The organism is Malikia sp. (assembly GCF_028687635.1).
GTDB lineage: Bacteria > Pseudomonadota > Gammaproteobacteria > Burkholderiales > Burkholderiaceae_C > Malikia.
The window spans coordinates 53119-110789 of the sequence record NZ_JAQTZS010000004.1 but is presented as its reverse complement, the minus strand read 5'-3'; the positions used below and the strand labels follow the sequence as shown (position 1 = coordinate 110789).

The following is a 57671-nucleotide window of genomic DNA, read 5'->3' as shown; positions in this document are numbered from 1 at the left end:
TGACGCCGAGCTCGATCTTCAGGCCCTGCTTGTCGAAGGCCTTCTTGGCTTCCTTGGCGATCTGGGTGTCCACCGCGCCCAGGAAGGTCGGCAGGCCTTCGAGGATGGTGACGTCGGCGCCCAGGCGGCGCCAGACCGACCCCATCTCCAGGCCGATCACGCCCGAGCCGATCACGGCCAGCTTCTTGGGCACCGCGCCGACGCGCAGCGCGCCGTCGTTGGACAGCACGTTGACTTCATCGAACGGGACGCTGGGCAGCGCGCGGGCGCTGGAGCCGGTGGCGACGATGACCTGCTTAGCCGTAAGGGTCTCCTCGGCCTTGCCGGCGACCTGGATCTCGTAGCCGCCCTCGACCGCCTTCACGAACGAACCGCGACCGTGGAAGAAGCTGACCTTGTTCTTCTTGAACAGGTAGAGGATGCCGTCGTTGTTCTGCTTGACGACGTTGTCCTTGCGGGCGATCATCTTGGCCACGTCCATCTTGACGGTGCCGGTGCTGATGCCGTGCTCGGCGAAATGGTGATTCGCCTGCTCGAAATGCTCGGACGACTGCAGCAGCGCCTTGGACGGGATGCAGCCGACGTTGGTGCAGGTGCCGCCCGGAGCGGCGCCGCCAGCGGCGTTGGTCCACTCGTCGATGCAGGCGACCTGGAAGCCGAGTTGGGCGGCGCGGATGGCCGCGATGTAGCCGCCGGGGCCGGCGCCGATGACGATGACGTCGAATTGCTTGCTCATGATTTTCTCTTGCTTTATGGGTTGGCAAAAAGCCCACCAAGGGGCAGACCGGAGGTCGGACCTGATGGGTGGGCTTTTGATTATTCAGCGGGGAACGGCACCACGCCAGGCGCGCTGCCGTCCCGCAGGGCCATCTGGATCAGATGTTGAACAGCAGGCGGGCCGGATCTTCCAGCGCGTCCTTCATCGCGACCAGGCCCAGCACGGCTTCGCGGCCGTCGATGATGCGGTGGTCATAGGACATCGCCAGGTAGTTCATCGGGCGGACCACGACCTGGCCGTTCTCGACCACGGCGCGGTCCTTGGTGGCGTGCACGCCCAGGATGGCCGACTGCGGCGGGTTGATGATCGGGGTCGACATCATCGAGCCGAAGGTGCCGCCGTTGGAGATCGAGAAGGTGCCGCCGGTCATCTCCTCGATGCCCAGCTTGCCCTCGGCGGCCTTCTTGCCGAACTCGGCGATCTTCTTCTCGATGTCGGCGAAGCTCATCTGGTCGGCGTTGCGCAGGATCGGCACCACCAGGCCGCGCGGCGAACCGACGGCGATACCGATGTCGAAGTAGCCGTGGTAGACGATGTCGTTGCCGTCGACCGAGGCGTTGAGCACCGGGAACTTCTTCAGGGCGTGCACGGCCGCCTTGACGAAGAAGCTCATGAAGCCCAGCTTGCAGCCATGCTCCTTGGTGAACTGGTCCTGGAACTTGGAACGCATCGCCATGACCGGGGCCATGTTGACTTCGTTGAAGGTGGTCAGGATGGCGTTGGTCGACTGCGACTGCAGCAGGCGCTCGGCGACGCGGGCGCGCAGGCGGCTCATCGGCACGCGCTGCTCGGGACGCTCGCCCAGCGCGATGGCCGGAGCGGCGACCGGTGCCAGCGCAGCCTTCGGAGCCACGGCCGGGGCCGCCTTGGGAGCGGCAGCGGCGGCCAGCACATCACCCTTGGTGACGCGGCCGTCCTTGCCGGTGCCGGCGACCGAGCCAGCGGCCATGCCAGCGTCAGCCATCAGCTTGGCGGCAGCGGGCATGGCGACGCCCGCCATCGAGGCGGAAGCCGGAGCAGCGGCAGCGGCCACCGATGCGGCGGCGGGTGCAGCAGCCGGAGCGGCAGCAGCGGCCGGGGCAACGGCACCAGCCTTGCCTTCGGTGTCGATGCGGGCGATGACCTGGTCGGAGACCACGGTGCCGCCGTCGCCGACGACCAGCTCGGCCAGCACGCCAGCCGAAGGCGCCGGCACTTCCAGCACGACCTTGTCGGTCTCGATCTCGATCAGGATCTCGTCGATCGCGACCGCATCACCGGGCTTCTTCTTCCACTGCAGCATGGTGGCTTCGGCCACGGATTCGGACAGCTGCGGGACTTTGACTTCAACGATAGCCATTTTGTATTCTTCCTCTTGTCAGGTATGGGTGGGGGCGCCCGCCCGGGGCGCCCACTGGATCACTTGGTCAGCACGAAGCCCTTGAGCTTGGCGAAAGCGCCTTCGATCAGGGCCTTCTGCTGGTCCTGGTGCAGGTGCGAGTAGCCCACGGCGGGCGAAGCGGAGGCGGCGCGGCCGGAGTAACCCAGCTTCTGGCCCGGCTTCATGTTCTCGTACACGTTGTGCTGCACGAAGAACCAGGCGCCCTGGTTCTGCGGCTCGTCCTGGCACCAGACGATCTCGGCCAGGTTCGGGTACTTCTTGAGCTCGGCGGCAAAGGCCTTGTGCGGGAAGGGATAGAGCTGCTCGACGCGGAGGATGGCCACGTCATCGGAACCCTTCTCGGCGCGCTTCTTGACCAGGTCGTAGTAGACCTTGCCCGAGCAGGCGATCACGCGCTTGACCTTGGCGGCGTTGGCCGCCACCTCGGCGCTCAGATCGCCGATCACGGTCTGGAAGCCGCCCTTGGTGAACTCGGACAGCGGCGAGGTCGCGTCCTTGTTGCGCAGCAGCGACTTCGGGGTGAACAGCACCAGCGGCTTGCGCAGGTCGCGCACCATCTGACGGCGCAGCACATGGAAGATCTGGCTGGCCGTGGTCGGCTGCACGATCTGCATGTTGGTGTCGGCGGCCAGCTGCATGAAGCGCTCCAGGCGGGCCGAGCTGTGCTCGGGGCCCTGACCCTCGTAGCCGTGCGGCAGCATCATGACCAGACCGTTGGCGCGGCCCCACTTGACCTCGCCCGAGGCGATGAACTGGTCGATCACGACCTGGGCGCCGTTGGCGAAGTCGCCGAACTGGGCTTCCCAGATCACCAGGCTGTTGGGCTCGGAGCCGGCGTAGCCGTATTCGAATCCCAGCACCGCCTCTTCCGACAGGATCGAGTCGATCACGACGAACGGGGCCTGGTTGTCGGCCACGTTCTGCAGCGGAATGTAGGTGCCTTCGTCCCACTTCTCGCGCTTCTGGTCATGGATCACGGCATGGCGGTGGGTGAAGGTGCCACGGCCACAGTCCTCGCCCGACAGGCGGACCGGGTAGCCGGAAGCCACCAGCGAGGCGAAGGCCATGTGCTCGCCCATGCCCCAGTCGACATTGACCTCGCCACGACCCATGGCGGCACGGTCGTCATAGACCTTCTTGACCAGCTGGTGCGGGTTGACGCTGGCGGGAATCGTGGTGAGCTTGTCGGCCAGGCGCTTCCACTCGGTCAGCGGGATCGCGGTGTCGCCGGCGTCGGTCCACTTCTTGCCCAGGAACGGGGTCCAGTCGACCGCGTACTTGCTCTTGAAGTTGGAGACCACCGGGTTGACGGTGTGGCGCCCTTCGTCCATGGCGGCGCGGTAGGCCTTGACCATGTCGTCGCCCAGGGTCTCGCCCAGGCCTTGCGCGGCCAGCTTGTCGGCGTACAGACGGCGCGTGCCGGGATGGGCCGCGATCTTCTTGTACATCAGCGGCTGGGTCAGCGCGGGGGTGTCCTGCTCGTTGTGACCCAGCTTGCGGAAGCAGATGATGTCGACCACGACGTCCTTGCGGAACGCCAGGCGGTACTCAAGGGCCAGCTCGCTGGCCAGCACCACGGCTTCCGGATCGTCACCATTGACGTGCAGCACCGGTGCCTCGATCATCTTGACGATGTCGGTGCAGTACAGGGTCGAGCGCAGGTCGCGCGGGTCCGAGGTGGTGAAGCCGATCTGGTTGTTGATGATCAGGTGCACCGTGCCGCCCGTGGTGTAGCCACGGGTCTCGGACAGCGCCAGCGTTTCCTGGTTGACGCCCTGGCCGCCAAAGGCCGAGTCGCCGTGCACCAGCACCGGCAGCACCTGGGCGCCGACCTTGTCGCCACGACGGTCCATGCGCGCGCGCACCGAGCCCTCGACCACCGGGTTGACGATCTCGAGGTGGGACGGGTTGAACGCCAGGCTCAGGTGGACCGGGCCACCGGCGGTGCTGATGTCGGAGCTGAAGCCCTGGTGGTACTTGACGTCACCGGCCGGCAGGTCTTCGGGCGCGGTGTGGTCGAACTCGGCGAACAGGTCCTTGGGCATCTTGCCCAGGGTGTTGACCAGCACGTTGAGGCGGCCACGGTGGGCCATGCCGATCACGATTTCCTGCACGCCCTTGACGCCGGCTTGCTGGATGATCTCGTCCATCGCGGCGATGAAGCTCTCGCCGCCCTCGAGCGAGAAACGCTTCTGGCCGACATACTTGGTGTGCAGGTAGCGCTCCAAGCCCTCGGCCGCGGTCAGGCGATCCAGGATGTGACGCTTCTTGTCGGCGTTGAAGGCCGGCTTGCTGCGCACGCTTTCGAGCTTCTGCTGCCACCAGCGCTTCTGCTCCTGGTTGGTCGTGTGCATGAACTCGACGCCGATCGAGCCGCAGTAGGTCTCGCGCAGCGCGTTGAGCAGCTCGCGCAAGGACATCTTGTCCTTGCCGAAGAAGGTGTTGCTGACGTCGAAGACGGTTTCCTGGTCGGCGCTGTTGAGGCCGTAGAAAGCCGGGTCGAGCTCGGGGATGCTGGGGCGCTCGGTGCGCTTGAGCGGATCGAGGTCGGCGAAGCGCTGGCCGACGTTGCGGTAGGCGGCGATCAGCTGCTGCACGGAGGTGCGCTTGCGGCCCATCTCGGCGTCGACGCTGGCGACCACGGTCTGGGTCACGCCGCTCTTGGCGCGCTCGGCGAAGGCGTTGATGACCGGCAGGTGCGGCACGTCACGGGCGTCGGTGCCATCGGCCGCGGGCACATGCTGCAGCGCGTCGAAGTACTCGCGCCAGTTCTCGGGCACGCTGGTCGGATCGGCCAGATAGTTCTCGTACATCTCCTCGACATAGGGCGCGTTGCCGCCGAAGAGATAGGTATTACCGCTGTACGCGGCGTAGACGTCGTTCGTCTGGCTCATGAATTCGCTGACCTCCGTTTCCCTCGGGGAAACATTAGCTGGTAAAAAAACCTTCCGCGACACGGCTGGACCGGTTGGCGGATGCGACAGTGACTGGAAGGAACTGAAGCAACCCCGGATTGTGCCACTGTTCGCCGATGGACGTCCTTGGCTGGTTACGCCCAGCTTGTGACGATAGCATGAATGCCGGTGGCGAACCGGCCTCGGCTATCGTGGTTTATACGGGGTAGACAGCCCAAATGGGATCGGATCAGGCCAACTGTTCCTTGATCTGCTGCAGCGATGCAGGATCGTCCATGGTGGTCAGGTCGCCGGGATCGCGACCCTCGCAGACGGCCTGGATCGCGCGACGCAGCAGCTTGCCCGAGCGGGTCTTGGGCAAGGTGTTGACGAAGCGCACCATGGCAGGCCGCGCCACCGCGCCGAGTTGCTCGTCGACCTGCTTCATGATCTCGGCCTCCTGCTCCTTGGCCGATACGGCGTCGGTAGCACGCGAGCTGTCCTTGAGGACGACAAAGGCGACCGCCACCTGACCCTTGAGCTGGTCGGCCATGCCGACCACCGCGACCTCGGCCACGTTCGGGTGACTGGAGATGCTCTCCTCGATCTCGCGCGTGCCCAGGCGATGACCAGCGACGTTGATCACGTCATCGGTGCGTCCCAGGATGTAGAAGTAGCCGTCGGCGTCCTTGGTGCCCCAGTCGAAGGTGCTGTACATGGTGCGGCCGTGGATGCTGCTCCAGTAGGTCTTGACGTAGCGCGCGTCGTCGCCCCAGATCGTCTGCAGGCAGCCCGGCGGCAGCGGACCCTCGACCGCGATCACCCCCTTCTTGCCGGGCTCGTGGATCTCCTCGGCGGTGGTCTCGTCGATCAGGCGCACATCGAAGCCGTAGACCGCCTTGCCGGGCGAGCCGAACTTGGTCGGCGCCGGTTCGACGCCGTTGCAGACCGCCATGATCGGCCAGCCGGTCTCGGTCTGCCAGTAGTTGTCGATGATGGGTTTCTTGATCGCGTCGGCCATCCAGGTCGCGGTCGGCTCGTCGAGCGGTTCGCCGGCCAGGAACAGCGCCTTGAGGCTGGACAGGTCGTACTTCGTCAGGTAGGCCGGGTCCTGTTTCTTCAGCACGCGGGCGGCGGTCGGGGCGCTGAACATGACCGAGACCTTGTACTTCTCGACCAGGCTCCACCAGATGCCGGCGTCGGGGCGGGTCGGCAGGCCTTCATACATGATGGTGGCCATGCCGTTGATCAGCGGGCCGTAGATGATGTAGCTGTGACCCACCACCCAGCCGATGTCCGAGGTCGAGAAGAAGGTCTCGCCCGGCTCGCCCTGGTAGATATGCTTCATCGAGGCCGCCAGCGCCACCGCATAGCCGCCGGTGTCGCGCTGCACGCCCTTGGGCTTGCCAGTGGTGCCCGAGGTGTAAAGGATGTAGCTCGGATGGGTGGAGTCGACCCATTCGCAGGGCACTTGCGCGTCAATGAACTGTTCGCGCAGGGTGGCGTAGTCAACATCGCGGCCCGCGACTGGCGAGAGCTCGGCCAGACCACGGTTGACCATCACGACATGGGCGGGCTTGTGGGTCGACAGATGAATGGCCTCGTCGAGCAGGTGCTTGTAGGGCACGACCTTGCCGCCGCGCATGCCGGCATCGGTACTCACGATCACGGTCGGCGTGGCGTCCTCGATCCGGCTGGCCAGCGCATGGCTGGCGAAGCCGCCGAACACCACGGTATGGATCGCGCCCAGGCGCACCGCCGCCAGCATCGCGAAGCAGGCCTCGGCGATCATCGGCATGTAGATCAGCACGCGGTCGCCCTTCTTGACACCGAGCTGCTGGTAGATCGCGGCGAAGCGCTGCACTTCCTGCTGCAACTCGCGGAAGCTGTAGGCCTTCTCGACGTTGGTCTCGGTCGAGACGAAGATCAGCGCGTTCTGGTCGGCGCGGTCCTTCAGGTGGCGATCGACCGCGTTGTGGCAGAGGTTGGTCTGCCCGCCCTCGAACCAGCGCGCGAACGGCGCGCGGTCGTAGTTGCAGACGCGCTCGTAAGGCTGGTGCCAGTCAACCAGTTGCGCCTGTTCGGCCCAGAAGGCATCTCGATCGTCGATCGAGCGGCGGAAGAACGCTTCGTAGTTCGGGGTAGCAGCCATGTCAGTCTCCAGCAAAGTCCGCAAATCAGAATAAAAAATAATGCATTCATGATTATGGGAACCCTGCTTGCAACGGGCTGACAAGCCCGGACCGCCGACCCTGAATCGGGCCGGTCGCGGGTCCGGGCGCTGGAAACGGTGCTTACTTGATCAGCTGGTGCACTTCGCGGAAGTCGGGGTGCTCGGCGTCGCCCAGCCATTCGAACACGACCATCTCGCTCGTGACGAGTTCGATGCCGTTGCCAGCCAGGCGGTCGAAGGCAGCGTCGCGGTCACGCTCGCGCCGCGAGGCGCAGGCATCGGTCACGACCCAGACGTCGAACTCCTGCTCAAGCAGGCCGAGCGCGGTCTGCAACAGGCAGACATGGGCCTCGAAGCCCGCCAGCACGATGATGTTGCGACCCGGCGCGGCCGTGGCTGGCTGAGGTTTTTGCAGGTGCTTGGGCAGGCTGCGCGCGTTGCCACCCTGGCGCTGGGGAGGTGCCGGCGGGCGCAAGGCCTCGACCAGGTCAGCCTGGGTGGCATCGAACGCCATCTTGGTAAAGCGGCGGCGCAACAGGGGCTGGAGCACGGGAGCGGTCTCGCCCAGGCCGGCGGGGTTCTGTTCGGTGCCCCAGGCCGGCACGGCCAGGATCTGCGCGACCTGGGCCAGCAGCACGGCACGCGCCAGCGCCTCCTCGCCCTGGTGCAGGGCCTTGAGCAGGCGAGGCTGGTAGTCGACCAGCAGCAATTGACTCTCGTCAGCGTCCAACAACATGGTTTTTCTCCGGGTTATCACGGGTTTGCATCAGCCCGCAATTTAACCATGCCGTCATCGCGGCAAGGTAGAATCAAGCCATGCGTTCATTGATTACCGCCATCGCTCTGTCTGCGGCATGCGGCCTGGCCACCGCCGAGCCCGTCAGCCAGCCCGATCCCATGGCCGAACTGCTGGCCGGCAAGGGTCTGATCGCCAGACTCGAAGGGGTGCGCCAGAACATGAGCTCGGTCGCCTCCGAGCTGGTCGTCAACGCCATGAGCTTTCTGGGCGTGCGCTACAAGTACGGCGGCAACGACCTCGACGAAGGGGTCGACTGCAGCGGTTTCGTGCGCGCGATCTACGAACAGAGTCTGGGCATGGTGCTGCCGCGCCGCGCCGCCGAACAGGCGCGCGCCACCCAGACCATCAGCCCCGACGAGCTCAAGCCCGGCGATCTGGTGTTCTTCAACACCATGAAATCGGCCTTCAGCCATGTCGGCATCTACATCGGCGACAACAAGTTCATCCACGCCCCGCGCAGCGGCGAGCGCGTGCGGGTCGAGGACATGCGCCAGAGCTACTGGGTGCAGCGCTTCAACGGCGCGCGCCGGGTCGAAGCCAGCCTCGGCAGCCTCGCTCTGCCCTTGCCGCGCTGAATGCGCTGAATGCGCTGAAGCGTTCGGCCACCAGCGCCTGACACAACCGCCTCGGGGCAGCCCACAGGCGGTTTTTTGTTGGTGCGATCGTGCCAGCTACACCCGCTTACTGAGAAGCATTTTGTACTCCCGCGAGATACGTGTTGATTTGAGCGCGTCCTCGATGACGCGCTGGATTAGTGACGTGATGGGTGACCCGGCAAAAAACACGCTTGAATCCGCCTTGGTGGATCGCGCACACTGATGCCTTGAAGAAATAAGCCAGGTGCTGACAAGTTAATCTCACAACAGATGGCATAATGGCGAGAACAAGCAAAACAACCGAAAGCCATGCAAGATGCTGCTGGCAGCAAACCGTGGGCTTGGCACGCCCAGCCTTTACGGAACCTTGAGACATGCAATTTTCTGGATACTGGATTTCCGAGCAGGATGGCGTGGTCACTGCGTTGCGAGACACCTTAGACGAGACTGACCTGAGTGAGTCGTCGAACTGGACCGAGGCGCACCAGAACGAGGATCCAAAGAACCCGGCAGGCTACATCCATCCGGCGCGCATCGTTGGGGAAACCGGCGTGAAGCTGCTGCAGGCCAATCCGGAACTCGAACAGAAGGTCGCAGCACTGCAGTCTGGCGAATTCGAGATCCGTACCGCAGAAGACTTAGGCCTGTTCTGCCTGAGCCATGGCGCCATGGGTGGCAGACCGGGCGCGCCTTGCGGCCAGGCCCGACAAGCCCGTGGTGATCGGCAGCTCCCATAGCGAAGAAATCCCCATCAACCAACGGTCTTCGTTCCCATCACCTATTGAACTGGGAGCGCTGACAACCCCTCTGAGCCTCCCGCAAACTTCTGCCGTATGAATACCGAAACCCTCAGCAACTGGCTGATTGCGCTGCTGAGACAGCGTGACATCAAACCCGACGGCCGGCTGCTGTTTGCCTACGACCTGAGTCAGGACGAATACGAGGAGCTGACTAGGCAACTTCAGGGCGCAGTCACCAAGGTGGGAGGCATCGAGGAGCTCGCTGCGCTCAGCCTCGGCCGTCGCCGATTGGCGGCGCCCCCTGCGGCTTTCGTGCTGTATGCCTCGGAATGGTGGAAGCACGAGTACGCCGGCGGTCCCTGGAGCTGGGCCCCGGTACTCGAGAAGCTGGGCGCTGATACCGCCAAGTTCTCCCCGCAGCTGCGCTCGGAATTCGTGTCTAGAGGTCTTTCCTTCTGGCAGCTGAGTCCGCTAGACAAGGGCAAGGCCTTCATTGGCGCCATCGTGGTCAACGGTGGCATACCGATGCGCTTGCTGGCTCACGGCGACGGGCCTGTTGCCCTGGTGATGAGCCAGGTGCTCAAGCTCGCGAGCCGCTACCACTGGGGCAATGCCCAGGTGCTGGATGCCGTCACTGAGCGCCTGGGTCTGCTGCCCAGCGCCTACCGACAGCCTCAGATCGCAGAACTGCTGGCCCGGTTTGTCGATGCTGCCCTGCATCTCAAGGAGGAATACCAGCTCGAAGGCGTGACGGACCCGGTGGCACGCCTCGACAGTGCCCTGCCGGACTGGCGCCGTCGTTTTCCGGTCTCGCTCGAAAGCGAAGCCGCCCAGGCACTGCTCACTGGCCTGGTGCGGGAGGCTGCCGCCCAGGGTACGGGTTCCACGCACGGACTCTTCATGACCGAGCGTCGACTGGTCCAGGATCCGGGTACCGGTTTCTTTGCCCTCGAGTCACATCTGACCTATCCAGGCCGAGTCCCGGCTCAGGACCTGGCCACCCTGTTCGGCTTGCATGACCTTGAACGGGTGCCGCGACACTTCACGATCGACCTCGAGGCCGGTGCACGCCAGCCTTGCACCGAGGGCCGACTGGTGCTGGGCTCCGCCGACCCGGTGGCAGTCCTCAACGTGCGCAAGTGGGTCCTGCGCAGCCACGCTGCGAGAAGCGAGCTCCAGCTGATCCTGCGCTCCCAGGCTGGCGATCAAGGCGAGCGCTGCACCATCGAGGGGGGTAGTGCCCTGCCGGAAGAGGACCCCTGGATCTTTGTCGAGAGCGAAGCGGGATATCAGGTCCTGGCCGCAGCGGGTGGAGCACGGCTGCCGCACGACAGTGCCTGGGTGGCATTGGCACCCGGGTGGACCATCGAGGTAACGAACGAGACAACGAATGCGGTGGAGCCAGTCGGTGAACTGCACAGCCCGGGATTGGCGGCCAGAAAGGTCTTCTGTCTGCGCTCGGATGCCAGGCTGATATCGCCCGGGCTCGCCTTCCGGATCCGACTGGGTCAGATCACCCAGCCCAGCCAGATCTACCAGTGGAAGGGCATGCGCCTGCCGGAAGCGAGAGGGCGTTCGGTCTTTCGTAACGCTCACCTGCCCCGACTGTTCCGAACCACCGAGGAAGGGTTGCAGGCCATCCCGCTGTCAGACCAACAATGGCGGCTGATCGGGAATCAGGAATTGCTTCAGCCGCGGGAGGCACGAGGACCCGTAGAGGTACGCATCCTGGACGAGGGTGAGATGGTGGCGCGACAGCGGATCTTCATGCTGCCGACCGATGCGCGCATCGAATACAGCTCGGGGCATGCCGTGGGGGCCGCCCAGGTCCGGTTTGTCAACTGGGGGCCTGTAGACCTGGCTACCGAGACCCCTGCCAACGTAACGGCAGCACTGAGCAAGTCAGGAACGGGCTCCTTCCTCATAGAATTTTCGGCTCATGGTGCCCCACCTGCGGAGTTCCGGGTTAGCGTGCGCTGGCCTGGAAGGAACACCGAGCTGACCCTGACGCTGCCCTACCCCGTGAGCGGGGGACGCTTCCTGCGCGCCGACGGCTCGGTGATGCAGGATCAGGAGACGGTGACCCTGCGCGAGCTGATTGGCATGCGGCTGCAGATCTTTGACACCAATCCGGATCAGCCCAAGCGCTACGAAGTGCAGCTGACCCTGGGCAGTGGCAAACAACAGGTCTCGAGTCGCCTGCCCGTGCCCATGCTGCCTGGCGTGGGCCGAGCCGAGCTCCGATTGCTCGACTACCAGCAGCAGATTGAATCCTTGCTCGGCCTGTTCGATGATCTGGACGCCAAGGTCAGGATAAGTCTGCTGGCCGGTGGTCAGAGCAGCTGCGAAATCAGGGTCGGGCGTTACACCACAACGCTCCAGTCAGAGGACGGCCATGTGCGGGTTCCCGAAGCCGCATTGGGGCTGATCCCGGTGGACGACTTGGCAAGCACCCGGGTACTGGCCTGCCCCTTGACCCAGCCTCATGTGAAGCCCCTGGAGCTCAATCCGCTACGTTCCGAAGGTGTACACACCGGATCATGGGCGGCCGAGGGCATGTCGCAGGAGCTGGCCCCCTGGCTGGTCTACCCCGCCCCCGATTCCACGGTCCTGTTCCGCCCCTTGGTCTGGGTCGAGGCCAGCAACCAGGCTGAAGCCGCCAGCGCCGACAGCGATACGGTCGCCGAAGTGACCAAGCTGCCTGAGGCCATGTCGCAGGCGAATCCCGACAGGCGCTGGAGCAGCATGCATTCGGCCTTGAAGGCCATGAGCGAAGACCACCGGCACGAGTCCTGGCCCTTGATCGACGGCCTGTGGCAAACCTTCCACCACCTACCGCTGACGGCACTCGATCTCTGGCGCATGTTGGCCAAGCAACCCAAGGCCATTCTCTCGTTCCTGCTCCTTTCTGAGCTGGATGAAGCCGAACTGGCTGAAGCCTTGAGACGGTTCCGCGTCGAGACCGGCTGGATGCCCGAGCTCACGACCGTCGCCGACCTGTGCGAGGTCGCTCAGGCGTTCTGGCAATTCTGGGTTGCACAGGGTCTGGACCGTGACCGATGCCACAAGTATTTCAAGGACGAGCTCGAAAGCCGCTTCAAGTTGCTCGCCGACGAGATCCCCAGCCTCGGTCCGCTGATCGACACAGTCATCTTCGCCGCCACGGGATCCATGTCCGAATTGCTGATGGAAGTGGCGGGGCCTTCACGGCAGGCGACGCGAGATTTGCTCAGGCAGTTGTGGGATGGCGGTGACTCCCTGGTCAATGCACAGTTGTTCTTGGTCAATGCCGAACGCGAAATCGCGACATGGCCCGGCCGAGACTTTGTCCAGCAGATGGCCTTTCCGGCCTTCGTGCAAGCGTGTGATCCGTCCATCCAGAAGCTGCTGATGCCCCACATCACCAGACTGTTCTGGCCACGCCCGGATGACCGCAAGTTCTCGGTCGCCAATTTGCCGGTTCTGTGTGCGCTGTGGGCCGCCACCTCGACCAGCCGCCAATGGTGGAGTGATCCGCGCAGTCGCCTGGCCCTCAAGCAGATTCGGGACTTCGATCCGATCTGGTTCGAGCAGGCCTACCGCCAAGCCTTCAAGGTCTGCATGAGCATCGAGGGCCTGGTCCAGCTGCCTTCGATCACCGGCAAGTAAACCCGAATATTCAAGAGATTCCATGAGTCAAGAGCACCTGGCAGCCAGCTATTTTTCCAACCTTCTACCAGAGCTGGCAACGCGCGCCGCACGGGCGACGATCAGTCGGCTGGGGTTTTCCAATCCGGCTTTGCGCCAGTACCTGAGTGAACGGTTTTCCGTTGACCTCGGCGAGCCGGGCTGCTTTGTCGGTGAGCCGGTATTCGAGGCTACTTTTGGCTGGCAGACGGCCGACAGGACGCTGTCCTCGCTGTCCCCGGACTTGTTGTCGCCACGACTGCTGGAGGCACTGGACCGTCCGGCAGGCAGCCAGGCTGCGAACTACCGTTTTGCTCGTGACGCCAGGCCTTACCGACACCAGCTCGAAGCCTGGGAGTTGCTGGCCAGACCGCAGCCGCAGTCGGTCATCGTAACCAGTGGCACCGGATCCGGCAAGACCGAATGCTTCATGGTTCCGATCCTGGACCAGCTGGCCCGCGAAGCTCAATCGCATAAAGGCCCGATCGAAGGGGTGCGCGCCCTCTTCCTCTATCCGCTCAACGCCCTGATCCAGAGCCAACAGGAGCGCCTGCATGCCTGGACTGGCCCGTTCACGGGGGACATCCGTTTCTGTCTCTACAATGGCCAGACCCCGGAGAAACCGGGTCCGAGTCATCTGAGCCAGCAGATACCCAACCAGGTGCTTGACCGTCAGTCCCTGCGTGCTTCGCCGCCCCCTATCCTGGTAACCAACGCCACCATGCTGGAATACATGCTGGTGCGTTCGCAGGATGCCCCGATCCTGGACAAATCCAGGGGCAAGCTCAAGTGGATCGTGCTCGACGAGGCACACAGCTACATCGGCTCCCAGGCGGCGGAGCTGTCGCTGCTGCTGCGCCGTGTGCTGCACGGTTTCGGCGTGGATTCGGAAGAGGTGCGCTTTGTCGCTACCTCGGCGACGATCGGCGACCCCAAGGGCGAGGCAGGCCAGAAGCTCAAGGAATTCCTGGCCGGGCTGGCAGGGGTCGGTCCCGATCGTGTCCACGTCGTGTCCGGTCAGCGCCAGGTGCCGCAGCTGACGGCAGGCGACTCCCAATACCGCGACGTGGTGCTCGAAGCGCTGGAGGCCATCGAAGCCCAGGACGAGTCGACAAGGTACGAGGCCGTTTGCGCCAACCGCACAGCCAACGGAATCAGGCGTCTTTTCGTGCCCGATCAGGGTGGCAAGGCAGCACGTCCCCTGCGTGACATTTGCGAGGTGCTCGAGGGGCCCAAGGCGAAACATCAGCCGCAGACCCAGCAGCAGGCGCTGCGCTGGCTCGACCTGCTGACCCGGTCGCGCCATGTGAAAGGCAAGGACCTGGTGCCCTTCCTGCCCTTGCGACTGCACGCCTTCCACAACATCCTGGCGGGCTTGTGGGCTTGCAGCGACCAGAACTGCTCCTGTCGCCAAGGCACCGCGCTCGACTCGCCCGACTGGGCTTATGGGGCTGTCTACACCGAGGAGCGCCAGACCTGCGACTGCGGTGCCCCGGTCTACGAGCTGCGCTCCTGCAATGACTGCAACGAGACCTATCTGTGGGGTCTGCTCAAGGTGGATGGCCGACACGGCAGTTGGACCGTGGTCCAGGACATCCAGGAATTGACCGACGAGTTCAAGCTCGAAGCCGTGGCAGAGGAAGGGGCTGACAGCCTCCAGGAGAACGTGTCAGGGGAGAACTCGACGGATCAGCCAGAACGCGAAGCGGATTCGTCGCTGGTGCTGATTGCGAACCGGCACACGCAGGATACGGCCGAGGCTACGATCGAAATGGGCAGCCAGATCCTCGACAGCCAGTCCGACTTGCCCAAGGTCCAGGTCCGGATCCGTGAGATGAACGAAGGCCAACTCACCTGCCCGGAATGTGGTGGATACCACGGGCAAGGCAAGCTGATGTTCCGGCCTGCGCGCCTGGGCGCACCCTTCCTGCTGATGCAGGTGATCCCGACCGTGCTGGAGTTCTGTCCCGACGGAGACGACCCGCTCAACAAGCCCTTGCGTGGCCGGCGCATGATCACCTTCACCGACAGTCGCCAAGGCACGGCACGCATGGCGGCGGCGCTGCAGCGCGATGCTGAACGCAATACCTTGCGCTCCGCCGTCTATCAGTTCCTGGCCAGCCGATCGGACACGTCGACCCACCCAGCCTATCTTGAACTGGTCGAAGAAATTGAATATTTCGAAGCAGATTACGCTAAATCCGGCAACTCAAAAGTCAAGGCCATGCTCGAGCGCAAGAAACTCGAGCTTGCCAAGTTCAAGCCGAAGGCCATCGGTTTCGAGGAACTCGCTTCGCACCTGGCGATTCACGAGATGGACATTTGGCGCTGGGCCCTCTCGTATTACCGGGACATTAGCCCCGAGCAGTTTTCGGGGGATTCTGGTGCGCTGGAACTCGCAAAGCTGTTCCTGTTCCGGGAGTTTGCGCGCAGGCCCAAGCGAGCTAACAGTCTTGAGACGCTGGGCCTGGTCTCAGTCCAGTACCCCAAGCTCGACAGCGTCAACGTCGTGCCGCAGCAGGTGCTTTCACATACCCCGATGAGTCTCGAGGAATGGCGCCAGATCCTCAAGCTCACGCTCGACTTCGTCGTACGCGATCAGTCGTGTCTCGAGTTCAAGGACACCTGGCGCCGTTGGGTCGGAAAAAAAGAAGTCAGTGCCAAGTTCTTGCCTCCCGACAGCCAGGAAAGAGCTACAGGAAAGTTCAAGCGCTGGCCACAGACAAACAGGATCGGCGTACAAAATCGCATGGTGCGTCTGCTGGCAGCAGCCTTCCAGAAGGATCCCGACAGCGCGCATGGTCGCGCCGTCATCGACTCGGTGCTGCGTGCAGTTTGGGATGAACTGGTGCGTCTTGAGTTGCTGCGCAGAGCAACCGACGGCCGTTACCTGGCGCTCGAAGATCTTGCCTTCGACCTCATCGGGCCAGCCTGGACCTGCCCGGTGACGCGCCGTGTGCTCGACGTCACCTTGCGCGGCCTGACCCCCTACCTCCCAGGCCACAAGCGCAAGGCTTCCACCATCGAATGTCCCAGCATCCGGATTCCCAAGTGGCCGGGCATCAAGGACGACTTCCCATCACCGGAACGGCGCGTCGAGGCTGCGCGCGAATGGCTCGCGCGTGACCTGGATGTGGTGACATTGCGCGAGCAAGGCATCTGGTCGGACATCAATGACCGCATCGTCGAAGGTGTGCGCTACTACCGCACGGCCGAGCACTCGGCCCAGCAGTCTGGCGTGGTGCTGCAGGACTACGAGGACCGGTTCAAGAAGGGCACGATCAACCTGCTGAGTTGCTCCACCACGATGGAAATGGGCGTCGACATCGGGGGTATCAGCGTCGTGGCGATGAACAACGTGCCGCCCCACCCTGCCAACTATCTGCAGCGGGCCGGGCGCGCCGGCCGGCGCAGCGAAACCCGCTCGGTTGCCATCACGGTGTGCAAGAACAACCCGCACGACCAGATGGTGTTCGGTAACCCCCAATGGCCGTTCACGACCCAGTTGCCGGCGCCAGTCATCAAGCTCGAAAGCCCGGTGATCGTCCAGCGGCATCTGAACGCCATGTGGCTGGCCAGTTTCCTCTGGCAGCAGATCGAGAAGGCCGGAGGACAAGGTGAACTCAACAAGCTCAACATGGCTTGGTGGGCCTTGCCCAAGGGCGCATCTAAGGCGGACGAGTTCATGGCCGGGCTTCGCTGCTTCGATCCCCAGCAAGATGCCCGCCTGACGTCTGGCCTGCGCATGCTGCTGCGCAACACCTGCTTCGATGGCGGTGTCCCACTTGCCATGCTCGCAACCGAAGCCGCCCAGATGATGGAGGCCATGCTCGCGGGCTGGTACGGCGAATACTTCTCGGTGACAGCCCAGCTCAGCGGCTTTGATGAAAAGAAGCAAGCCAGGGAGCCCGCTTTCCGTGCACTCAGCATCCAGGCCAAGCGCCTGACGGACGAGTATCTGTTGCGGGAACTCGCCAGCGGCGGCTTCCTGCCTGGTTACGGCTTCCCGACCAACGTGACCTCGTTCGACACCCTGAACAAGGAACAGCTGGACAGGCAAAGGCGGCAGGAACGCGAGGACAACCGCATGCTCAAGCGCGACCTGCCCAGCCGGGATGCGGTCACGGCACTGCGCGAGTACGCTCCAGGCTCCGATGTGGTGATCGACGGCCAGGTGTACCGCTCGGCCGGTGTCACGTTGAACTGGCACGCTCCCGCGGAAGTTGATGTCAAGCAGATACAAAGTATCCGCCAGGCCTGGCGCTGCAGCCATTGCGGTGCCAGCGGGACCGAGATCACACGCGAAGGCCACGATCGCTGCGAGGCCTGTGGTGAACCGCTGGACGGCAATGAACGCTTCACCTATCTGGAGCCAGCCGGCTTCGCAGTCGACCTCTACGCACCGACCCATACCGACGTCAGCGCACAGTCCTTCGTTCCGGTGAAGAAGCCTTGGGTCAATGCCGAGGGTCCCTGGCAGGCCTTGTCCAATCCGGCGCTCGGCAAGTTCCGCAGCAGCCCCACCGGCCGGGTCTTTAACCACTCGAGTGGAGCCAACGATACGGGTTACGCGATCTGCCTCGAATGCGGCCGGGCGGAGCCCATGCCGCTGCACCCCAGTCCCCAGGACAAGAACGGCCTGGGCCACCTGCCAGCCTTGTTCCGCCACCCGCACAAGCGCCTGCGTGGCGGCAAAGGTCCAGAACAGACATCGACCGATTGCCAGGGCAGCCACAAGCCGTTTGCCATCAAGCCCTATCTGCATCTGGGTCTGGAAGAGGTCACCGACGTCATCGAACTGCAGCTCAACGGTCTCGACGGGCTGCCGATTTCAGACAAGATCGCAGCCTACTCGATCGCGGTGACGTTGCGCACAGCCGTGGCCGGCGCGCTGGGCGTTGAAATCGACGAGATCGGCTGCGACATCAAGCCGATCCGTCACCCGATGCAAAAGCAGGAGGGCTATGTCATCGTCCTCTACGACCACTCAGCCGCCGGGTATTGCTCCTCCGTCACGGAACGCCTGCCCGAACTGCTGGAGCGCGCGCGTGCCAGCTTGCTCAACTGTCCGGGACACTGCCAGTCCGCCTGCCAGCATTGCCTGCTGGACTACGACACCCGCTTCCGGTTGGCTGAGCTCAACCGCTTTGCCGCAGCGAAATTCCTGACAGAAGACTGGATGCAGCGGCTCAGGCTGCAGCCTGAAGATCAACTCTTTGGTCAGGTCGAATCCAAGGCCGAGACGCTGCCCCTGCCCGCAGCCATCACCCGCGAATGTTCCAGGGCGGGAGCTCGTGAACTGCGTCTTTACTGCCAGGGCGATTCCATCGACTGGGACTTCGCAGCCCCCGCTCTCAAGCGCCATCTCTTGCGTTGGAGCGAACGTGGTCAAGTCAGGTTGCTGTTGCCATCAGCCGCTCTGGAGAAACTCTCGACCGAGCAGCAGGACGCGCTGGCTCAGCTTTGCGCTTGGGGCAATCTGACCGCTCAACGGCATGACCACCCAGCCAATGGCCTGCTGGCGGAGGTGCTGCTTGACCAGGGCTGCATGGCCTGGGGCTCGCGCGACACCAACGTCGGCCTACCGGGTGATGGCTGGGGACAGATGGGGTCTGCGGTACTGGTCAGAGCCAGACTGTCAGAGCCCGTCGTCTTGGGCGATGTGGTCGAGTTCCAGAGCAAGCCCCCAGTCCAACCGTCACCCCGGGCCGGGCGCATTGATATTAAGAACCAGCTCGACGGCCGGGTCGACGGTTTCGGACAGAAACTGCTGGAACGACTCAACGACAGCGTAAAGGGCAAGCTGCTGGAGGGCGATGCCGACATCACCACGGTGATCTATCGGGATCGCTACCTCAATGCGCCCTTGCCTGTTGCCTTGCTGCTGGATTTCATCGGTGCCATCAAGAGCATGCACACAGCACGCTGGGACAACCCCACGATCGAGATCGTCTCGGTCGCTGTCCCCGAAGAGAGCCGCAGTTTTGCACTACCGTCACAGGTCTTCCATAACTGGTCGTCCACTACAGAGCGCGATGCAGCCATAAAGGCGGCTTTTGATCGACGTGGCATGAACGCTGTGGTACGCAACCTAGCCAAGCCGCTGGCCTCCCACGCCCGCACTCTCGAAATCGGCATGTCGGACGGACACAAGCTCAAGCTCTGGTTCGACCAGGGCTTTGGCTACTGGAGCAGCCCGCGGCCGGGGACGCGGGCGGCACAGACAGCCTCCACCTGGTTTGGTTTCAGCGAACTGCCGTCCTGGCAGGGGGAGGAAATTGCTGAAGGTCGCTACGCCATAGAAGGCCAGTCATTCGCCACCCATGTCTTCTTCGAAAAGGTCTGCAAAACCCGGGATGGTTCATACAGCAAAGCCGCAGCACGGTAGCCCGGGCTGCGGCTGCACGACTGAAACGGCGAAGCACTCTCGCGCTTCAGCGCCTCACTTCTTCTGCGGCGGCAGGTCAGTACACGACCCGTGCGCGACTTCCGCCGCCATGCCGATGCTTTCGCCCAACGTCGGATGCGGGTGGATGGTCTTGCCGATGTCCACCGCGTCCGCGCCCATCTCGATCGCCAGCGCGATCTCGCCGATCATGTCGCCGGCGTGGGTGCCCACCATGCCGCCGCCCAGGATCTTGCCGTGGCCATGCGCCTCCGGGCCGTCGTCGAACAGCAGCTTGGTGACGCCTTCGTCGCGGCCGTTGGCGATCGCGCGGCCCGAGGCGGTCCAGGGGAACAGGCCCTTCCTGACCTTGATGCCCTGGGCCTTGGCCTGGTCTTCGGTCAAGCCGACCCATGCCACTTCGGGGTCGGTGTAGGCCACCGACGGGATCACGCGGGCGTTGAAGGCGGCGGATGCCAGTTCCTTGTTGCCCTGCAGTTCGCCGGCGATCACTTCGGCCGCCACATGGGCCTCGTGGACCGCCTTGTGCGCCAGCATCGGCTGGCCAACGATGTCGCCGATCGCGAAGATATGCGGCACGTTGGTGCGCATCTGGATGTCGACGTTGATGAAGCCACGGTCGGTGACGGCGACGCCCGCCTTGTCGGCGGCGATCTTCTTGCCGTTGGGCGTACGGCCCACCGCCTGCAGCACCAGGTCGTAGACGCCTTCGGACTTGGTGCCGTCCAGGCCCTCGAACTGCACCTTGATGCCTTCGGGGGTGGCTTCGGCGCCAACCGTCTTGGTCTTCAACATGATGTTGTCGAAGCGCTTGGCGTTCATCTTCTGCCAGATCTTGACCAGGTCGCGGTCGGCGCCCTGCATCAGGCCGTCCATCATCTCGACCACGTCCAGGCGCGCGCCCAGGGTGGAGTAGACGGTGCCCATCTCCAGGCCGATGATGCCGCCGCCAACGATCAGCATCTTCTTGGGCACGCCTTGCAGCGCCAGCGCGCCGGTCGAGTCGACCACGCGCGGATCCTGCGGCATGAAGGGCAGGCGCACGGCCTGGCTGCCAGCGGCGATGATGCAGCGCTTGAAGGCGACCACCTTCTTGGCTCCGGTCTTTTCCTGGGCCTGGCCGCTGGTCTCCTCGACCTCGACGTGGTTAGCGCCGACGAAGGAGCCCAGACCGCGCACGATCGTGACCTTGCGCATCTTGGCCATCGCGGCCAGGCCGCCGGTCAGCTTGGAGATGACCTTTTCCTTGTGGCCGCGCAGCATGTCGACGTTGACGGTCGGGGTGCCGAAATCGACGCCCAGGGCGCCCAGGTGCGAGACCTCGTCCATCACGGCCGCCACATGCAGCAGCGCCTTGGACGGGATGCAACCGACGTTGAGGCAGACACCGCCCAGGGTGGCGTAGCGCTCGACGATCACGACCTTCAGGCCGAGGTCGGCGGCGCGGAAGGCGGCCGAGTAGCCGCCGGGGCCGGCGCCCAGCACCAGCAGGTCGCATTCGAGGTCGGCGCTGCCGCCGAAGCTGGCGGCGGCCGGGGCCACGACCGCAGCGGCGGGGACTGCAGCCGGAGCGGCCGGAGCCGGGACCGCTGCCGGAGCCGCCACGGCGCCTTCGGCTTCGAGCACCAGCACGACCGTGCCTTGCTTGACCTTGTCGCCCAGCGCGACCTTGAGTTCCTTGACCACGCCGGCATGCGACGCGGGAATCTCCATCGAGGCCTTGTCGGACTCGACGGTGATCAGGCTTTGCTCGGCCTTGATGCGGTCGCCCGGCTTGACCAGCAGCTCGATCACCGCCACCTCGTCGAAGTCGCCGATGTCCGGGACTTGGATATCAATCAGTGCCATTTCTTGTTCCTAATCGGTAGCGGGCAGGACGCGGTTCGACCCCGCCCCGCCCTGTGTCGCATCAGAGCAGCACGCGGCGGAAGTCCGCCAGGATCTGGCCCAGGAAGGCGTTGAAGCGAGCGGCAGCGGCGCCGTCGATCACGCGGTGGTCCCAGGTCAAGGAGAGCGGCAGCATCAGGCGCGGCTGGAAGGCCTTGCCGTCCCACTTCGGCGTGATCTCGCTCTTGCAGACACCCAGGATCGCGACCTCGGGCGCGTTGATGATCGGCGTGAAGTAACGCCCACCGATGCCGCCCAGGCTGGAGATCGTGAAGCAGGCACCGCTCATGTCGGCCGGACCCAGCTTGCCGTCACGCGCCTTCTTGGCCAGCTCGCCCATTTCCTGGCTGATCTGCAGCACGCCCTTCTTGTCGGCGTCCTTGATGACGGGCACGACCAGACCGTTCGGGGTGTCGGCGGCGAAGCCGATGTGGAAGTACTGCTTGTAGATCAGCGCGTCGCCGTCGAGCGAGCTGTTGAACTCGGGGAACTTCTTCAACGCGGCCACGCAGGCCTTGATCAGGAAGGCCAGCATGGTGACCTTGGCGCCCGACTTCTCGTTTTCCTTGTTGGTGGAAATGCGGAAGGCTTCGAGGTCGGTGATGTCGGCGTCATCGAAGTTGGTGACGGCCGGGATCATCACGGCGTTGCGCAGCAGGTTGGCGCCGCTGATCTTCTTGATGCGGCCCATCTCCTTGCGCTCGACCGGACCGAACTTGGCGAAGTCGACCTTGGGCCAGGGGATCAGGCCCAGCTCGGAGCCACCACCAGCCGCGGCGGCCTTGGGCGCCACGGCGGCGATGGCCTTGGTCTGCGCGCTGCCAGCCATCACGGCCTTGGTGAAGGCCTGGATATCCTGCTCGGTGATGCGGCCCTTGGCGCCGCTGCCCTTGACCTCTTCCAGCGGCACGCCGAGCTCGCGGGCGAACTTGCGCACCGAGGGCGAGGCGTGCGGCAGGCCCAGCGCCGGGGTGGCGGTGGGGTTGTGCGCCGGGGCGGCTGCGACTGCAGCAGCAGCGGCGACCGGAGTCACGGCGGGAGCCGCAGCTGCGATCGGTGCGGCAGCCGGAACTGCAGCGGGTGCGGCCACCGGGGTGGCAGCGCCAGCGGCACCTTCCAGGATCGCCAGCAGGTCGCCGATGTTGACGGTGTCGCCGACCTTGACCTTGAGCTCCTTGAGCACGCCGGCGTGGCTCGACGGGATCTCCATCGAGGCCTTGTCGGACTCGACCGTGATCAGGCTCTGCTCGACCTTGATGCTGTCGCCGGGCTTGACGAAGACCTCGATCACCGCGACATCCTTGAAGTCGCCGATGTCGGGCACGCGCACCTCGACCGGGCCGGCGGTCGCAGCGGCCACGGGCGCGGCGGCGACCGGAGCGGCGGCTGCGGGAGCCGGGGCAGCCGGTGCGGCCACGGCCGCTTCGCCCGCCACTTCCAGCAGCAGCACGAGCGAGCCTTCCTTGACCTTGTCACCCAGCGCGACCTTGAGCTCCTTGACCACGCCAGCGGCCGAGGACGGGATCTCCATCGAGGCCTTGTCGCTCTCGACCGTGATCAGGCTCTGCTCGGCCTGGACGCTGTCGCCGGGCTTGACCAGCAGCTCGATCACCGCCACTTCGTCGAAGTCGCCGATGTCCGGGACCTTGATTTCAATGATTGCCATGTTGTGTCTCTCTGATTTAAGCGTAGAGCGGGTTGACCTTGTCGGCGTCGATGCCGTACTTGGTGATCGCCTCGGCGACCTTGGCCAGCGGCAGCTTGCCTTCGTCGGCCAGCGACTTGAGCGCGGCGATCACGATGAAGTGACGGTTGATCTCGAAGTGTTCGCGCAGCTTGCTGCGGAAGTCGCTGCGGCCGAAACCGTCGGTACCCAGCACCTTGAAGCTGCGACCCTGGGGCAGGAAGGGGCGGATCTGCTCGGCATAGTTCTTCATGTAGTCGGTCGAGGCGATCACCGGACCGGCATGAGCGGCCAGCTGCTGCGCCACGAACGGCACCTGCGGGGTTTCCAGCGGGTGCAGCAGGTTGAAGCGCTCGGCGTTCTGGCCGTCGCGGGCCAGCTCGTTGAACGACGGGCAGCTCCAGACGTCGGCCTGCACGCCCCAGTCGGTCGCCAGCAGGGTCTGGGCCGCGATCGACTCGCGCAGGATGGTGCCCGAGCCCAGCAGCTGCACGCGCTTGTCGCCTTCGGCGCCCGGCTTGCACAGGTACATGCCCTTGATGATCTGCTCTTCGGTGCCGGCGGTCAGGCCCGGCATCGCGTAGTTCTCGTTGAGCAGGGTCAGGTAGAAGAACACGTTCTCCTGGCGCTCGACCATGCGCTTCATGCCGTGATGCAGGATCACGCCGACTTCGTGCGCGAAGGTCGGGTCGTAGGAGACGCAGTTCGGGATCGTGCCGGCCAGGATATGGCTGTGGCCGTCCTCGTGCTGCAGGCCTTCGCCGTTGAGCGTGGTGCGACCCGAGGTGCCGCCGAGCAGGAAGCCGCGCGCCTGCATGTCGCCGGCCGCCCAGGCCAGGTCACCGATGCGCTGGAAGCCGAACATCGAGTAGTAGACGTAGAACGGGATCATGATCCGGTTCGACGTGCTGTACGAGGTGGCCGCCGCGATCCAGCTGCTCATGCCGCCGGCTTCGTTGATGCCTTCCTGCAGGATCTGGCCGGCCTTGTCTTCCTTGTAGTACATGACCTGGTCGCGGTCGACCGGGGTGTACTGCTGGCCCAGCGGGTTGTAGATGCCGATCTGGCGGAACAGGCCTTCCATGCCGAAGGTGCGCGCCTCGTCGACCAGGATCGGCACCACGCGCGGGCCGATGGCCTGGTCGCGCAGCAGCTGGGTCAGGAAGCGGACATAGGCCTGGGTGGTCGAGATCTCGCGGCCTTCGGCGGTCGGCTCGAGCACGGCCTTGAAGTTCTCCAGCGCCGGCACGGTGAAGCTCTCGTCGGCCTTGGTGCGGCGGTGCGGCAGGTAGCCGCCGAGTGCCTTGCGACGCTCGTGCAGGTACTGCATTTCCGGGGTGTCGTCGGCCGGCTTGTAGAACGGGATCTGCGCCAGCTCGCTGTCCGGGATCGGGATGTTGAAGCGATCGCGCATGTAGCGGATGTCGTCGTCGGTCAGCTTCTTGGTCTGGTGGACCGTGTTCTTGGCCTCGCCGGCCTTGCCCATGCCGTAGCCCTTGACGGTCTTGACCAGCAGCACGGTCGGCTGACCCTGGTGCTTGACGGCGCGGTCGAAGGCGGCGAACACCTTCTGCGGATCGTGGCCGCCACGGCGCAGGGCCCAGATGTCGTCGTCGGTCATGTGCGACACCATCTCCAGCGTGCGCGGATCGCGGCCGAAGAAGTTCTTGCGCACATAGGCGCCGTCGAAGGCCTTGAAGCTCTGGTAGTCACCATCCACGGTGTCCATCATCAGCTTGCGCAGCGCGCCGTCCTTGTCGCGCGCCAGCAGCGAATCCCACTCGCTGCCCCACAGCAACTTGATGACGTTCCAGCCGGAGCCACGGAACTCGCTTTCGAGCTCCTGCACGATCTTGCCGTTGCCGCGCACCGGGCCGTCCAGACGCTGCAGGTTGCAGTTGATCACGAAGATCAGGTTGTCCAGGCCTTCGCGCGCGGCCAGGCCGATCGCGCCCAGCGATTCCGGCTCGTCCATCTCGCCGTCGCCGCAGAACACCCAGACCTTGCGGTTTTCGGTGTTGGCGATGCCGCGCGCGTGCAGGTACTTCAGGAAGCGGGCCTGGTAGATCGCCATCAGCGGGCCCAGACCCATCGAGACGGTCGGGAACTGCCAGAACTCGGGCATCAGCTTGGGATGCGGGTAGCTCGACAGGCCCTTGCCATCGACTTCCTGGCGGAAGTTGAGCAGCTGCTCCTCGGTCAGGCGGCCTTCGAGATAGGCACGCGCGTAGACGCCGGGCGAGACATGGCCCTGGATGTAGAGGCAGTCGCCACCGTGGTTCTCGCTCTCGGCATGCCAGAAATGGTTGAAGCCGGCGCCGAACATGCTGGCCAGCGAGGCGAAGGAGCCGATATGGCCGCCCAGGTCGCCGCCGTCTTCCGGGTTGTGGCGGTTGGCCTTGACCACCATCGCCATCGCGTTCCAGCGCATGAAGGAGCGCAGGCGCTCCTCGATCTCGATGTTGCCGGGGCAGCGCGCCTCCTGCTCGGGAGGAATGGTGTTGACGTAGGCGGTGTTGGCCGAGAACGGCAGGTCGATGCCGCTGGCGCGCGCCTCTTCCAGCAGTTGCTCGATCAGGAAATGGGCGCGCTCGGCGCCTTCCTGGCCGATGACGGCCTTCAGTGCATCCATCCATTCGCGCGTTTCTTGAACGTCGACATCTTTCACGATACCGCTCTGCGGCAGCTGTTGACTCTCAGACATGGGGTCTCCTTGGGGTTGAAGGGGTAAGTGGTGTACTTGAATCCTGCTGATTTTTACATCCTTTTATTAATTTTTCAAGTCATGCATGCTGATTTTGTATTATGAAATTTCATGGCTGGCATGACCGGATCTCATGTGAGCAGAGACTCGCTTAGACTTCCGACTGATGTCAATAGAAAAGAACCCTGCGACTTCGCGGACCCGCATGCTGGAGAACTGGCGCCGTTGGTGGCGCGGCCTGTCTCCGATGCGCCAGTCCCGCATCGCCACCTTCGGTCCCGCCGTCTCGGTCCTCGTCTTCCTGGCCGCCATCCTGGCGGCCATGGTCTACTTCCAGCTCGAGGAGCAGGAGCGCGAACGGGAGGCGGTGGTCAGGGACGTCGAATACGCCCAGCTCCAGCTGCGCCAGCGGCTGCAGGACCGGCGCCAACAATTGTTGGCGATCGCGCAGGACCTGGTGCAGCACCGGATAGGCGAGTTCGAATTCAACTTTCAGGGCGAGATCCTGATCAGCCAGTACCCCGAGCTGTCCGGCGTGAGCTGGATCGGATCGAACGCCGTGGTGATGGCATCCCGCGTGGCGCCCGATGCCCAGGAGACACCTGACCACGAAGCCCGCAACGCGCTGGCGAGCGCGGCGCGCAGGTCCGCTTTCGAGCAGGCCCGCCACCAGCTCATGCCGGTCTTCGTGCAGGGTGATTTCGGCCCGCAGGGCGGCAAGTCCCTGTTGCTGGCGCTGCCGCTGACGCGCCGCGAGCTGTTTTACGGGGTGCTGCTGGCCGAGTTTTCCTACGAGGAGCTGCTGCGCCAGGCCGTGCCGCAACAGACGCTGGCCCGCTACGCGGTGGCGCTGATCGACGAGCACGGCAGCCTGCTGGCGGGCGTCAGGCAGGATGCCGCCCGCAGCACGCTGCGCCGCCTGCCCTGGGCCATGAAACCACCGGCGCACCGCGTGATGCTGGCCCCGGAGGCCGCCAGCCTCTCGCTGCAGGCGCAGGCCTACCGGACCTCGCAGGACGGCACCGGCCGTGCGCTGTTCTGGACCCTGGGTGCCTTGAGCCTGCTGACGGTCTGGATGCTGCTGGCGAACTGGCGCCACACGCGGCGCCGGATCCAGGCCCAGCAAGCCCTGCTGTCCGAAACCAATTTCAGGCGCGCCATGGAGGACTCGATGCTGACCGGCATGCGCGCGCTGGACCTCAAGGGGCGCATCACCTACGTCAATCCGGCGTTTTGCCGCATGACGGGCTGGGACGAGCAGGACCTGGTCAATACCGAACCGCCCTACCCCTACTGGCCGGCGGAGGATCACGAGGCCATGTGGAAGATCCTGCACGAGGAACTCAACGGACACTACTCGCCCAGGGGCTTCGAGATGCGCTTGCAGCGCAAGGATGGCAGCCTGTTTCACGGGCGCATGTACATCTCGCCCCTGATCGCTCCCGATGGACACCAGACCGGCTGGATGACCTCGATCACCGACATCACCGAGCCCAAGCGCGTGCGCGAGGAACTCGGCGCGTCCTACGAGCGTTTCGCGACCGTGCTCGACAGCCTGGATACCGCCATTTCGGTCACCCCGCTGGGCAGCGTGGAACTGCTGTTCGCCAACAAGATGTACCGCACCTGGCTCGGGCCGCGCGGCGACGGGCACCGCCAGCTGCTGGATCTGGCCTGCCTCGCCCCGCGCCCGCCCGAGGCGGAGACCGACGACACCCCCTCGACCAGTGCCATGGGCAGCAGCGCCGAGGTCTGGCTGCCCGAGCTGGAGAAGTGGCTGGAGGTGCGCACGCGCTACCTGACCTGGGTCGACGGCCGGATGGCGCAGATGGTGATCGCCAGCGACATCACGGCGCGCCGGCATACCGAGGAGCTCGGCGCGCAGCAGGCCGAGCGCGCCCAGACCGCCAGCCGCCTGATCACCATGGGCGAGATGGCGTCGAGCGTCGCGCATGAGCTCAACCAGCCGCTGACCGCGATCAACAACTACTGCAGCGGCATGATCTCGCGCCTCAGGCGCCAGCAGATCAGCGAGGAGGACCTGCTGGGCGCGCTGGAGAAGACCATGAAGCAGGCCCAGCGCGCCGGCCAGATCATCCAGCGCATCCGGGCTTTCGTCAAGCGCAGCGAGCCCAACGTGACCCCCTCCGACGTCGCGCAGATGGTGGGCGACGCGACCGAGCTGGCCGAGCTCGAACTGCGCCGGCACCAGATCCGGCTCAACACCCAGCTCGCCGCCGGCCTGCCCGCCCTGATGGTCGACCCGATCCTGATCGAGCAGGTGCTGATCAACCTGATCAAGAATGGCGGCGAGTCGATCCAGCAGGCCCAGCGCCCGCCGGCGCAGCGCCAGGTCGAGCTGCGCGTGAGCCAGCGCCTGGTCGAGCAAAACCCGGTGGTGGAATTCTGCGTGCAAGATACCGGCCAGGGCGTGCCGCCCGAGATGCTCGAGCGCATCTACGAGGCCTTCTACAGCACCAAGGCCGAGGGCATGGGCATCGGCCTCAAGCTCTGCCGCTCCATCGTCGAGGCCCATCACGGCAGGCTGCAGGCACGAAACCTCTACAATCCGGACGGTATCGTGGGCTGCGAGTTCAGCTTCTGGATTCCCGTGTCCGATCTCCCGCAGGGTGATGCGGACACGATTACGCCGACGCCGAGCGTCGGCCTGATTGCGAAAGAATAAGATGAGTTTGATCCCGAAAAAGGGCACGATCTACGTCGTCGATGACGACGAGGCGGTGCGCGATTCGTTGCAATGGCTGCTCGAGGGCAAGGACTACCGTGTCCGCTGCTTCGACTCGGCGGAATCCTTCCTGAGCCGCTTCGACCCGCGCGAGGTCGCCTGCCTGATCGCCGACATCCGCATGGACGGCATGGGCGGCATGGAGTTGCAGGACCGCCTGATCGAGCGTCACTCGCCACTGCCGATCGTCTTCATCACCGGCCACGGCGATGTGCCGATGGCGGTCGAGACGATGAAGAAAGGCGCGCTCGATTTCATGCAGAAGCCCTTCAACGAGGAGCAGCTGCTGCCGCTGGTCGAGCGCATGCTGGACAAGGCGCGCGAGTCCTTCGCCGCGCAACAGGAAGTGGCCACCCGCGAAGCCCTGATCGGCAAGCTGACCTCGCGCGAGGCCCAGGTGCTCGAGCGCATCGTCGCCGGCCGGCTCAACAAGCAGATCGCCGACGACCTCGGCATCAGCATCAAGACGGTGGAGGCGCACCGCGCCAACATCATGGAAAAACTCAACGCCGCCACCGTGGCCGACCTGCTCAAGATCGCGCTCGGCCAGGTGCCCGCCAAGAACTGAAAGTCTCCCCCAGAATGACCGCTCAACTGATAGACGGCAACGCCCTTTCGCGCCAGCTGCGCAGCCAGGTGTCCGAGCGCGTGAGCGCACTCAAGGCCAAGGGCCTGACCCCCGGCCTGGCCGTGATCCTGGTCGGTGAAAACCCCGCCAGCCAGGTCTATGTGCGCAACAAGGTCAAGGCCTGCGAGGACACCGGCATGCATTCGGTGCTCGAAAGGTACGACGCCAGCATGACCGAGGCCGAGCTGCTCGCCCGCGTCGAGGCGCTCAACAACGACCCCAGCATCCACGGCATCCTGGTGCAGCTGCCGCTGCCCGCGCACATGGACGCGCAAAAGGTGATCGAGGCGATCAGCCCGGGCAAGGACGTCGACGGCTTTCACATCGCCAGCGCCGGCGCGCTGATGACCGGCATGGCCGGCTTCTGGCCCTGCACCCCCTATGGCTGCATGAAGATGCTCGAGAGCATTGGCTACGACCTCAAGGGCAAGCACGCGGTCGTGATCGGGCGCAGCAACATCGTCGGCAAGCCGATGGCGCTGATGCTGCTGCAGCAAAACGCCACCGTGACGATCTGCCACAGCGCGACGCCCGACCTCAAGGCCATGACGCTGCAGGCCGATGTGATCGTCGCCGCGGTCGGCAAGCGCAACGTGCTGACCGCCGACATGGTCAAGCCCGGCGCCGTCGTGCTCGACGTCGGCATGAACCGCAACGAGGCCGGCAAGCTCTGCGGCGACGTCGATTTCGACACTGTCAAGGAAGTGGCCGGCTGGATCACCCCGGTGCCGGGCGGCGTCGGCCCGATGACCATCACGATGCTGATGGTCAACACGCTCGAATCGGCCGAGCGCGCGCTCGCCGCCTGATTCGCCTCCTGAACGGGCCACTGACAGGCCCAGCAGACTGACGGCACCCCGATCGGGTGCCGTTTTCATTGGCGGCTCGACCTTGCCGAGGGCGGGTTCAGGGTAAACCCTGAACCCGCAAAGCCCGCAGGCCTGGAAATTGCATGTAAGGTAGCGACCTGACTCCAGGTCATTTTTTCCACTCACGCAACAGGAGATGCGATGCAAATGAAGATGAAACTCACCGTTCTTGCTACCATTGCCGCAGCCTTCGGCTCGGTCAGCGCGCAGGAAGTCGTCCGGATCGGTCATGTCGGACCGGTCAGCGGACAGAGCGCGCATCTGGGCAAGGACATGGAGAACGGTGCCCGGCTGGCCATCGAGGAGCTCAATGCCAAGGGCGTCAAGATCGGCGGCAAGGCCGTCAAGATCGAACTGGTCGCCGAGGACGACGCGGGCGACCCCAAGCAGGCCACCGCGGCGGCTCAGAAGCTGGTCGACTCCAAGGTCAATGGCGTGATCGGCCACCTGCAGTCAGGCGCCTCCATCCCGGCCTCCAAGATCTACAGCGACGCCGGCATCCCGCAGGTTTCGCCTGCGTCGACCAATCCGAAATACACCCGCCAGGGCTACAAGACCGCCTTCCGCGTCGTGGCCGATGACGTGCACCTCGGCGGCACGCTGGGCCGCTACGCGGTCAACCAGCTCAAGGGCAAGAACATCGCGGTGATCGACGACCGCACGGCCTACGGCCAGGGTGTCGCCAACGAATTCGAAAAGGCGGTCAAGGCGGCTGGCGGCCATCTCATCGGCCACGAGTTCACCAGCGACAAGGCCACCGACTTCATGGCGATCCTGACCACCTTCAAGGCCAGGAAGCCTGATGTGGTGTTCTTCGGCGGCATGGACTCGGTCGGCGGCCCGATGCTCAAGCAGATGAAGTCGCTCGGCATCCAGGCCAAGTTCATGGGCGGCGATGGCGTCTGCACCGCCGAGCTGCCCAAGCTCGCGGGCGACGCGATGGCCGACGGCCAGGTGGTCTGCGCCGAAGCCGGTGGCGTCGAGGGGGCACAGAAGAAGGCGGCCGACGACTTCACCCTGCGCTACCAGAAGCGCTTCAACGACGACGTCAAGCTCTACGCCCCCTATGTCTACGATGCCGTCAACGTGATGGTCGACGCCATGGTGCGCGCGGGCTCCAGCAAGCCGTCGCAATACCTGCCCGAACTGGCCAGGACCCAGGCCTACCCAGGGGTGATGGGCCCGATCAGCTTCGACGAGAAGGGCGACATCAAGAACGGCGCGCTGACGCTCTACACCTACAAGGGTGGCAAGCGCGAGGTGATCGCCGTCGTGCGCTGACCGTCTCCTGACCTGAACGCCGGACGGATCCTGCCCGTCCGGCCGCCCTGCCGGTCCGGGCAAAGCTATTGTTTGCGGATAAACTCCAAGGCGACCAACAGGCTCACTACCGGCTTTTCGCAAGCCTGGGGGTCTGGTGCGCTTTTGATGCAACAATAGCAGCTACATGAACAGTTCATACGCTACCCAGCAGCCGGCACTCGACTATTTGCAGGGCCTCTCCGAACTCATACAAGGTCAGCTCGAAGCCGCCTGTGCCGATGTCGCGCAGACCGGTCAGCTGCTTGATGAGGCAGTCGACCAGCTCAACCTGAGTTTCAACGCCTTGGGCGAGGGTCTGTCGCGGCACGAAACCGCCGATGTCCCGTCGCTGACACCGCACGTGCACCAGGCCATCACCGGCCTGCAGTTCCACGACCTGACCAACCAGCTGCTCAAGCGCATCACGCTGCGCCTGGAAGGTTTGCGCGCCGTCATCGCCGCCGAACCCACGCTGCTGAAGGGTGGTGGCACAGCCGACTGGCAACAAGCCCTGCTGGCCCTGTCGGCGCAACAGACCGTGATTGAACTGCCGCTGCAGGGGGCCCTGCGGCAGCAGACCCTCGACAGCGGGGACATCGAACTCTTTTAATGCTCACCACAATCCAACATGAAAAAAATTCTCGTTGTCGATGATTCCCGCTCGCTGAGACAGATGGTCTGTTTCAGCCTCAAGTCGGCCGGCTACCTCGTCACCGAGGCAGCCGACGGTCTGGAAGCGCTGGAAATCGCACAACAACAGAATTTCGAGCTGGTGCTGACCGACCAGAACATGCCGCGCATGGACGGCCTGACGCTGATTCAGAAACTGCGTCAACTGCCGAGCTTTGCGCGCACCCCCATTTTGATGTTGACCACCGAATCCGGCGACGAGATGAAGTCCAAGGGCCGCGCCGCCGGTGCCACCGGCTGGATCGTCAAGCCTTTCGATCCCGAGCGCTTGATCGCGGTGGTCAACAAAGTGATCGGTTGAGACCGAAATCCGGGCCGTCCAGATGGTGATAGATACCAGTCAATTCTTCCAGATCTTTTTCGACGAGACCGAGGAGTTGTTGCAGCAGCTCGAGGCGCTGCTGTTGGACTTGGATGTACAGGCACCCGAAATGGAGGCGCTGCACGCGATCTTCCGGATCGCCCACTCCATCAAGGGCAATGCGGGAACCTTCGGTTTTTCCGAGCTGATCGACATCACCCATGTGATGGAATCCCTGCTCGACGAGATTCGCCATGGCCACAAGCGCCTGACGGAGACGCACCGGCATGTCCTGCTCAAGGCCAAGGACGTGCTCGTGATGCAACTCGACGGCCTGCACCACGAACGCTTCGTGGACGCCGCGCAGGTGCTGGAGGTGCGTGAGCGGCTGAAGCAGCTGGCGACCGAACCGGGAATCGGCGCCGACTTGCCCACGGCACGCCCCTCCAGGCCCCCGACGGAAGGGCTGGACTTCGGCTTCTTCGAGCCGCTGGAGCCCGAAACGGTCGCGAGCGGCCCCGCTCCCGAGGCCGCCCCCGCGCCAGTGCACGCGCCAGTCCCCGCGCCCGTGCCGTCGGCGCCCTCGCGCGACAGCGCGGCCAGCTCCCATGGCGGGGAGTCATCGACCATCCGTGTCAACATCGACAAGGTCGATCAGCTGATCAACCTGGTCGGCGAGCTGGTCATCACGCACGCCATGGTCCTGGCCAACAGCGAGGACCTGGACCCGGTCGTGCAGGGCAAGCTGCTCAGCGGCATCAGCCAGCTTGGCCGCAACACGCGCGACCTGCAGCAGTCGGTGATGTCGATCCGCATGATGCCGATGGATTTCATCTTCTCGCGCTTTCCGCGCCTGGTGCATGAACTGTCGGGCAAGCTGGGCAAGCGCATCGAATTCCTGACCGAAGGCGGCGCGACCGAACTGGACAAGGGCCTGATCGAGAAGATCATCGATCCCCTGACCCACCTGGTGCGCAACAGCATCGATCACGGAATCGAGACGCCACAGATCAGGCTCCAATCCGGCAAGAGCGAAACCGGCCTGGTACGCCTGGCGGCCTCGCACCGAGGCGGCCATATCGTGATCGAGGTCTCGGACGACGGCGCCGGACTCGATCGCGACCGGATCCTGCGCAAGGCCGCGGCCCAAGGCGTGGAACTCCAGCCTGAGATGAGCGATGAGGAGGTCTGGAACCTGATCTTCATGCCTGGCTTCTCGACCGCGGAGATCATCACCGACATCTCGGGGCGTGGCGTGGGCATGGATGTGGTCAGGCGCAATATCAACGCCCTCGGTGGCGCGATAAGCATCACCTCGATCGCCGGTCAGGGCACCCGGATCACGATCTCGCTGCCGTTGACGCTCGCCATACTCGACGGCATCGCGATCCGCATCGGCGGGGAGGTCTACATCCTGCCGCTGAACTATGTGGTCGAATCCTTCCAGCCGGCGCCGGCGGACCTGCACGATATCAGCGGCCAGGGCACCTTGATCCAGGTCCGCGGCGAGTACCTGCCCATCGTGGCCCTGCACGAGTTGTTCTCGATCAGTCCACGCTCGGACACGCCAAGCGCCGGCATCCTGGTGGTCGTGCAGATGGAGAAGCGCAAGGCCGCGCTGTGGGTCGACGAAGTCGTCGGGCAGCAACAGGTCGTGGTCAAGAACCTGGAGACCAACTACCGCAAGGTCCCCAATATCTCGGGTGCGACGATACTGGGAGACGGCAGCGTCTCGCTGATCGTCGACGTGGCGAATCTGCTGGGCCAGCAACGCCGGCTGATCGGCGCCTGAAACCGAAGCGGCAGCGGGGGCTTGCTGGACGCAGGCGCCCCCGCCACACCACTTGGCAGGCCGGCTGCCGCGGCCTAAGCCGTCAGGTGCGGCGCCACGGCCCGCAACAAGGCCCTCGCCTCATCCTCGAAGCGCCGCAGGCAGGCGGCCAGCTCCGGGCTGCCCTGGTGGATCGCGTCCTCCAGCGCCCGACACACCGGCACCAGCGCCAGCGCCCCCACGGCCCCGGCCGACCCTCTGAGCTTGTGCACGCGCTCGGCGCCCCCCTGGTCGGTGCCGAGCTGCTGCGGCAACTCCCGCAGCGCCAGCTGCAGTTCATCGCTCAACATGCGCAGCAGCAGCAGGAAAAACACCTGGTCACCACCGTGTTGCTCGCGCATCTGCTCGCCCGCTATGCCTGCGATCTCGGGCCAGACAGGGGGTCCGCAGGGGAGTTCCTGGGGCGACTCGGGCGGTGTCAGCTCGGCCGGCTCGAACGCGACCGGCGCGGGGGCTTGCAGCACCCGCAACAGCTGCGCGACCATGGTGTTGAGCACGATCGGCTTGACGATGAAATCGTTGGCGCCAGAGGCCAGGGCCTGCGTGCGCTCCTTGGCGTGCACGCCGGCCGAGCAGATCAATACCGGCAATGCCGTCAGGCCCAGTTGGCCGCGCAGATGTTTCGTGGCTTGCAGCCCGTCGAGCACCGGCATCTGAACATCCATCAGCACGGCGTCGAAGGCATCAGGCTGACGCCGCAGCAGCTCGATGGCCTGCTGACCGTTCTCGGCCTGGCTCGATGTCGCTCCTTCGAGTCGAAGCATGCGCTCGATCGTGAGCCGGTTCATCTCGTTATCGTCGACGACGAGGAAATGGCGGCCCGGCAGCCGCGGCCCCGTGGCTTCGGAGGCGTGGGGCGAGGTCTGTGGCACGGACTCCGGCCCCTGGCTGGTGAGGGCGAACGGCAGCTTGAACCAGAACCGGCTACCGCCGTGGGCTCGATTTTCCGCGCCGATCTTGCCACCCATGAGATCGACCAGATTCTTGCAGATCGACAGACCCAGGCCCGTGCCGCCAAAGCGCCGCGTCACGCTGCTGTCGGCCTGGGTGAAAGGCTTGAACAGCTCGGCCACCCGGTCGGCGGGAATGCCGATCCCGGTGTCGAGCACCTCGAAGCCCAGCCAGCATCCGCCGTCGCTGTGCCCGAGCCGCTGGACCGTGACGGTGATGCTGCCGCGCGAGGTGAACTTGATCGAATTACCAACCAGGTTGATCAATATCTGCAACAGCCGCTTGCTATCCCCGAGCAGGAACTGAGTCAGCCCCTGCGGCGCCTGCACGGTCAGCGTCAGGTTTTTCTCGCGTGCAGCCCCCACCATCAGGCGGTTCAGATCGGCCAGCAGATCGGTCAGCTGGAAGGAATGCTGTTCCAGCTCGATCTGGCCGGACTCGATCTTGGACAGATCGAGCACGTCATTGAGCTGGTCGAGCAGGACATTGCCGGCGCCGCGGATCCGGCCCACCATCTCGGCCTGGTCGGCATCGAGGGCCGTGCGCTCCAGCACCTGGGCCATGCCCAGCAGGGCATTGAGCGGGGTGCGGATCTCGTGGCTCATGTTGGCCAGAAAAACGCTCTTGGCGTGATTGGCCTCCTCGGAAGCCTCCTTGGCCTGGTTCAGCCTGAACTCGATGTTCTTGAGCGCGGTGATATCGGTCCGGAGCGCAATGTACTGCTCGGGCTGTCCCTGCTCGTCGAACAGCGGCACGATGGTGGCGCTGACCCAGTACAGGGAACCGCTCTTGGAGCGGTTGCACATCTCGCCATGCCAAATCTGGCCCTGCTGGAGCGTGCGCCACAAGTTGGCGAAGATGCTCTGGGGTTGCACGCCGGATTGGATGATCTGGTGCGTCTGGCCGATGACTTCCTCGCGCGCATAGCCGCTGATCGTGCAGAACCTGTCATTGGCATAGGTGATACGGCCCTTCAGATCGGTCACCGTCACGATGGCGTGCTGGTCGAACGCGGATCGGTATTGCTCAAGCAGTCGTTGCGTGCGCTGGGTCTCGCCCTGCGGGTCGACAGTCTGCCGCGACAGCGTCGACGCACCAGCGGGGTCATATAGGGCCGGCCCGTCACGGGGCAAGCACTTGAGTTCCTTTAACATTTGAAATCCGCCTTCCATCTCGCAGGTTTTGACGACCTGAACTGGCCAAATTCGACCACGGCATCACCCACGCCACACGATGGTGAAAATGATGCATGTCAAATTCTAAATCCAGAACATGCATCATTTCAATTCATTTCAGCGCAACCGGGCGGTCGAAAACGCCAGCAAGCCCAGCGCGCGCCAGGCACACAGGCACTGGAGCAGGACGAGCAAGACTCCGGCACGGTGGTGCCAGGTCGCGCGATCCGCGCCCGCGCCCTGCGCGTCCTGTATGCGCGGCGCAACGCCCCATTCCTGCAGCAGGGCCGCGCAGGCGGCGACCAGCAGCCAGGGCAGCAAGGCCCGATAGCTGGCCTTCCAGTCGGGAAATCCCGCCCGCGCGCGCACCCAGACCAGCAGCAGCAGCGCCACGACCAGGCTGGACCAGGACTGGATCTGGAACAACCTGGCCGCATAGGGACCGGCCAGCGCGGGATTGCCGAAATGCGCGAAGGCCAGCGGGACGGCCACGAAGCTCAACGCGCTCAGCCCGCCCGACCAGAGGGCGGCGAGCAGCAGGGGCCAGCGCTGCAGCATCACGACCTGTCAGCGGTAATGGACCGCGACGATCTCGAAACGCTTGACGCCGCCCGGCGCCTGGACCTGGGCCACATCGCCCTCCTCCTTGCCGATCAGCGCGCGCGCGATCGGGCTGGAGATGTTGATCAGGCCCAGCTTGATGTCGGCCTCGTCCTCGCCGACGATCTGGTAGGTCACGGCCTCGCCGCTGGCTTCCTCTTCCAGCTCGACGGTGGCGCCGAACACCACGCGACCGCCCGCGTCGACCGCGGCCGGATCGATGATCTGGGCCGCCGACAGCTTGCTCTCGATCTCGGCGATGCGGCCCTCGATGAAGCCCTGACGGTCCTTGGCGGCCTCGTACTCGGCGTTCTCGCTCAGGTCGCCCTGGGCACGCGCTTCCGAGATCGCGTTGATCACGGCGGGACGGTCGACGGTCTTGAGGCGGTGCAGCTCCGCCTTGAGCTTCTCGGCGCCGCGCTGAGTGACGGGAATGGTGGCCATATTGTTATTGCTCCGGACAAAGAGAAACCGCCGAACGTTGCCGGTCGGCGGTGTGATGAGTGGAATTATGCCTCAATCCCGAGGGATCGAGGCTGTTTCCGGCTCTCAGGCGGCGAGTTGCGCGTGCAGTTCCTGCACCGAATAGACCGCCAGGTTGTCGAGGTACCTCATGCCCTCGACCGCCGCTTCGGCGCCGGCGATGGTGGTGAAGGTGGTCACGCGGTTGAGCAGCGCGGTGGTGCGGATGTAGCGCGAGTCCATGATCGCGTTGCGGCGTTCCTCGACCGTGTTGATGACCATGGCGATCTCGCCATTCTTGATCATGTCGACGATGTTGGGGCGGCCTTCGGCGACCTTGTTGACCACGCCACAGGCGATGCCGTCGGCGTTGATCGCGGCGGCGGTGCCCCGGGTCGCGACGACCTCGAAGCCGAGCTCGACCAGGCCACGGGCGATGCCGGCCGCGCGCGCCTTGTCGTTCTGCTTGACCGACAGGAAGACCTTCTTCACGCCGTCGCTCGCGCGCGGCAGCTTGGTGCCGGCGCCGAGCTGGCTCTTGACGAAGGCTTCACCGAAGGTCTTGCCCACGCCCATGACCTCGCCGGTCGACTTCATCTCGGGGCCGAGGATGGTGTCGACGCCCGGGAACTTCACGAACGGGAACACGGCTTCCTTGACGCTGAAGTAAGGCGGGGTCACTTCCTTGGTGATGCCCTGAGCAGCCAGCGTCTGGCCGGCCATGCAGCGCGCGGCCACCTTGGCCAGCTGGATGCCGGTCGCCTTCGAGACGAAGGGCACGGTACGCGAGGCACGCGGGTTGACTTCCAGCACGTAGATCACGTCCAGGCCGTTCTGCTTCTGGACTGCGAACTGCACGTTCATCAGGCCGACCACATTGAGCGAAGCGGCCATTGCGGCGCTCTGGCGCTTGATCTCGGCCACGGTCTCGGCGCACAGGCTGTAGGGCGGCAGCGAGCAGGCGGAGTCGCCCGAGTGCACGCCGGCTTGCTCGATGTGCTCCATCACGCCGCCGATCAGGGTCTGGCCCTCATGGTCGCGCAGGCAGTCGACATCGCACTCGATCGCGTCGTTCAGGTAGCGGTCGAGCAGCACCGGGCTGTCGTTGCTGACCTTGACCGCCTCGCGCATGTAGCGCTCGAGGTCGCGCTGCTCGTGCACGATTTCCATCGCACGGCCGCCCAGCACATAGCTCGGGCGCACCACCAGCGGGTAACCCAGCGCCGCGGCCTTTTCCAGCGCCTCGGGCTCGGTGCGAGCGGTGGCGTTGGGCGGCTGGCGCAGGCCCAGCTCGTGCAGCAGCTTCTGGAAGCGCTCGCGGTCTTCGGCCGCATCGATCATGTCGGGGCTGGTGCCGATGATCGGCACGCCTTCGGCTTCCAGGCCGAGCGCGAGCTTCAACGGGGTCTGGCCGCCGTACTGGACGATCACGCCGGCCGGCTTTTCCTTGTCGACGATCTCGAGCACGTCCTCCAGCGTCAGCGGCTCGAAGTAGAGGCGGTCCGAGGTGTCGTAGTCGGTCGAGACGGTCTCGGGGTTGCAGTTGACCATGATGGTCTCGTAGCCGTCTTCGCGCATCGCGAGCGCTGCGTGGACGCAGCAGTAGTCGAACTCGATGCCCTGGCCGATCCGGTTCGGGCCGCCGCCCAGCACCATGATCTTCTTCTTGGTCGTAGGCGCGGCCTCGCACTCTTCCTCGTAGGTCGAGTACATGTAGGCGGTGTTGGTCGCGAACTCGGCGGCACAGGTGTCGACGCGCTTGTAGACCGGGCGCACATTGAGGCTGCGGCGCTGGTCGCGCACGGCCTTCTCGGTGGTCTTGAGCAGCTTGGCCAGGCGGCGGTCGCTGAAACCCTTCTTCTTCAGGGTGCGCAGCGTGTCGGCGTCGATCGAAGCCAGCGCGGCATCGGCCTTGTCGGCGGCGATCTGGTCGAGCTGCAGCTCGATCTTGATGATCTCCTCGATCTGGACCAGGAACCAGCGGTCGATCTTGGTCAGGTTGAACACCTCGTCGATCGACCAGCCGGCCGCGAAGGCGTCACCCACATACCAGATGCGGTCCGGACCCGGCTCGCCGAGCTCGCGCTCGAGGATCTCGCGGTCCTGGGTCTTCTCGTTCATGCCGTCGACGCCGACTTCCAGCCCGCGCAGCGCCTTCTGGAACGACTCCTGGAAGGTGCGGCCCATGGCCATGACCTCGCCGACCGACTTCATCTGGGTGGTCAGGCGGTTGTCGGCGGTCGGGAACTTCTCGAACGCGAAGCGCGGGATCTTGGTCACGACATAGTCGATCGAGGGCTCGAACGAGGCCGGGGTCGCGCCGCCGGTGATGTCGTTCTTGAGCTCGTCGAGCGTGTAGCCGACCGCCAGCTTGGCCGCGACCTTGGCGATCGGGAAGCCGGTGGCCTTGGACGCCAGCGCCGAGGAACGCGACACGCGCGGGTTCATCTCGATCACGATCATGCGGCCGTCGACCGGGTTGACCGAGAACTGCACGTTGGAGCCGCCGGTGTCGACGCCGATCTCGCGCAGCACCGCCAGGGAGGCGTTGCGCATGATCTGGTATTCCTTGTCGGTCAGCGTCTGCGCCGGTGCCACGGTGATCGAGTCGCCGGTGTGCACGCCCATCGGATCCAGGTTCTCGATCGAGCAGACGATGATGCAGTTGTCCGCCTTGTCGCGCACCACTTCCATCTCGTACTCTTTCCAGCCCAGCAGCGACTCCTCGATCAGCAGCTCGGTGGTCGGCGAAGCCTCCAGGCCGCGCTTGCAGATGATCTCGAACTCTTCCGGGTTGTAGGCGATGCCGCCGCCGGTGCCGCCGAGCGTGAAGCTCGGGCGGATCACGGTCGGGAAACCCATTTCCTTTTGTACCGCCCAGGCCTCTTCCATCGAGTGAGCGATGCCGGAGCGCGCCGAGCCCAGGCCGATCTTGGTCATCGCGTCCTTGAACTTCAGGCGGTCCTCGGCCTTGTCGATCGCCTCGGGCGTGGCGCCGATCAGCTCGACCTCGTACTTGTCGAGCACGCCGTGGTGCCACAGGTCGAGCGCGCAGTTCAGCGCGGTCTGGCCACCCATGGTCGGCAGGATCGCGTCGGGACGCTCCTTGGCGATGATCTTCTCGACCGTCTGCCAGGTGATCGGCTCGATGTAGGTGACGTCGGCCGTGGCCGGGTCGGTCATGATCGTGGCCGGGTTGCTGTTGATCAGGATGACCTTGTAGCCCTCCTCGCGCAGCGCCTTGCAGGCCTGCACGCCCGAATAGTCGAACTCGCAGGCCTGGCCGATCACGATGGGACCGGCGCCGATGATGAGGATGCTCTTGATGTCTGTGCGCTTAGGCATTTTTGTGTTGCTCCATCAGTGCCGTGAAGCGGTCGAACAGGTAGGCGATGTCGTGCGGACCGGGCGAGGCTTCCGGGTGACCCTGGAAGCAGAAGGCCGGGCGGTCGGTGCGCTCCAGGCCCTGCAGCGTGCCGTCGAACAGGCTGATGTGGGTCGGGCGCAGGTTGGCGGGCAGCGAGTCCATGGCCACGGCGAAACCATGGTTCTGGCTCGTGATGCTGACGCGGCCGCTGTCGAGGTCCTTGACCGGATGGTTGGCGCCATGGTGGCTGTTGACCATCTTGAAGGTCTGGGCGCCGGAGGCCAGCGCCATGATCTGGTGCCCCAGGCAGATGCCGAACAGCGGGATGCCGGTCTCGATCAGCTCTTGCGTGGCGGCGATCGCGTAGTCGCAAGGCTGCGGGTCGCCCGGACCGTTGGACAGGAAGATGCCGTCCGGATTGTGCTTGAGCACCTCGGCCGCCGGCGTCTTGGCCGGCACCACGGTCACCTTGCAGCCGCGCGAGGCCAGCATGCGCAGGATGTTGAGCTTGACGCCGAAGTCATAGGCCACCACATGAAAGCGCGGAGCGGTCTGCTCGCCGTAGCCCGGGGTGCCGTCTTCGCGCGCGAGCTTCCACTCGGTCTGGGTCCAGACATAGGGCTGCTGCGTGGTCACGACCTGGGCCAGGTCCTGGCCCTTCATGCTGGGGGCGGCCTGGGCCGCGGCCACGGCCTGGGCCTTGAGCGCGTCGGTCACCTCGACACCAGCTTCGAGGCCGATGATGGCGCCGTTCTGGGCGCCCTTCTCGCGCAGGAGGCGGGTCAGCTTGCGGGTATCGATGTCGGCAATCGCCACCGTACCTTCACGCTTGAGGTAGTCGCCCAGGGTCAGCGTCTGGCGGAAATTGGACGAGAGCAGGGGCAGGTCTTTGATGATCAGGCCGGCGGCGTGGACGGCATTGGCCTCCACGTCTTCCTCGTTGACACCGTAGTTGCCGATATGCGGATACGTGAGGGTCACGATCTGCTGGCGGTAGCTGGGGTCGGTGAGGATTTCCTGATAGCCGGTGATCGAGGTGTTGAACACCACTTCACCGACGGTCTGGCCGGTGGCGCCGATGGAGGCGCCTATAAAGACCGTGCCGTCTGCGAGCGCGAGGATGGCTTTTGCTGGGACGGTAAACACGGGATTCTCCAGTTTGGACGCACCTGTGCCCGGGGAGTGCAACGACGTCTTTTCCAGGGAGGCCGGCAAGGACTTGCCTACAGGTGCGCGAGGTTAGGGTAAACCTGACGATTATACCCCCGGGCCATGGACTGGACAGTCTGTTCGAAAGTCCTAGCAGATCAACATGACAGCTGGCTGTCTAACGCCAGGAATCGCCCTCAGGCGACACCGGCCGCGCTGGCATGCAGGCAGATCGCGGCGGCGGCGGCCGCGTTGAGCGACTCCTCGCCGCCGGGCTGCACGATGCGCAGCGTCATGTCGGCGCGCGCCAGCAGCGCCTCGCCCACGCCCTGCCCTTCATGCCCGAGCAGCCAGGCGCAGGGCCAGGGCAGCGCGGCGCGGTGCAGGAATTCGCCCCGGTGCGGGCTGGTCGCCAGCAGCGGCACTTGCAGTGCTTCGAGCTCGGACTCGGTCAGGCCCTCGCGCAGCTGCAAGGCGAAATGCGCGCCCATGCCGGCGCGCAGCACCTTGGGCGACCACAGCGCCGCCGTGCCCTTGAGCGCCAGCACCTGCTTGAACCCCATCGCGGCGGCACTGCGCAGGATGGAGCCGACATTGCCCGGGTCCTGCAGCCGGTCGAGCACCACGCTGGGCGCCTGCGGATCGACCGCCGTCTGGGCCGGCAGCGCATGGACGAAGCCCATCGCGGCCGGCGAATCGAGCGCGCTGAGCTGCGCCATCAGGCCGTCGGCCAGCACGACCCGGCGCACGGCGGGGTCCAGCCCCCATTGCGCCACCTGGGCCTGCGCGGACTCCGCCATCACCACCGCCTGCGGTTGCAGGCCGCGTGCCAGCAAGGCGCGGCAGAGGTGGTCGCCCTCCAGCCAGACCTGGCCGAGCTTGCGGTAGGCCGCAGCGTCCTGCGCCAGCGCGCGCAGCTTCTTGACCAGCGCGTTGTCGCGCGAGGTGACGATCTCGGGATTCATGGGGTCTGCATGGCGATGGCCAAGTCGTGAAAGGGATGGGCGAGCAGGCGCTCCCGCAGGGTCTGCGCCGCCTGGGCCACCGGAGCGAAGCTGCCGCGGTGTTGCGGGCAAGGACCGTGCAGGCGCAGCGCCTGCAGGTGCTCGGCCGTGCCGTAGCCCTTGTGGCGCGCGAAGCCGTATTGCGGGTACTGTTGATCGAGCTGGATCAGGCCACGGTCGCGCGTGACCTTGGCCAGGATGGAGGCGGCCGAGATCGCCGCCACCTTGGCGTCGCCCTTGACAATGGCCTCGGCGCGGACGTCGAGCAGCGGCAGCCGGTTGCCGTCGACCAGCACCAGGCCGGGCCTGAGGCGCAAGCCCGTGACCGCGCGCTGCATCGCCAGCAGGGTCGCCTGCAGGATGTTGAGCCGGTCGATTTCCTCGACGCTGGCCTGCGCGATGCAGCAGCACAGCGCCTTGGCGCGGATCTCGTCGTAGAGCGCCTCGCGCCGGGCCGCGCTGAGCTTCTTGGAGTCGGCCAGCCCCATGATCGGCTGGAAGTCGTCCAGGATCACGGCGGCGGCCACCACCGGCCCGGCCAGCGGACCGCGACCGGCCTCGTCCACGCCGGCGACCAGGGCGGGCGTCTGCCAGTCGAAGGCGGCCTGCTCAAGCGGCAAGGACTTGCTCGATGGCATCGGTGGCCCTTGTGACGGTGTCGCGAGTGAGCTCGCGGTGCATGACGGAAAAACGCTGCTGCAGCGCCTCGCGCCGCGCCCGCGTGGCCGCGTCATCGGCGAGCCAGGCCAGCGTTTCGCGCGCCAGCGCGGCCGGCGTGGCGGCCTCCTGCAGCAGCTCGGGCACCAGGAATTCGCCAGCCAGGATATTGGGCAGGCCGACCCAGGGCTGCAGCATCTTGCGCTGGTGCAGCTTCCAGGACAGCCAGTTCATGTGGTAAGCGATCACCATCGGGCGCTTGAACAGCGCGGCCTCCAGCGTCGCGGTGCCGCTGGCGATCAGCGTGACGTCACAGGCGGCGAGTGCCGCGTGCGAGCCGCCGCGCGTGACCTGCACGGCCTCTTCAAGGCCGGCGCGGTCGACCAGCTGCTGGATGCGGGCCTGTTGCGCCGGCACCGCCGGCAGCACGAAACACAGTCCGGGCCGCTCGCGCCGCATCAGCCCGGCCGCCTGCAGGAAACGCGGCAACAGATGCTCGATCTCGGCCTGGCGGCTGCCCGGCAGCAAGGCCACCACGGACGCCTCCAGCGGCAGGCCGAGCTCCATCCTGGCCTTGGCCCGGTCGGGCAGCATGGGAATCAGCGGCGCCAGCGGATGGCCGACATAGGTCGCGGCGATGCCGTGGCGTGCCAGCAGCTCGGGCTCGAACGGGAAGATGCACAGCACATGATCGACGCAGCGGCGGATCTGCTCGACCCGCTCGGGGCGCCAGGCCCAGACCGCGGGCGCGACGAAATGCACGGTTTTCACGCCGGCCGCGCGCAAGTCGCCTTCCAGATCAAGGTTGAAATCGGGCGCATCGACGCCGATGAACAGGCGAGGCTTGTCGGCCAGCAGCCGACTTTTCAGCTGGCGGCGGATGCCGACGATCTCGCGGTAGTGGCGCAGCACCTCGACATAGCCGCGCACGGCCAGCTTCTCGCTCGGCCACCAGGCCTGAAAGCCGGCCGCCTGCATCCGCGGCCCACCGATGCCGGCGGCGCGCAGTCCCGGCCAGCGCTGGTGCAAGCCGCGCAGCAACTGGGCCGCCAGCAGATCGCCCGAAGCCTCGCCAGCCACCAGGGCGACGGTGGCTGTACTCAGGTCCGCCACCATCAGCGCACGATGCCGCGCTGCGCGGACAGACCGTCGAGGAAGACCTGCATCAGCCGCACATCGGGCTCGCAGCCCTCGAAGCGCCGCGCCAACTCGGCGATGCGCTCCCTGGCCTGCTCCAGCGTCAGGTTGTCGCGATAGAGCGCCTTGTGCATGGCCTTGACGGCCGCGATGCGCGCGGCGCTGAAGCCACGCCGGCGCAGGCCCTCGAAATTCATCGAGCGCGCGGCGGCCGGGTGCCCCTCGCTCATCACGAACGGCGGCTGGTCGGCCAGCAACACGGTGCCCATGCCGGTCATGCCATGCGCGCCGATGCGCACGAACTGGTGCACGCAGGTGTAGGCGCCCAGGATCACCCAGTCACCGACCACGACATGGCCCGCGATCTGCGCGTTGTTGGCGAAAATCGTGTGGTCGCCGACCAGGCAGTCATGCGCCAGATGGGTGTAGGCCATCATCCAGTTGTCGCTACCCAGGCGCGTCACGCCACCACCCTGCACCGTGCCGATGTGGTAGGTGCTGAACTCGCGGATCGTGTTGCGCTCGCCGATGACCAGCTCGCAGGGCTCGCCCGCGTACTTCTTGTCCTGGTTGATCGCGCCCAGCGAGACGAACTGGAAGATGCGGTTGTCGCGGCCTATCGTCGTGTGACCCTCGATCACGCAATGCGGACCGATGGCCGTGCCGGCATCCACCTTCACATGTGGACCGATCACCGTGTAGGGGCCGACCGTGACCGAGCTGTCGAGCTCGGCTGCGGGGTCGACCACGGCGGTGGGGTGAATATTGCTCACGCGCGCACCTGGCTCAGGCGATCTTGCGCATCGCGCACATCAGCTCGGCCTCGCAGGCGATCTCGCCATCGACCCGGGTCGTGCCCTTGAACTTGAACATGCCGGCCTTCATGCGCTCGAGCGTGACTTCGAGGATGAGCTGGTCGCCCGGCTCGACCGGACGCTTGAAGCGCGCGCCGTCGATGCCGGCGAAGTAGTAGACCGTGTTGTCGTCCGGCGAGGTGCCCAGGGTCTCGAAAGCCAGCAGCGCGGCGGCCTGCGCCAGCGCTTCGAGCTGCAGCACGCCCGGGAACACCGGACGGTGCGGGAAATGGCCGGTGAACTGCGGCTCGTTGACGCTGACGTTCTTGAGCGCCTTGATGGACTTGCCCTTTTCCACTTCGAGCACGCGGTCGACGAGCAGGAAGGGGTAGCGGTGCGGGAGTTGCTTGAGGATCTGGTGGATGTCCATCATGATTTCTTTTCCAATGCTTTGATGCGGTCGCGCAGGCTGTGCAGTTGCCTGAGCGTGGCCGCGTTCTTTTCCCAGGAGCGGTTGTCGTCGATCGGGAACACGCCGCTGTACTGGCCAGGCTGATGGATCGAGCGCATCACGACCGAGGCGGCCGAGACATGCACCCCGTCGGCCAGCGTGAGATGTCCCAGCACGACGGCGCCGCCGCCGATAGTGCAGTGGGCGCCGATCCTGGCGCTGCCGGCGACGCCCGCGCAGCCGGCCATCGCGGTGTGGCGGCCCACCTGCACGTTGTGGCCGATCTGGATCAGGTTGTCGAGCTTGACGCCGTCCTCGATCACGGTGTCCTCGAGCGCGCCGCGGTCGATGCAGCAGTTGGCGCCGATCTCGACCCGGTCGCCGATGCGCACCGCGCCGAGCTGCTCGATCTTGATCCACTCGCCCTGGTGCGGCGCGAAGCCGAAGCCGTCGGCGCCGATCACGGTGCCCGCGTGCACGATGCCATCGGCGCCGATGCGGCAGTCGTGGCCCAGCGTCACCTGCGGGCTCAGACGGCTGCGCGCGCCGACACAGGCGCGGCGCTCCAGCACGCAATGCGCGCCGATGCGGGCGCCCGCGTCCACGACGACGCCGGCATCGATCACGGCAAAGGCACCGACCGTCACGCCAGCGCCCAGCCGCGCCGTGGGATGAATCACCGCGCTCGGGTGGATGGCGGGACCCGCGTCGGCCTGCTCGGCGGCCTCGCGCCTGGCCTTCCACCACTGCGTCAGGCGCGCGAAATAGAGGTAGGCGTCGGGCGTCTCGATGCAGGCGCCGCGCGCGCCAGCCTGCTCCAGCAGCGCGGGCGGCACGATCAGCGCGCCAGCGTGCGTGCTCGCGATCTGCGAGGCGTAGCGCGCCTGCGCGACGAAGGACAGCGCATCGGCGTCGGCCGACTCAAGCGAAGCCAGGCGCAGCACCCGCAGCTCGGGCGCACCATGCAAAACGCCGCCCAGGGCGGCGCGGATTTCGGCCAGGGTGGCGCTCACGGCCTGACCATCACTTGGCGTTGTTGAGTCCGCTCAACACCTTGTCGGTGATGTCGAGCCTGGGATTGACGTAGACCGCTTCCTGCATGATGAGGTCGTACTTCTCGCTCTCGGCGACCTGCTTGATGACGCGGTTGGCGCGCTCGAGCACGATCTGCAGCTCCTCGTTCTTGCGTTGCGCCAGGTCTTCCTGGAACTCGCGGCGCTTGCGCTGGAACTCGCGGTCGAGCTCGACCAGCTGGCGCTGACGCGTGCCGCGCTGGCTCTCGGACAGGGTCGGCGCATCCTTCTCGAACTTCTCGGAAGCGGACTTGAGCTGACCGGCCAGCGCCTCGACCTCGCGCTCGCGGCGCGAGAACTCCTGCTCCAGCTTGGACTGGGCCGCCTTGGCGGTCGAGGCTTCCTTGAAGATGCGGTCGGTGTTGACGAAGCCGATCTTGAGTTCGGCGGCCGAAGCCAGGGTGGCACAACCGAGCGCCAGTGCCGCGATGGCCTGGCGCGAAAAAACGCGCTTGAACGATTTCATCAGAAGGAGGTCCCGATCTGGAATTGGATGCTCTGGGTCTTGTCGCCGGATTGCTTGCGCACCGGACGGGCGTAGGCGATTCTAAGCGGGCCGATGGGCGAAATCCAGCTGATGCCCACACCGGTCGAGGCGCGCAGGTCGGCGAAGTCGAGCTTTTCGTCCTCGCCGTAGATGTTGCCGATGTCGAAGAAGCCGTACAGACGCAAGGTACGGTCGTTGCCAGCGCCCGGGAACGGGGCGACCAGCTCGGTGTTGAGCACCATCTTGCGGGTGCCACCGATGTTGGCCATGGTCGTGCCACCGATGATCTGGGACTTGCCGCCCAGCGTGCCCTGCTCGAAGCCGCGCACCGAGCCGAGACCGCCGCCATAGAAGTTCTTGAACAGCGGATAAGACTTGCCCGACAGGCCCTCGCCCCAGCCCGCCTCGGCGTTGAACGCCAGCGTGAACTTCTTGTTGAGCGGGACATACTGCTGGAACTGGTAGCTGGCCTTGGCGTAGCGGGTGTCGCCCGCGATGCCGAGCTCGCCGTTGACGCGCTGCAGGCGACCCATGGTCGGCACCAGCGCGCTGTCGCGCGTGTCGCGGCCCCAACCGACCGTCAGCGGCACCGAGACCGGCGCATCGCCGAAGGTGCCGATGAAGTCGTTATAGGCCTGGGGCATGCCGTTGCCCGGATCGATCTTGGTCTGCTCCAGGCCGGCGCCGAAATACACCGTGTCGGTCTCCGAGAACGGCACGCCAAAGCGCACCGCCACGCCCGGCGTGGTCAGCTTGTAGTTGCCTTCCTGCGTGGTCAGCGGCTGGCTGGTGCGGTAGTAGAGATCGAAGGTGCGCGAGATGCCCTCGGGCGTGAAATAGGGGTCGGTCGTGCTCAGCGAGAGCTGGCGGTTGTACTTGCTGGTGTTGACGTTCAGGCCCAGGTAGTTGCCCGAGCCGAACAGGTTCTCCTGCTGGATGCCGGCGATCAAGGAGAGCTTCTCGGCCTGCGAGAAGCCAGCGCCCAGCGTCAGGTTGCCGGTCGGCTTCTCGGCCACGCTGACCACCAGATCGACCTGATCGGGCGCGTCGGGCACCTCGACCGTGTCGACCGCGACCTGGGTGAAGAAGCCCAGGCGGTCAACCCGGTCGCGCGAGAGCTTGATGCGGTCGCCGTCGTACCAGGCCGATTCGAGCTGGCGGAACTCGCGCCGGATCACCTCGTCGCGGGTGCGGTTGTTGCCTTCGACGCTGATGCGGCGCACATAGGCGCGGCGCGAGGGCTGCGCCGACAGCACCAGCGCGACCCGGTTGTTGACGCGGTCGATCTGCGGCTTGGCCTCGACGCGGGCGAAGGCGTAGCCGAAGCCGCCGAAGAACTCGGTGAAGGCCTTGGTCGTCTGCGCCACGTCCTCGGCGTTGTAGGGCTGGCCGGCACGGATCGCGATCAGCGACTTGAATTCCTCTTCCTTGCCGAGGTAGTCGCCCTCGAGCTTGATGCCCGAGACCACGTAGCGCTTGCCTTCGGTCAGGTTGATCGTGATCGACATCGCGTCCTTCTCGGGCGCGATCGCGACCTGGGTCGAGTCGATGCGGAACTCGAGGTAGCCGCGCGACAGGTAGTAGCTGCGCAGCGTTTCGAGATCGGCGTTGAGCTTGGTGCGCGAGTAGCGGTCGCTCTTGGTGTACCAGCTCAGCCAGCCGCCGGTGTCGAGGTCGAACAGGCCGCGCAGGGTGTCCTCGCTGAAGGCCCGGTTGCCGACGATGCGAATTTCCTTGATCTTGGCGATATCGCCCTCGACCACGCTGAAATTGACGTTGACGCGGTTGCGCTCGATCGGCGTGACGGTGGCCGTCACCTGGGCCGCGTAGAGGCTGCGCGTCAGGTACTGGCGCTTGAGCTCCTGCTCGGCGCGGTCGGCCAGCGCGCGATCGAAGGGACGTCCATCGGCCAGGCCGATGTCGCGCAGCGCCTTCTTGAGCACCTCGGCGTCGAACTCCTTGACACCGCTGAAGCTGACCTCGGCCACGGTCGGGCGCTCCTCGACGATCACGACCAGCTCGTCGCCGTTGACCTGCAGGCGGATGTCCGAGAACAGGCCCAGGCCGAACAGCGCGCGGATCGCGGCCGTGCCCTTGTCGTCGCTGTACTGGTCACCGACGCGAAACGGCAGCGAGGCGAACACGGTGCCGGGCTCGACCCGCTGCAGCCCCTCGAGGCGGATGTCGCGCAACTGGAACGGTGCAACAGCCCAGGCCGGCAAGGCGGCCACCAGGGTGGAGGCGATCGCGCCCATGGCAAGCGAGCGCATGCGGAAAAGGGAGTTCTTCATGGAAACAGGATTTCAGCCCAACAGTCGGGCGATGTCATTGAAAACGGCCACGCTCATGAGCGCCAGCAGCATGGCCATGCCGGCACGCTGCAGCCGTTCCAGCCAGAGCACGGAGAGGCTTCGGCCGGTCACGCCTTCGATCAGATAATACAACAGGTGCCCGCCGTCAAGGACCGGGATCGGCAGCAGGTTGAGCACGCCCAGGCTGACGCTGATCAGCGCCAGGAAGCTCAGGTAGGCCACCGGCCCCAGACTGGCGGATTTGCCGGCGTATTCGGCGATCGAGATCGGGCCGCTCAGGTTGTCGAGCGAGGCCAGTCCGGCCACCATGCGGCCGATCATGCCCAGCGTCATGGCGGCAACCTCGCCGGTGCGGCGCAGGCCCTGCGCCAACCCGCCCAGCAGGTCCTCCTGCACGATGACGGTCTCGGGCGGAGCCCCCACGTAGGCGCCGATGCGTGCGACCCGCGCGGCGCCCTCCCCCTTGGGCTCGGGTCGCACCATCAGCTCCAGCGGCTGGCCGGCTCGCTCCAGCCGCCAGCGCGCCGCCAGCCCCCGGCCCTCGGCGTCCAGGCTGTCGCGGATGAGCTGGCGCAACTGCTGCGCGTCTTGCACCGGCTGACCGTTGACCGACAGCACCCGGTCGCCGCGCAGCAGGCCGGAGCGTGCACCCGCCTCGCCTGCGACCAGCTCGCCGATCACCGGCGCCGACCAGGGCGCGACGATGCCGATGCGGGTCAGCAGCCGGGCATCGGCCTCGACCGGCCCCAGCGTCGCCAAGGGCAGGCGGTATTCGTCGGTTTCCGACTGCTGGGCCGAGCCGGCCCACAGCCTCAGGTCCTGGCCGGACAGCGCGGCTTGCGTCAGCTCCCAGCCCAGCTGGTCGAAACTCACGATCTCGTGCGGCTCTTCACCTTCTAGCGCCAGCCGCTGCACCCAGAGCCCGCTGCGCAGGCCCGCCTCGGCCGCCAGCGTGCCGGCCGCCGGTGCGGACAGCACGGGCCGCGCCTGCGGCTGGCCGACCCAGGACACGGTGGCGTAGAGCAGGACCGCGAGCACCAGATTGGCCAGCGGGCCGGCCGCGACGATGGCCGCGCGCGCGCGCAGCGACTGGGTGTTGAACGCCAGGTGGCGCTCCTGCTCAGGCACGGCTGCCTCGCGCTCGTCGAGCATGCGCACATAGCCGCCCAGCGGCAGCAGGCAGAGCGTGAACTCGGTGCCGCTGCGCCCGCGCCATTGCAGCAGCACCGGCCCGAAACCGATCGAGAAGCGCAGCACCCTGACGCCGCAGGCCAGCGCCATGCGGTAATGCCCCCACTCGTGGACAGCGATCAGCAGCGCCAGCGCGCAGACAAAGGCAAGCGCGGTCAGCATGAGGGCTTAATGACTGCGCGCGACACGCTCGGCAGCCAGGGCGCGGGCACGGGCATCGATCGCGAGCAGGTCGTCGAGGCCGCGCGGCGCGGCCGGCTGGTAATGCTCCAGCGTGGCGCGGTTGATCTGGTGGATCTGATCAAAGCGCAGCCGGCCTTCCAGGAAGGACGCCACCGCCACCTCGTTGGCGGCATTGAGCACCGCCGTCGTGCCCGGCACCGCATTGAGCGCCTCCCAGGCCAGGAACAGGCCGGGAAAGCGGACCGGATCGGCCGGCTCGAAGGTCAGCGCGCTCATGCGCGCGAAATCCAGCGCCTCGGCGCCCGACTCGATGCGGCGCGGCCAGCTCAGGCCATAGGCGATCGGCACCCGCATGTCGGGCGTGCCGAGCTGGGCCACGACCGAACGGTCGCGGTACTGCACCATCGAATGCAGCACGCTCTGCGGGTGGATCACGACCTCGATGCGCTCGGGCGGCAGGCCGAACAGGTAGCGCGCCTCGATCACCTCCAGCGCCTTGTTCATCATGGTGGCCGAATCGACCGAGATCTTGCGGCCCATGACCCAGTTCGGGTGGGCGCAGGCCTCGTCGGGCGTGACCCGCGCCAGCGTGAGCGGATCGCGGCTGCGGAACGGCCCGCCCGAGGCGGTCAGGATGATCTTCTCGACCCGCTCGTTCCAGGTCGAGGCATCCTCGGGCAGGGACTGGAAGATGGCCGAGTGCTCGCTGTCGATCGGCAGCAGCGTGGCGCCACCCTGGCGCACCGCCCGCATGAAGAGCTCGCCGCCGACGACCAGCGCCTCCTTGTTGGCCAGCAGCAGCTTCTTGCCGCTGCGCGCCGCCGCCAGGCAGGGCTCCAGGCCGGCAGCACCGACGATGGCGGCCATCACGGCATCGACCTCGGGCAGCGAGCTGATCTCGCACAGGGCGGCGGGCCCGGCCAGCACCTCGGTGGCCAGACCCTCGGCCGCGATGCGCTCGCGCAGCAAGGCGGCATGGGCGGGCGAGGCCATGACGGCGTAGCGCGGCTTGAACTGGGCGCATTGCGCCAGCAGCAGCTCGACCTGGGTCGAGGCGCTCAACGCAAAGACTTCGAAGCGTTCCGGGTGGCGCGCCGCCACGTCCAGCGTGTTCTTGCCGATGGAGCCGGTGGAGCCGAGCACGGTCAGACGCTGGCGTGCCAGCAGGAGGGAATCAGGCATGGGCGAGGTTCAGGTGAATTCAGAGGGTCGCGAGCATCATGCCCAGCGGCAACACCGGCAGCAAGGCGTCGACCCGGTCGAGCACGCCACCGTGGCCCGGCAACAGCTGGCTGGAGTCCTTGACGCCCGCGCTGCGCTTGACCAGCGACTCGATCAGGTCGCCGCAGACGCTCATCGCGGTCAGCAGCAACAGCGCCAGCAAGGCGGGCAACGGCCCCATGGCCCAGAGCCGGCCATAGAGGCTGGCACCCGGCGTGCCGTAGCGCTGCTCGGCCCAGGTCCAGCAGATGGCCAGCAGCAGCACGCCGGCCGCGCCGCTGTAGACGCCGGCCCAGCTCTTGCCGGGGCTGATGGTCGGCGCGAGCTTGCGCCGGCCAAAAGCCTTGCCGCCGAAATAGGCGGCGATGTCGGCGGTCCAGACCAGCGCCATGATCGAGAGCAGCAGCGCGACGCCCTGGGCGCGGGCCTGCGCCATGGCCCACCAGGCCAGCCCGATCAGGGCCAGTCCCAGCCACAAGCGCAGTGTCTGCGGCACGCGGGGCCAGCCGGCGACACCGGCGCGCAGCAGCAGCGGCGCGGTGACCAGCCAGAAAATGCCGGTGATCTGCCACAGCAGTGGCAACTCACGCGCCAGGCCGATCTGCCACCAGGCCAGGCCCAGCAAGGCACCGAGACCGAGCCCGCAGGCCAGCGCGGCAGCGAAAGCCAGCCCGTTGAGCCGAGCCCATTCCCAGCCGCCGGCGACGATCAGCAGCAGCGTGAGCAGGCAAAAAGGCTGGGGATCGGAATGAAACAGGGCCGGCAGCAGGACCGCGAGCAGCAACAGGGCCGTGAGGATTCTTTGCTTGAGCATGGGATCAGGCGGCGCCGGATGAAGCAGCGAGCTGCTCGGAAATCAGGCCGAAGCGACGCTCCCGACCGGCATAGCAATCCAGCGCGCGATCCAACTCGGCCGCGTCGAAGTCGGGCCAGAGCTTGTCCGAGAAATAGAATTCGGAATAAGCCGACTGCCAGAGCAGGAAATTGCTGATGCGCTGCTCGCCGCCAGTGCGGATCACGAGGTCGGGGTCCGGCACATGGGCCGTCGACAGCGCTGCCGACAGCGAGGCCTCGGTGATGGCTTCACCGCGCAAGGCCAGCTGCTGCGCGGCCTGCACCAGGTCCCAGCGCCCGCCATAGTTGAAGCAGATGTTGAGCACCAGCCTGTCGTTCTGCGCGGTCTGAGCACGGGCCTGTTCGAGGCTGGAACGGACCAGATCAGACAAGCCCTGGCGTTCGCCCGGGAACTCCATGCGCACACCCTGCGCGCCCAGCTTGGGCACCTCGCGCATCAGGCCCCTGACCAACAAGTCCATCAGACCCGAGACTTCCTCGGCCGGGCGCTTCCAGTTCTCGGACGAGAAGGCAAACACCGTCAGCACCTGGATGCCGCGCTGCAGGCACAGGTCGACCATGCGCCGCAGCGACTCGTAGCCCTGACGATGCCCCGCCAGCCTGGGCAGGAAGCGCTTCTTGGCCCAACGGCCGTTGCCGTCCATGACGATGGCGACATGCCGGGGCATGGCGGCGGGAGACTTGACGGCTTTGGGCTTGAACATGCAGCAGGATCTGGGTCGGTTGGGCCTGGAGCAGCCTCAGAAGGCCATCAGGTCCTGTTCCTTGGAGGCCACGATCTTGTCCACCTCGGCGATCATGCGATCGGTCAGCTTCTGGATCTCGTCGGTGCTGCGGCGCTCGTCGTCCTCGGAGGCCAGCTTGTCCTTGACCAGCTTCTTGACCGCCTCGTTCGCGTCACGGCGCAGGTTGCGCACGGCCACCTTGGCATGCTCGCCCTCGCCACGCACATGCTTGGTCATTTCCTTGCGGCGCTCCTCGGTCATGGCCGGAATCGGCACCCGGATCAGGTCGCCCTGCGAGGACGGGTTCAGGCCCAGGTCGGACTCGCGGATCGCCTTCTCGATCTTGGCGCCCATGCCTTTTTCCCAGGGCGCCACGCCGATGGTGCGCGCGTCGAGCAGGGTCAGGTTGGCGACCTGCGACATCGGCACCATCGAGCCCCAGTATTCGACCTGCACGGTGTCGAGCAGTTGCGGGTTGGCGCGGCCGGTGCGGACCCGGGCCAGGTTGTTCTTGAGGGCTTCGAGCGAAGCGTTCATCTTCTGCTCGGCGTTCTTCTTGATGGCAGACAATTCCATTCTTTTGACCTCTGGTAAATGGGGATTGATCAGACGTGGACCAGGGTGCCCTCGTCCTCGCCGAGCACGACGCGGCGCAGCGCGCCCGGCTTGAAGATGCTGAAGACCTTGATCGGCAGCTTCTGGTCGCGGCAGAGCGCAAAGGCCGTCGCATCCAGCACTTCGAGCTGGCGGTTGATCGCCTCGTCGAAGCTGACCTGGTGGTAGAGCGTCGCGGTCGGGTCCTTCTTCGGGTCGGCGGTATAGATGCCGTCGACCTTGGTCGCCTTGAGCACGATCTCGGCGCCGATCTCGGCGCCGCGCAGCGCGGCCGCGGTATCGGTGGTGAAGAAGGGGTTGCCGGTGCCGGCGGCGAACACGACCACCTTGCCTTCTTCGAGGTATTGCAGCGCCTTCGGGCGGACATAGGGCTCGACCACCTGGTCGATCGCGATCGCGGACATCACGCGCGCCTTGACGCCGGCCTTCTCGAACGCGTCGCCCAGGGCGAGCGAGTTCATGACGGTGGCCAGCATGCCCATGTAGTCGGCCGTGGCGCGGTCCATTCCGACCGAACCGCCCGCGACGCCACGGAAGATGTTGCCGCCGCCGATGACCACCGCCACCTCCACGCCGAGCCGGGTGACCTCCGCGACCTCGTCGACAATGCGCACGATGGTCGCGCGGTTGATGCCAAAGGCGTCATCGCCCATCAGGGCTTCGCCGGAGAGTTTCAGGAGGATGCGCTTGTAGGCGGGCATAAGCATGGGTCTAGTTGATATCCGGTGGATTTTAGGGCTTGAGTGCGACAACGGCCGACCCCGCGAAGGGTCGGCCGTGCATTTTTCCGGTCGGGGGCGTGCCGGCATCCTGCCGACAGCGCCCGCCCAGCCGGGTCAGATCGGTATCAGGCGCCCTGGGTGGCGGCTGCGACCTGGGCGGCGACTTCAGCGGCGAAGTCGTCGACCTTCTTCTCGATGCCTTCACCGACGACGAACATCGTGAAGCCCTTGACGGTGGTGTTGGCGGACTTGAGGTAGGCGGCCACGGTCTGCTTGCCGTCGGCGGCCTTGACGAAGACCTGGTCCAGCAGCGAGACTTCCTTCAGGTACTTCTGGATCGAACCTTCGATCATCTTGGCGGCGATCTCGGCCGGCTTGCCGGATTCGGCAGCCTTGGCTTCGGCGACCGAGCGCTCCTTGGCGACCAGCTCGGCCGGCACGTCGGCGCTCGACAGCGAGACCGGCTTCATGGCGGCGATGTGCATCGCGGTGTCCTTGGCAGCGGTCAGCTCGCCGTCGAACTCGACCATCACGCCGATGCGCACGCCGTGCAGGTAGGCGGCCAGCTGGCCACCGTCGGCGTAGCGCTTGAAGCGACGGATCGCCATGTTCTCGCCGATCTTGCCGATCAGGCCCTTGCGGACTTCTTCCACGGTCGGGCCGAAGCTTTCCAGGGTCAGCGGCAGTTCACCGATGGCGGCGACGTCAGCCGGGTTGTGCTTGACGACCAGCTCGGCGACCTGGTTGCAGAAGGCCAGGAACAGGTCGTTCTTGGAGACGAAGTCGGTTTCGCAGTTGATCTCGACCAGGGCGCCGGTGGTGCCGTCGATGAAGCTGGAGATCACGCCTTCGGCGGTCACGCGGCTGGCGGCCTTGCCGGCCTTGTTGCCGAGCTTGACACGCAGGATCTCCTCGGCCTTGTCCATGTTGCCTTCGGCCTCGGTCAGTGCCTTCTTGCACTCCATCATCGGGGCGTCGGTCTTGGCGCGCAGTTCGGCGACCATGCTAGCGGTGATTGCAGCCATCTTGTTTCTCCGTTCGGGTCCGTGATGGAACCCAGTGTTGCACTGTCAGATGAAAATTTGCTTGCAAAAAAGGGGCTCTCGAGCCCCTTTTTCGACTTGGGTGCCCGGTATCAGGCGGCGTCTTGCACTTCGACGAACTCGTCGCCAGCGGCAGCGGCTTGCACGGTCTTGACCAGGTCGGCGCCGGCGTTGGCACGGCCTTCCAGGATCGCGTCAGCGATGCCGCGAGCGTACAGGGCGACAGCCTTGGCGGAGTCGTCGTTACCCGGGATCACGTAGTCGATGCCTTCGGGCGAGTGGTTGGTGTCGACGATGCCGATCAGCGGGATGCCCAGCTTCTTGGCTTCGGAGACGGCGATCTTGTGGTAGCCGACGTCGACGACGAAGATCGCGTCCGGCAGAGCGGGCATGTCCTGGATGCCGCCGATGTCCTTCTCGAGCTTCTCGATCTCGCGGGTGAAGGTCAGCTGTTCCTTCTTGGACATGGTTTCCAGACCGGCTTCCTTCTGGGCTTGCATGTCCTTCAGGCGCTTGATCGAGGTCTTGACGGTCTTGAAGTTGGTCAGCATGCCGCCGAGCCAGCGCTGCTCGACGTAGGGCACGCCGGCGCGGTCAGCTTCCAGGGACACGATGTCGCGCGAGGTGCGCTTGGTGCCGACCATCAGCACGGTGCCGCCGTTGGCGGTCAGCTGGCGCACGAACTTGGCGGCCTCCTCGAACAGCGGGAGGGTCTTTTCCAGGTTGATGATGTGGATCTTGTTGCGGTGACCGAAGATGAACGGCGCCATCTTGGGGTTCCAGAAGCGGGTTTGGTGACCGAAGTGGACACCGGCTTCCAGCATTTCGCGCATGGAGATAGACATGGTTAAATTTCCTGAGGTTGGGGCTTAAATCAGGCCCATTATTGCCGGCATGTCGCCGGCAACACCTGGTCGGGCCTGTTTGCGGTTAGGCTTAGTTCGTTGCGGCGAGAATCGCCACAATTTTCAAAGCCCGACGATTGTAACACCTCTGACACCATCCCCGCCATGCAGCGCATAGCCCCCTGCTCCCGACTGCCCGATCTGGCGCTGCAAGGCAGCGCCGCCAGCCGCGCGCTGGAGCAGGCCGCGCTCGCCGCCCTGCCCCCGCACACCCTGATGCGTCGCGCCGCCGCCGCCGTGGCGGCACTGGCGCGCGCGCTGACGCCGCACGCGCGCCAGGTCTGGGTCGCCTGTGGCCCGGGCAACAACGGCGGCGACGGGCTGCTGGCGGCGGCCCTGCTGCACGGGCTGCTGCCGCAGACTCGCGTGACGGTCAGCTGGCATGGCGACGAAAGCCGGCTGCCGGACGATGCCCGCCATGCCCTGCAACAGGCGCGCGCCGCCGGCGTGCGTTTTTCCGACCGGGCACCGGACGACTTCGACCTCGGCATCGATGCCTTGCTGGGCCTGGGCAGCC

General features: G+C 65.6%; 41 protein-coding genes (2 of these 41 only partly in view). 12 read left to right on the top strand and 29 right to left on the bottom strand.

The genetic code is table 11. The annotated features are described in order from the left end of the window. The 5 genes from lpdA (PHR85_RS04340) to PHR85_RS04320 all read right to left on the bottom strand — a co-directional run. Positions 1-736, bottom strand: the 5' portion of a protein-coding gene (gene lpdA / locus PHR85_RS04340; protein WP_300050910.1) for a dihydrolipoyl dehydrogenase. The gene continues 692 nt to the left of window position 1, outside the view; 736 of the gene's 1428 nt are visible here — the first part of the coding sequence; it begins with the start codon at positions 734-736; its stop codon lies beyond the left edge, outside the window. 139 nt (positions 737-875) lie between these two features. Beyond that, entirely contained in the window at positions 876-2117 is a 1242-nt protein-coding gene (odhB, locus tag PHR85_RS04335) for a 2-oxoglutarate dehydrogenase complex dihydrolipoyllysine-residue succinyltransferase (protein WP_300050908.1), read from the bottom strand. 59 nt (positions 2118-2176) lie between these two features. After that, positions 2177-5053, bottom strand: a complete 2877-nt coding sequence (locus PHR85_RS04330) for a 2-oxoglutarate dehydrogenase E1 component (RefSeq protein ID WP_300050906.1) — start codon at positions 5051-5053, stop codon at positions 2177-2179. Positions 5054-5303: 250 nt separating this feature from the next. Beyond that, positions 5304-7205: a propionate--CoA ligase gene (locus PHR85_RS04325; RefSeq protein WP_300050903.1), complete on the bottom strand. Its 1902-nt coding sequence runs from the start codon at positions 7203-7205 to the stop codon at positions 5304-5306. A 142-nt stretch (positions 7206-7347) separates the two neighbouring features. Then, positions 7348-7962, bottom strand: a complete 615-nt coding sequence (locus PHR85_RS04320; protein WP_300050900.1) for an isochorismatase family protein — start codon at positions 7960-7962, stop codon at positions 7348-7350. A gap of 80 nt (positions 7963-8042) precedes the next feature. Between PHR85_RS04320 and PHR85_RS04315 the strand changes: the two genes are divergently transcribed. The 4 genes from PHR85_RS04315 (at position 8043) to PHR85_RS04300 (ending at position 19415) form a co-directional block, all read left to right on the top strand. Next, the gene (locus PHR85_RS04315; protein ID WP_300050897.1) at positions 8043-8600 is read left to right on the top strand and encodes a C40 family peptidase; all 558 of its coding nucleotides are present in this window, start codon (positions 8043-8045) and stop codon (positions 8598-8600) included. 395 nt (positions 8601-8995) lie between these two features. Beyond that, positions 8996-9358, top strand: a complete 363-nt coding sequence (locus tag PHR85_RS04310; RefSeq protein WP_300050894.1) for a hypothetical protein — start codon at positions 8996-8998, stop codon at positions 9356-9358. Between the two features lie 96 nt (positions 9359-9454). Next, a complete protein-coding gene (locus tag PHR85_RS04305; RefSeq protein ID WP_300050891.1) occupies positions 9455-13009 on the top strand; it encodes an STY4851/ECs_5259 family protein in 3555 nt (1184 codons plus the stop codon). 22 nt (positions 13010-13031) lie between these two features. Then, the gene (locus PHR85_RS04300) at positions 13032-19415 is read left to right on the top strand and encodes a DEAD/DEAH box helicase (protein WP_300050889.1); all 6384 of its coding nucleotides are present in this window, start codon (positions 13032-13034) and stop codon (positions 19413-19415) included. 54 nt (positions 19416-19469) lie between these two features. Here PHR85_RS04300 and lpdA (PHR85_RS04295) read toward each other — a convergent pair whose 3' ends face one another. The 3 genes from lpdA (PHR85_RS04295) to aceE form a co-directional block, all read right to left on the bottom strand. Continuing rightward, positions 19470-21281: a dihydrolipoyl dehydrogenase gene (gene lpdA, locus PHR85_RS04295; RefSeq protein ID WP_300050886.1), complete on the bottom strand. Its 1812-nt coding sequence runs from the start codon at positions 21279-21281 to the stop codon at positions 19470-19472. A gap of 61 nt (positions 21282-21342) precedes the next feature. Further along, the gene (aceF, locus tag PHR85_RS04290; RefSeq protein ID WP_300050883.1) at positions 21343-22986 is read right to left on the bottom strand and encodes a dihydrolipoyllysine-residue acetyltransferase; all 1644 of its coding nucleotides are present in this window, start codon (positions 22984-22986) and stop codon (positions 21343-21345) included. A gap of 16 nt (positions 22987-23002) precedes the next feature. Beyond that, a complete protein-coding gene (gene aceE / locus PHR85_RS04285; RefSeq protein WP_300050881.1) occupies positions 23003-25708 on the bottom strand; it encodes a pyruvate dehydrogenase (acetyl-transferring), homodimeric type in 2706 nt (901 codons plus the stop codon). A gap of 205 nt (positions 25709-25913) precedes the next feature. Between aceE and PHR85_RS04280 the strand changes: the two genes are divergently transcribed. The 7 genes from PHR85_RS04280 (at position 25914) to PHR85_RS04250 (ending at position 34036) form a co-directional block, all read left to right on the top strand. Beyond that, the gene (locus PHR85_RS04280; RefSeq protein WP_300050879.1) at positions 25914-28394 is read left to right on the top strand and encodes a PAS domain-containing sensor histidine kinase; all 2481 of its coding nucleotides are present in this window, start codon (positions 25914-25916) and stop codon (positions 28392-28394) included. Between the two features lies 1 nt (position 28395). Next, positions 28396-29022 (top strand): response regulator transcription factor, encoded by a 627-nt coding sequence (locus tag PHR85_RS04275; RefSeq protein ID WP_300050877.1) that lies wholly within the window; start codon positions 28396-28398, stop codon positions 29020-29022. A 14-nt stretch (positions 29023-29036) separates the two neighbouring features. Beyond that, positions 29037-29891 carry a bifunctional methylenetetrahydrofolate dehydrogenase/methenyltetrahydrofolate cyclohydrolase FolD gene (gene folD / locus PHR85_RS04270; RefSeq protein WP_300050875.1) on the top strand — a complete coding sequence of 285 codons (855 nt, stop codon included), beginning with the start codon at positions 29037-29039 and terminating at the stop codon, positions 29889-29891. Between the two features lie 213 nt (positions 29892-30104). Continuing rightward, a complete protein-coding gene (locus PHR85_RS04265) occupies positions 30105-31232 on the top strand; it encodes a branched-chain amino acid ABC transporter substrate-binding protein (RefSeq protein ID WP_300051200.1) in 1128 nt (375 codons plus the stop codon). A 166-nt stretch (positions 31233-31398) separates the two neighbouring features. Continuing rightward, a complete protein-coding gene (locus PHR85_RS04260) occupies positions 31399-31863 on the top strand; it encodes a hypothetical protein (protein WP_300050873.1) in 465 nt (154 codons plus the stop codon). Between the two features lie 18 nt (positions 31864-31881). Next, complete coding sequence (locus PHR85_RS04255) at positions 31882-32244, top strand: response regulator (RefSeq protein WP_300050871.1); 363 nt, start codon at positions 31882-31884, stop codon at positions 32242-32244. 22 nt (positions 32245-32266) lie between these two features. Continuing rightward, positions 32267-34036, top strand: a complete 1770-nt coding sequence (locus tag PHR85_RS04250; RefSeq protein ID WP_300050869.1) for a chemotaxis protein CheW — start codon at positions 32267-32269, stop codon at positions 34034-34036. A gap of 74 nt (positions 34037-34110) precedes the next feature. Here the strand turns inward: PHR85_RS04250 and PHR85_RS04245 are convergent, their stop codons facing one another. The 21 genes from PHR85_RS04245 to rpsB form a co-directional block, all read right to left on the bottom strand. Beyond that, complete coding sequence (locus PHR85_RS04245) at positions 34111-36180, bottom strand: ATP-binding protein (protein ID WP_300050867.1); 2070 nt, start codon at positions 36178-36180, stop codon at positions 34111-34113. A gap of 138 nt (positions 36181-36318) precedes the next feature. Then, positions 36319-36759, bottom strand: a complete 441-nt coding sequence (locus tag PHR85_RS04240; protein ID WP_300050864.1) for a DUF4149 domain-containing protein — start codon at positions 36757-36759, stop codon at positions 36319-36321. A gap of 9 nt (positions 36760-36768) precedes the next feature. Next, positions 36769-37245 carry a transcription elongation factor GreA gene (gene greA / locus PHR85_RS04235; RefSeq protein WP_300050860.1) on the bottom strand — a complete coding sequence of 159 codons (477 nt, stop codon included), beginning with the start codon at positions 37243-37245 and terminating at the stop codon, positions 36769-36771. Positions 37246-37350: 105 nt separating this feature from the next. Further along, on the bottom strand, positions 37351-40608 hold the full coding sequence (carB, locus tag PHR85_RS04230) for a carbamoyl-phosphate synthase large subunit (protein WP_300050857.1): 3258 nt from the start codon (positions 40606-40608) through the stop codon (positions 37351-37353). After that, positions 40601-41776 (bottom strand): glutamine-hydrolyzing carbamoyl-phosphate synthase small subunit, encoded by a 1176-nt coding sequence (gene carA / locus PHR85_RS04225; RefSeq protein WP_300050854.1) that lies wholly within the window; start codon positions 41774-41776, stop codon positions 40601-40603. Before carA ends, carB begins: the two co-directional genes overlap by 8 nt. A 200-nt stretch (positions 41777-41976) precedes the next feature. After that, a complete protein-coding gene (locus PHR85_RS04220; protein WP_300050852.1) occupies positions 41977-42744 on the bottom strand; it encodes an RNA methyltransferase in 768 nt (255 codons plus the stop codon). Further along, positions 42741-43421, bottom strand: a complete 681-nt coding sequence (gene rnhB, locus PHR85_RS04215; RefSeq protein WP_300050849.1) for a ribonuclease HII — start codon at positions 43419-43421, stop codon at positions 42741-42743. The genes PHR85_RS04220 and rnhB overlap by 4 nt, the downstream gene beginning before the upstream one ends. After that, on the bottom strand, positions 43393-44556 hold the full coding sequence (lpxB, locus tag PHR85_RS04210) for a lipid-A-disaccharide synthase (RefSeq protein ID WP_300050846.1): 1164 nt from the start codon (positions 44554-44556) through the stop codon (positions 43393-43395). The genes rnhB and lpxB overlap by 29 nt, the downstream gene beginning before the upstream one ends. Further along, positions 44556-45350: an acyl-ACP--UDP-N-acetylglucosamine O-acyltransferase gene (gene lpxA / locus PHR85_RS04205; RefSeq protein ID WP_300050843.1), complete on the bottom strand. Its 795-nt coding sequence runs from the start codon at positions 45348-45350 to the stop codon at positions 44556-44558. The genes lpxB and lpxA overlap by 1 nt, the downstream gene beginning before the upstream one ends. Positions 45351-45363: 13 nt before the next feature. Beyond that, on the bottom strand, positions 45364-45804 hold the full coding sequence (fabZ, locus tag PHR85_RS04200) for a 3-hydroxyacyl-ACP dehydratase FabZ (RefSeq protein ID WP_300050840.1): 441 nt from the start codon (positions 45802-45804) through the stop codon (positions 45364-45366). Beyond that, entirely contained in the window at positions 45801-46835 is a 1035-nt protein-coding gene (lpxD, locus tag PHR85_RS04195) for a UDP-3-O-(3-hydroxymyristoyl)glucosamine N-acyltransferase (RefSeq protein ID WP_300050837.1), read from the bottom strand. The genes fabZ and lpxD overlap by 4 nt, the downstream gene beginning before the upstream one ends. 10 nt (positions 46836-46845) lie before the next feature. Continuing rightward, complete coding sequence (locus PHR85_RS04190; RefSeq protein WP_300050834.1) at positions 46846-47361, bottom strand: OmpH family outer membrane protein; 516 nt, start codon at positions 47359-47361, stop codon at positions 46846-46848. Then, positions 47361-49673 (bottom strand): outer membrane protein assembly factor BamA, encoded by a 2313-nt coding sequence (gene bamA, locus PHR85_RS04185; protein ID WP_300050832.1) that lies wholly within the window; start codon positions 49671-49673, stop codon positions 47361-47363. Before bamA ends, PHR85_RS04190 begins: the two co-directional genes overlap by 1 nt. Before the next feature lie 12 nt (positions 49674-49685). Then, the gene (rseP, locus tag PHR85_RS04180; protein ID WP_300050829.1) at positions 49686-51047 is read right to left on the bottom strand and encodes an RIP metalloprotease RseP; all 1362 of its coding nucleotides are present in this window, start codon (positions 51045-51047) and stop codon (positions 49686-49688) included. Between the two features lie 6 nt (positions 51048-51053). After that, complete coding sequence (ispC, locus tag PHR85_RS04175) at positions 51054-52250, bottom strand: 1-deoxy-D-xylulose-5-phosphate reductoisomerase (protein WP_300050826.1); 1197 nt, start codon at positions 52248-52250, stop codon at positions 51054-51056. A gap of 19 nt (positions 52251-52269) precedes the next feature. Next, positions 52270-53103, bottom strand: coding sequence for a phosphatidate cytidylyltransferase (locus PHR85_RS04170; protein ID WP_300050823.1), 834 nt, complete (start codon positions 53101-53103; stop codon positions 52270-52272). 4 nt (positions 53104-53107) lie between these two features. Beyond that, on the bottom strand, positions 53108-53848 hold the full coding sequence (gene uppS / locus PHR85_RS04165) for a polyprenyl diphosphate synthase (RefSeq protein ID WP_300050820.1): 741 nt from the start codon (positions 53846-53848) through the stop codon (positions 53108-53110). Between the two features lie 36 nt (positions 53849-53884). Next, a complete protein-coding gene (frr, locus tag PHR85_RS04160) occupies positions 53885-54445 on the bottom strand; it encodes a ribosome recycling factor (RefSeq protein ID WP_300050818.1) in 561 nt (186 codons plus the stop codon). A 29-nt stretch (positions 54446-54474) separates the two neighbouring features. Beyond that, entirely contained in the window at positions 54475-55185 is a 711-nt protein-coding gene (gene pyrH / locus PHR85_RS04155) for a UMP kinase (protein ID WP_300050815.1), read from the bottom strand. A 146-nt stretch (positions 55186-55331) separates the two neighbouring features. Continuing rightward, a complete protein-coding gene (tsf, locus tag PHR85_RS04150; protein ID WP_300050812.1) occupies positions 55332-56231 on the bottom strand; it encodes a translation elongation factor Ts in 900 nt (299 codons plus the stop codon). 110 nt (positions 56232-56341) lie between these two features. Further along, a complete protein-coding gene (gene rpsB / locus PHR85_RS04145; protein WP_300050809.1) occupies positions 56342-57094 on the bottom strand; it encodes a 30S ribosomal protein S2 in 753 nt (250 codons plus the stop codon). Between the two features lie 165 nt (positions 57095-57259). Here rpsB and PHR85_RS04140 point away from each other — a divergent pair, with 165 nt between their 5' ends. Beyond that, positions 57260-57671: the start of an NAD(P)H-hydrate dehydratase gene (locus PHR85_RS04140; protein WP_300050807.1), read on the top strand. Its footprint extends 1163 nt past the window's final position; the window shows 412 of its 1575 coding nt (coding positions 1-412); its start codon is at positions 57260-57262; its stop codon lies beyond the right edge, outside the window.

Coding starts and splice junctions, on each gene's coding strand:
- PHR85_RS04245 (WP_300050867.1), bottom strand. CDS start 36,180: ATGTTAAAGGAACTCAAGTGCTTGCCCCGTGACGGGCCGGCCCTATAT.
- PHR85_RS04320 (WP_300050900.1), bottom strand. CDS start 7,962: ATGTTGTTGGACGCTGACGAGAGTCAATTGCTGCTGGTCGACTACCAG.
- PHR85_RS04255 (WP_300050871.1), top strand. CDS start 31,882: ATGAAAAAAATTCTCGTTGTCGATGATTCCCGCTCGCTGAGACAGATG.
- PHR85_RS04250 (WP_300050869.1), top strand. CDS start 32,267: ATGGTGATAGATACCAGTCAATTCTTCCAGATCTTTTTCGACGAGACC.
- carB (WP_300050857.1), bottom strand. CDS start 40,608: ATGCCTAAGCGCACAGACATCAAGAGCATCCTCATCATCGGCGCCGGT.
- aceE (WP_300050881.1), bottom strand. CDS start 25,708: ATGTCTGAGAGTCAACAGCTGCCGCAGAGCGGTATCGTGAAAGATGTC.
- folD (WP_300050875.1), top strand. CDS start 29,037: ATGACCGCTCAACTGATAGACGGCAACGCCCTTTCGCGCCAGCTGCGC.
- tsf (WP_300050812.1), bottom strand. CDS start 56,231: ATGGCTGCAATCACCGCTAGCATGGTCGCCGAACTGCGCGCCAAGACC.
- rseP (WP_300050829.1), bottom strand. CDS start 51,047: ATGCTGACCGCGCTTGCCTTTGTCTGCGCGCTGGCGCTGCTGATCGCT.
- PHR85_RS04265 (WP_300051200.1), top strand. CDS start 30,105: ATGAAACTCACCGTTCTTGCTACCATTGCCGCAGCCTTCGGCTCGGTC.
- uppS (WP_300050820.1), bottom strand. CDS start 53,848: ATGTTCAAGCCCAAAGCCGTCAAGTCTCCCGCCGCCATGCCCCGGCAT.
- frr (WP_300050818.1), bottom strand. CDS start 54,445: ATGGAATTGTCTGCCATCAAGAAGAACGCCGAGCAGAAGATGAACGCT.
- PHR85_RS04280 (WP_300050879.1), top strand. CDS start 25,914: ATGCTGGAGAACTGGCGCCGTTGGTGGCGCGGCCTGTCTCCGATGCGC.
- ispC (WP_300050826.1), bottom strand. CDS start 52,250: ATGCCTGATTCCCTCCTGCTGGCACGCCAGCGTCTGACCGTGCTCGGC.
- PHR85_RS04300 (WP_300050889.1), top strand. CDS start 13,032: ATGAGTCAAGAGCACCTGGCAGCCAGCTATTTTTCCAACCTTCTACCA.
- bamA (WP_300050832.1), bottom strand. CDS start 49,673: ATGAAGAACTCCCTTTTCCGCATGCGCTCGCTTGCCATGGGCGCGATC.
- aceF (WP_300050883.1), bottom strand. CDS start 22,986: ATGGCAATCATTGAAATCAAGGTCCCGGACATCGGCGACTTCGACGAA.
- rpsB (WP_300050809.1), bottom strand. CDS start 57,094: ATGTCTATCTCCATGCGCGAAATGCTGGAAGCCGGTGTCCACTTCGGT.
- PHR85_RS04260 (WP_300050873.1), top strand. CDS start 31,399: ATGAACAGTTCATACGCTACCCAGCAGCCGGCACTCGACTATTTGCAG.
- PHR85_RS04240 (WP_300050864.1), bottom strand. CDS start 36,759: ATGCTGCAGCGCTGGCCCCTGCTGCTCGCCGCCCTCTGGTCGGGCGGG.
- lpxB (WP_300050846.1), bottom strand. CDS start 44,556: ATGGTGGCGGACCTGAGTACAGCCACCGTCGCCCTGGTGGCTGGCGAG.
- PHR85_RS04330 (WP_300050906.1), bottom strand. CDS start 5,053: ATGAGCCAGACGAACGACGTCTACGCCGCGTACAGCGGTAATACCTAT.
- PHR85_RS04310 (WP_300050894.1), top strand. CDS start 8,996: ATGCAATTTTCTGGATACTGGATTTCCGAGCAGGATGGCGTGGTCACT.
- PHR85_RS04220 (WP_300050852.1), bottom strand. CDS start 42,744: ATGAATCCCGAGATCGTCACCTCGCGCGACAACGCGCTGGTCAAGAAG.
- odhB (WP_300050908.1), bottom strand. CDS start 2,117: ATGGCTATCGTTGAAGTCAAAGTCCCGCAGCTGTCCGAATCCGTGGCC.
- PHR85_RS04305 (WP_300050891.1), top strand. CDS start 9,455: ATGAATACCGAAACCCTCAGCAACTGGCTGATTGCGCTGCTGAGACAG.
- fabZ (WP_300050840.1), bottom strand. CDS start 45,804: ATGATGGACATCCACCAGATCCTCAAGCAACTCCCGCACCGCTACCCC.
- pyrH (WP_300050815.1), bottom strand. CDS start 55,185: ATGCCCGCCTACAAGCGCATCCTCCTGAAACTCTCCGGCGAAGCCCTG.
- lpdA (WP_300050886.1), bottom strand. CDS start 21,281: ATGGCACTGATTGATATCCAAGTCCCGGACATCGGCGACTTCGACGAG.
- PHR85_RS04190 (WP_300050834.1), bottom strand. CDS start 47,361: ATGAAATCGTTCAAGCGCGTTTTTTCGCGCCAGGCCATCGCGGCACTG.
- PHR85_RS04170 (WP_300050823.1), bottom strand. CDS start 53,103: ATGCTCAAGCAAAGAATCCTCACGGCCCTGTTGCTGCTCGCGGTCCTG.
- greA (WP_300050860.1), bottom strand. CDS start 37,245: ATGGCCACCATTCCCGTCACTCAGCGCGGCGCCGAGAAGCTCAAGGCG.
- rnhB (WP_300050849.1), bottom strand. CDS start 43,421: ATGCCATCGAGCAAGTCCTTGCCGCTTGAGCAGGCCGCCTTCGACTGG.
- PHR85_RS04325 (WP_300050903.1), bottom strand. CDS start 7,205: ATGGCTGCTACCCCGAACTACGAAGCGTTCTTCCGCCGCTCGATCGAC.
- PHR85_RS04315 (WP_300050897.1), top strand. CDS start 8,043: ATGCGTTCATTGATTACCGCCATCGCTCTGTCTGCGGCATGCGGCCTG.
- PHR85_RS04275 (WP_300050877.1), top strand. CDS start 28,396: ATGAGTTTGATCCCGAAAAAGGGCACGATCTACGTCGTCGATGACGAC.